The following is a 57,671-nucleotide window of genomic DNA, read 5'->3' on the forward strand; positions in this document are numbered from 1 at the left end:
TGCTCATCGCCGGTACGGCGACCAGACCGAGGGCCGCCGCCCTCTTGATGACGTCGCGTCGGCTGTGGTCGGAGGTGGATCGCATGCTGGGGTCCTCGCCCTCTCCCGGACTCGGGCGGTGTGTGCCGGTCTCCGGGTGCTACGCGCCTCGGCGAAGGGCACCGCCACCGCGGTCATGTGCAGCTGAGTCGTGCTGGGTGTGCGCCGGGATCGGTCGGAGTACCCCGGTGGTGCGCGGCGAAGCCGTCTCCCGCCGTTTCCCGTCCCCCGGTTCCACGGGTGTCACAGGCCCTGGGACGCCGACAGGTATAGTCCACTCCGCGCCGGGTGAGCAAGATCGAATACAGCATTCGGCAGGAGTCTTTCCCGAGTTGAGACCTGGGCGGCACACATCCGCCGCCGTTTCCGTTGCGGACGGGCGGTCCGCCTGCCCCCGGCGGGAGTTGGGGCCGGAGCGGTGGTCCGCCGGGGACCATCCAAACCCGGCACCGGCCCCCGCGTCCGGTCACGACGGCGCCACCGGTCCGATTTTCAGCCGATTGGGCGCAGCGGGGGACGGCGGGCACGGACGGCCCCGCCGGTACCCGCCGGTGCGGGCCCCCGCCCGGGGTGCGGACGGCGGGCCCGTACGGCGGGCGCATCCGGGGCGGGGTCAGCCCGCGGGAGTGAACTCCAGGGGCAGCGAGCGCGGGCCGCGGGTGAAGACGCCCTGCTCGGCCGGGGTGAAGCCCTCCGGCAGCCGGGCGTCCGGCATGGCGTCCAGCAGCAGGTTCAGGCCGGTTTCCACCTCGGCCCTGGCCAGCAGCGCGCCGACGCAGAAGTGCCGGCCGAGGGCGAAGGCGAGGTGGTCCGCGGCGGCGGTGAAGGCGTTCCGCGCCGTCAGGTCCTCGCGGAAGAGGTTGAAGGTGTCCGGGTCGGCGTAGTGCTCCGGGTCGCGGTTGGCGGCGCCGATGAGACAGGTGACGGTGGCGCCGGCGGGCACCGTACCGCCGCTGAACTCCACGTCCTCGGCCGGCTGCCGCATGATCATATGGACGGGCGGGGTGTGCCGCAGCGTCTCGGCGAGGGCCCGGCCGATCAGCGAGCGGTCGGCGCGGACGGCGGCCATCTGGTCCGGATGGGCCAGCAGATTGGCGAAAACGCTCGCGATCGCCTTGTCGGTGGTCTCCCCGCCCGCGGTGAGCAGCAGGCTGCAGAACGCCTTGATGTCCTCGTCGGTCATCCTCGTGCCGTCGATCTCGGCCGCGCAGAGGGTGGAGAGCAGGTCGTCGCCGGGGTTGTCACGGCGCTCCCGGATGATCGGGAGCATGTAGGCGGCGAACGCGTCGCGGGTGCGCAGCCCGGCCGCGGTCACCTCCTCGTCGCCGGAGAGGTTGGAGAGGAAGGCGATGATGGAGGTGTACCAGTCGTGGAACTTCGGGTGGTCGGCCTTGTCGAGGCCGAGCATGTCGGCGATGACGTAGACGGGGAAGAGGGTGGCGAACTCGGCCACGAGGTCGGTGCTTCCCCGGTCGCGGAAGCCGTCGATGAGCTCGCGGGCGTTGCGCTCGATGACGGGCAGGAACCGCTCCTGGAGGGTGGTGCCGCGGAACGCCGGGGCCACCAGGGCGCGGTGGACGGCGTGTTCGCGCCCGCTCATCTGGAGGATGGTGCGGCCGTGCACCGGTTCGAGCTGCCAGTCGTAGTTGTCCGTGGTGAACACGGGCTCCTTGAAGGCCCGCTGGACGTCGTCGTAACGGGAGACGATGTAGCTCCGGGTGGCCTCGTGGTGGATGAGCGGGTAGTGCTCCCGCATGATCCGGTACGCGGCGTACGGGTCGGCGGCGAACTCCGCGGAGAGGATGTCGGGGACCTGCGGCTGGTCGCTGGTGGTCATGCTGCCTTCCGGGGACACGGGGTGGCTGGGGGCGCTGGGGGGTGGCCGATCCGAGTTGATCTTGATGATCGGGATTCAACCAGCTCCGCACGGTGCGCACCACCGTGAACTCCGCCGGGATCGGCGGCAGTTGGGACGCGCCCGGAACGGCCGACGGGCCGCGCCCCGGGTGGGGAGCGCGGCCCGTCGCCGTATCGCCGTCGCCCAGTGCCGGTCCGGGGACCGGTGCCGGGGTCGTGCCGTGCCTACTTGCGGATCAGCGAGCGCAGCACGTACTGGAGGATGCCGCCGTTGCGGTAGTAGTCCGCCTCGCCGGGGGTGTCGATGCGGACGACCGCGTCGAACTCCACACCGGTGTCGGTGGTGACCTTCACGGTGCCCGGGATGGTGCCCTCGTTGAGCTCGGTCACGCCGGAGACGGAGAAGGTCTCCTCGCCGGTGAGGCCCAGGGACTCCGCCGAGGCGCCCTCCGGGAACTGGAGCGGCAGCACGCCCATGCCGATGAGGTTCGAGCGGTGGATGCGCTCGTACGACTCGGCGATGACGGCCCTGACGCCGAGCAGCGCGGTGCCCTTCGCCGCCCAGTCGCGGGAGGAGCCGGAGCCGTACTCCTTGCCGGCCAGCACGACCAGCGGGATGCCCTGCTCGATGTAGTTGCGCGAGGCGTCGTAGATGAAGGAGACCGGCGCTCCGCCTTCTTCGCCGGCCCGCGTGAAGTCGCGGGTGTAGCCGCCCTCGGTGCCCGGTGCGATCTGGTTGCGCAGGCGGATGTTGGCGAAGGTGCCGCGGATCATGACCTCGTGGTTGCCGCGGCGGGAGCCGTAGCTGTTGAAGTCGCGGCGCTGGATGCCGTGCTCGGTGAGGTACTGGCCGGCCGGGGTGTCGGCCTTGATGGCGCCGGCCGGGGAGATGTGGTCGGTGGTGACCGAGTCGCCCAGCTTGGCGAGCACGCGGGCGCCGGAGATGTCCTCGACCGGGGCCGGCTCCATGCCCATGCCCTCGAAGTACGGGGGCTTGCGGACGTAGGTGGACTCGCTGTCCCACTCGAAGGTGTCGCCGGTCGGGATGGGCAGCGCCTGCCACTGGGCGTCGCCGGCGAAGACGTCGGCGTAGCTGCTGCCGAACATCTCCTGGCCGATCGCGGAGGCGACGACCTCCTCGACCTCCTGCTCGGAGGGCCAGATGTCCTTGAGGAAGACCGGGTGGCCGTCCCGGTCGGTGCCGAGCGCCTCGGTGGTGATGTCCGTCTTCATGGAGCCGGCGATGGCGTAGGCGACGACCAGCGGCGGGGACGCCAGGTAGTTCATCTTGACGTCGGGGTTGATCCGGCCCTCGAAGTTGCGGTTGCCGGAGAGCACCGAGACGACGGCGAGGTCGTGCTCGTTGACCGCCCGGGAGACCTCCTCCGGCAGCGGGCCGGAGTTGCCGATGCAGGTGGTGCAGCCGTAGCCGACGAGGTTGAAGCCCATCTTGTCGAGGTACGGGGTGAGGCCGGCCCGGTCGTAGTAGTCCATGACGACCTTGGACCCGGGGGCCAGGGTGGTCTTGACCCACGGCTTGCGGGTGAGGCCCTTCTCCACGGCCTTCTTGGCGACGAGCGCCGCGCCGACCATGACGTACGGGTTCGAGGTGTTGGTGCAGGAGGTGATCGCGGCGACGGTGACGGCGCCGTGGTCGAGCTCGTACTCCGTGCCGTCGGGGGCGGTGACCTTGACCTTCTTGCTCGGGACCGAGCTGGAGACCGCCGGGGCGTCGGAGGCCGGGAAGGACTCCTTGCCGGCCTCGTCCAGGTCGCCGTTGACGGCGACGTAGTTCCGCACGTCCTGGGCGAACTGGTTCTTGGCGTCGGCCAGGATGATGCGGTCCTGCGGGCGCTTCGGGCCGGCGATGGAGGGGACGACCGTGGAGAGGTCGAGCTCCAGCTTCTCGGAGAAGTCCGGCTCGGCGGCCGGGTCGAGCCAGAGGCCCTGCTCCTTGGCGTACGCCTCGACGAGCGCGAGCTGCTGCTCGGAACGGCCGGTGAGCTTGAGGTAGTTGATGGTCTCGCCGTCGATCGGGAAGATCGCCGCGGTGGAGCCGAACTCCGGCGACATGTTGCCGATCGTGGCGCGGTTGGCCAGCGGCACCGCGGAGACGCCCTCGCCGTAGAACTCGACGAACTTGCCGACGACGCCGTGCTTGCGCAGCATCTCGGTGATGGTGAGCACCAGGTCGGTGGCGGTGGTGCCGGCCGGCATCTCGCCGGTCAGCTTGAAGCCGACGACCCGCGGGATGAGCATCGACACCGGCTGGCCGAGCATCGCGGCCTCGGCCTCGATGCCGCCGACGCCCCAGCCGAGCACGCCGAGGCCGTTGACCATGGTGGTGTGCGAGTCGGTGCCGACGAGGGTGTCGGGGTACGCCTGGCCGTTCCGGACCATGACGGTGCGGGCCAGGTGCTCGATGTTCACCTGGTGGACGATGCCGGTGCCGGGGGGTACGACCTTGAACTCGTCGAAGGCCGTCTGGCCCCAGCGCAGGAACTGGTAGCGCTCGCGGTTGCGGCCGTACTCCAGCTCGACGTTCTGCGTGAAGGCCTCCGGGGTGCCGAACTTGTCGGCGATCACGGAGTGGTCGATGACCAGCTCGGCCGGGGCCAGCGGGTTGATCTTGGCGGGGTCCCCGCCGAGCTCCTTCACGGCCTCGCGCATGGTGGCCAGGTCCACGACACAGGGCACACCGGTGAAGTCCTGCATGATCACGCGGGCCGGCGTGAACTGGATCTCCTGGCTGGGCTGGGCGGCCGCGTCCCAGCCGCCGATCGCGCGGATGTGGTCGGCCGTGATGTTCGCGCCGTCCTCCGTGCGGAGCAGGTTCTCCAGCAGCACCTTCAGGCTGTAAGGGAGGCGCGCGGAGCCCTCGACCTTGTCCAGCCGGAAGATCTCGTACGACTCGTCACCCACGCGCAGCGTGCTGCGGGCGTCGAAGCTGTTCGCCGACACGACAGTCTCCTTCATGAATGTGCGTCTGTTACCGCCATGCTGCCGCCCCGACTCACAGTCCCTCCGCTGAGGTAAGGCTTACTTGCGTGTGAGCCCGTGTCCCCGGCGGCCGCGGTGTGCCCGCTCGGCAGATATCTCGATGTCGAGATAACTCTAGTACACGGATCACGCGGCGGGCATCCCGGCTGCCGTGCGGTTGTCGTCCGGTTGCCGTCCGGTTGTCGTTCACTCCGCCGTCCGGCTGCCGTACGGCTGCCCGTCCGGCTGCCGTTCCGCGGCCCTCCCGCCGCCGTCCGCCACCGTCCGGAGCGGCTGCTCCGGCGGGGCCGGGTACCCGCCGATGCCGGACCGAACCCTTGAGCGGGCCGGGCGCGGCGGCACCGGCTACGCCGCTCCGGGCTCCGGGCGGGCCGTACGGGCCGGTGTGGCAGACGGGCGGGCGGGGCAGGGCCGGCGGGGCGCGCGGAGCAGGAGGCGCAGGCGGCGCCCTCAGGCCCGGAGGCCGGGGACCGCTCCGCCCGGCGGGGCTTCCTCGGCCCCGCCGGGACCGTTCCCCAGGTCCGCGAAGGAGTACGGCGGCCAGGGCCCCAGGAAGCGGATGCGGACCGCCGGCTGCTCGTCCTGGATCTCCGCGAGCACCCGGCCCACCGTCTCGATCCCGTCCTGCCGCACCAGCAGGGACACCGACAGCACATCCGTCTCGCCGGGGTCGCGGACCGCGCGGCGGCGGTCCTGGAGGTCCTCCGAGACGGCCGCCAGCCGGCGCCGGGCGTCCGCGTACAGTGTGTCGGCCAATTGTTCGGACGCCTCGCGGCGGGCCATCTCCAGCCGCTTGGCCAGCAGCCTGCGCACGCCGGGCGAGCTCTCCGCCATGTCCGCCATCAGGGACCGGGCCCGCTCGCTGCTGACGGCGGCGGCCTCCCCGTCGAGGGTGATCTCCACCCGCAGTTCGGCGTGGCCCGCCAAGTCGTCCAGCCTGGCCGTGAGTTCGTCGCGGCGCTCGGCCAGCCAGCTCAGCAGCCGCTGCTCCGCGCTCTGCCCCTCCTCCGGCCGCACCAGCACGTTGAACGTCATCGGCAGGACGGCCCCGGTGAGCTGCCAGGCCGCGTCGACGGCCCGGTCGTGCTCGACGATCCAGCGGCGCACGTCCTCGTCGGGGCCCTGGTAGGGCGCCGGAGCCGTGGCGTGCACCAGGGCCACCGGGCCACCGGGCCCGTCGCCCACCAGCCGGAGGGGCCGGCCGTCGATGCCGGTGACGGTCTCCGGCAGGGTCTCCGCACCCGGGTCGGGCAGCAGCGCGTAGACGTACAGGGCCCGGGGCGGCTCGTCCGGCTCCGGCCGGCCGGGGCCGGTCGTGGTGCCGGGGTGGGTGCCGGTGGGGGTGCCGGGGTGGGTGCCGCTCATCGCGCCCCTCCCGTCCCGGTCCCGGTCCCGTTGCCGGTCCCGCCCCCCGGTCCGGCCTCCTCGGCCCAGCGTGCCGGGTTGACCAGCTTGTCCACCACGTCGTCCACGACCTCGTCGAGGCCGCGGTGCAGATCGGCGACGGAGACGGTGATCCCGTGCTCGTCCTTGATCTCCTTCATGGCCTCGTCCAGTTCGAGAAGCGCCTCGCCGAGCCGCTCGGTCTCCTCGGGGGTGAGGTCGCCGCCCTCCATCCGCCGCAGGGCCTGCCGCTCCAGCGCCTCCTGGATCACCTCGACCAGGGTGACGACCAGGGTCAGTACACCGTGCTTGAGGCTTTTCTCGTCAACGGTGAGGGCCACCGTCATCCCTCCTTCGCTCCGGGGGCTCCCCGTCCTCCTGACCCGTGCCGCCCGCCGCCATGCGGTGGAGGGGGCCGGTCCAGTCGGGGAGCGTGTCGGCCGCCAGGGCCACTTCGCCGCCGGGGGTGTCCAGCACCAGCGTGTACGGGCTGCCGGCCGGGTTGTCCCGCTCCTCCAGCCGGACGCCGAGCAGATCGCCGGGGGCCAGCACCAGCGCGGGCCGGGCATCGACGGGCGACTTCCAGGAGAGGCCGCCCGCGTCGAGACGGCCGCGGCCGCCGCGCCACATCGCGCCGCCGCGGCGGGGCTCGTGGTACCACAAGTGGCCCTCGTGCCCGTCCTTCTCCGCCGGACCGGCCGTCCCGCCGCGACCCCCGTCGGCCGCGGCCAGGGCCTGGGCGCCGGGCGCCTGCTCCAGCAGCTCCCGGTGCAGGCGCTCCGGCTCGGCGGCCGAGAGCAGCGCCTCCCCGCCGTCGCGCAGCCGGACGCGCAACCGGGTGCGGTCCTCGCCGCCGACGGCCCGCTCGGTCTCCAGGGCGGCGGACTCCAGCGCGGCCAGCTCGGCCTCCCAGAGGACCTCGCGCGGCTCACGGCGGAGCACGACCAGACGACGGTCCGTCAGATGAACGCTGCCGGGCCGCCATCCCGAGCAGACCTCGCCCGTCAGCCGGTGGCCGCCGAACATCCGGGTGATCAGCCGCTCCCCGTCCCGCAGTTCGAGGCCCCGGCTGCCGGAGCGCTCCGCCCAGGCGCGGGTCGCCTCGTCCCACTGCCGGAGCATCCCGTACTCCAGCATCGTCTCCATGCCGGCGATCGCGGCGCGGACGTTGACGCCGATCAGCGGGATGTCGGCGACGGCGATGATCAGGTCCAGATGGAGGACCGCCCCCTTGTTGAGCACGACCTCCAGCAGATCGTCCAGGGTGACCCGGGGGTCGCGGGTCGGCTGGAGCGAGGGGACGGCCGGTGCGGCGGGAGCGGCGGGAGCGCGATCAGGCATCGTCCGGCTGCCGCTCGTCCTGCCGTTCAACCTGCGGCCTGCCCTGACGCTCCTGACGTGCGGGCTGCCGCTTGCTCTGCCGTTCGCTCCGCCGGCCGTCCGGCGTCCGCCCGCTCTCCACCGCGGCGGGCGCCCCGGCCTCCGCGGCCTGTTCCCCGCCGGAGCCGTCGCCGTCCACCGCGGCGGCGTCAGCGGCGGAGGCCCGGGACAGCGCCTTGGCGCTGCGCCAGCCGCACCACGGGCACCACTCGTCGAGGAGTTCCCGGGCGGGAACCCTCTTGTGGCATTCCGGGCAGCTCTCCTTGTCCTCCTTGACCTCGCGCCAGGCGGCGGTCTCCACATCCGTGCCGGAGGGGAACTCCAGCCCGTAGCGGGCGGCGGTCTCGAAGGAGGCCAGGGCGGCGCGCAGCCGGATGCCCAGCAGTTCGACACCGGCGACCGACACCATGATGTCCGCGTTGAGGACGAGCCCCTTGTCCAGCAGGGTCTCGACGACATGGGCGAGGCTGCCCTCGCCGCCGCGCTGCGGTTCCAGCGCGCGGGCACCGCCGCCGTACCGCCCGGTGCCGACCGCGGTCGCCGGCGCGCGCGGGGCCGGCGCCGGGGTCCCCGACGGGCCCCGGACGTCACGTATCGGATCGGGTTCTCTCATGCCCCTCGCCTTACCTGAGCGCACGCTGTCAACCCTCCCGGAAGCCGGGCGCCGTGCGGTCCGCGCCGGGGCGGCGCCCCGGCGGCCCCGGGCATTCCGCCCTTCCGGGACGGACGGACCGGCGTCCCGAGGCCGTGCGCCCGGCCGGGTGAGAACGCCGGGAAAACGGGCACTCCGGACTCCATCCGGCCGACGAACCCGGCCCTCCCGAAGCGCGGAAATCTCATATCTGAGATAACGTGAACCGCATGGGAGACGACTACCTCGTACGCATCGGACGCCTCATCAGGGACGCCCGGCAGCACCGCGGCTGGACACAGTCGCATCTCGCGGAAGCCCTGGGCACCAGCCAGAGCGCCGTCAACCGCATCGAACGCGGCAACCAGAACATCAGCCTTGAGATGATCGCCCGCATCGGCGAGGCCCTGGACAGCGAGATCGTGTCGCTCGGCTACGCCGGGCCGATGCATCTGCGCGTGGTCGGCGGCCGCCGGCTCTCGGGCGGCATCGACGTCAGGACGAGCAAGAACGCCTGCGTCGCCCTCCTCTGCGCCACCCTGCTCAACTCGGGCCGCACCATCCTGCGCCGGGTGGCCCGGATCGAGGAGGTCTACCGGATCCTGGAGGTGCTGGGCAGCGTCGGCGTCCGCACCCGCTGGATCAACGACGGCGCCGACCTGGAGATCGTCCCGCCGGACCGGCTCGAACTGGACTCCATGGACATGGAGGCGGCGCGGCGCACCCGCAGCGTCATCATGTTCCTCGGCCCGCTGCTGCACCGCGAGGACCGCTTCCGCATCCCGTACGCCGGCGGCTGCGACCTCGGCACCCGCACCGTGCAGCCGCACATGACGGCGCTGCGCCGCTTCGGCCTGGAGATCACGGCGACCGACGGCATCTACCACGCCGAGGTCGACCGCAGCATCCGCCCCGACCGCCCGATCGTGCTGACCGAGCGCGGGGACACCGTGACCGAGAACGCCCTGCTGGCCGCCGCCCGGCACGACGGCGTCACCGTCATCCGCAACGCCAGCTCCAACTACATGGTCCAGGACCTGTGCTTCTTCCTGGAGCAGCTGGGCGTGACGGTCGAGGGCGTCGGCACCACCACCCTCACCGTGCACGGCGTCCCGCACATCGACCGGGACGTGGACTACTCGCCCTCCGAGGACCCGGTGGAGGCGATGAGCCTGCTCGCCGCCGCCCTCGTCACCGAGTCGGAACTGACCATCCGGCGGGTGCCGGTGGAGTTCCTGGAGATCGAGCTGGCGGTCCTGGAGGAGATGGGCCTCGACCACGAGCGCAGCCCCGAGTACCCGGCCGACAACGGCCGCACCCGGCTCATCGACCTCACCGTGCGCCCGTCGAAACTGAAGGCCCCGATCGACAAGATCCACCCGATGCCGTTCCCGGGCCTCAACATCGACAACGTCCCCTTCTTCGCGGCCATCGCCGCCACCGCGCAGGGCTCGACGCTGATCCACGACTGGGTCTACGACAACCGCGCGATCTACCTCACCGACCTCAACCGGCTCGGCGCCGACGTCAAACTCCTCGACCCGCACCGGGTGCTGGTCGAGGGCCCGACGCGCTGGCGGGCCGCGGAGATGATGTGCCCGCCGGCCCTGCGCCCGGCGGTGGTGATCCTGCTGGCGATGATGGCGGCCGAGGGCACCTCGGTCCTGCGCAACGTCTACGTCATCAACCGCGGCTACGAGGAACTGGCGGAACGCCTGAACTCGGTGGGCGCGCAGATCGAGATCTTCCGCGACATCTGAAGGACTCCGGAAAAGGCGCCGCCGCACCACTGCCCGACCTGCATACGCCAGGCGGGAGGGGATGTGGCGGTGCCTTCGGGGCCTTTCCGAGGCCCTCGGCCGGGGCCGGAGGTTCGCCGGCTCGCCCATCATGGCCCGCATGACTTCATGGCCTTCATGGCCTTCATAACGGAGTCATGTCCTCCAGCCCGCAGCACACCGCACCCGCGCCGATGCAGCTCTCCGGCGCGGACGCCGAGGACCTCGCGCTGTACCGGGAGAAATTCCGGCGACGACTGCCGGAGTCACCGGACGAGTTGCGCGGCCCGACCGAGGGGGTCGTGGAGCTGCCACTGCACATGGCCTGGTCCGGGATGACGTCGTACGGGACCGTGGAGTGGGCCGACGATCTCGCGACCCGTCTCCTCGAAGATGATCCGGACATCGACTGAGCCACATCGCTGATACCTGGCCATCATCCCGATACCGAGGAGAAAGATGGGCGGGATCAACGGCCCGGTCTGGCCCCAGGGCACCGGGCCGGGGTGGCGGCGCTTACTCGCAGCCGCCCTGGCAAGAGGGTCTTCCGCCGGAGGGGGTGGCGCTGCTTTCCGCGGCTCCGTCCGCGCCCGCGTCCTCGTCCGCGCAGTCGTCGTCACAGCCGTCGTCGCAGACGAGTTCGCCCTCCCACGCTTCCCTGCCTTCCATGACGGCGAAGGCTGCGATGACGAATCCGGCGACCGGGTCGATCCAGGTCCAGCCGAAGGCGGCGAAGGCGAGCAGTCCGGCGAAGGTGGAGACGCTGAGCCAGGCGCACAGTCTGGTCTCGGCGGCGTCCGCGACGACCAGGCGGGAGCGCATCTCCAGTCCGGCTCTGCGCTTGACCCGGGCCAGCCACGGCATGACGACGATCGACAGGCCGGTGAGGGCGATGCCCACGGGAGAGGTATCGGGCTTCTCGTCGGCCACCAGGTCGCGGACGCCCTCGACGGTGACGTACGCGGCGAGGGCGAAGAAGGTGAGGGCGATGAACTTCAGCGCCTTGCGTTCCTTGGCCTCGTCCGGTTCGCCGCCCTTGATCTCCGCCAGCAGCCGCACCAGGACCACGGTGGCCGCGGCCACCTCGATGCCGGAGTCGATGCCGAAGCCGATCAGGGAGATCGCCCCGGCGACCGCACCGGCGGAGACGGCGACGACGCCCTCGACGACGTTGTAGCCGATGGTGAACTTCGCATAGCGCACCGCGCGACGAACTGCCGGGCCGGTGACATCCGGCCTGGTGCCGGTGGAGGGCACGCCGCTCATCGGGCGGAGTCCCGGGCGGGATGGGTGCCGTAGGCGGGGCACAGGTCGACGGCCTCGCCGGTAGCCGCCAGCAAGTGCTCGGCGGCGGCCAGCAGGTCCAGCAGTTCGGGGCGCGCCAGCGAGTACCACGAGGCCCGGCCGACGGGGCGGAAGGTGACCAGGCCGCAGTCACGCAGGCAGGCCAGATGTGCGGAGACCGTGGACTGCGCCAGCCCCACACAGGCGACCAGGTCGGTGGTACGGGCTTCGCCCTCGGCCAGCCGACGCAGGATCGCCAGCCGGGCCGGGTCGCCCAGGGAACGGAACAGGGCCACGGCCGCCGACGGCGCCCCGCAGGAGGTGGTGGCCGCCGGGGCGGACCCTTCGCCATTCATCGTCATGGAGCGATGATATCGCCGCTCACCGCTCCCGTTTCCGGCACTGCGGAAGGCCCGCCCCGGAACCGCTCAGCGCTCGGACGCGAACCGGACGAAACGGCCCCAGCCCTCGCGGCCGACCGAGAAGGCCGGACGCTTCACGTCCTTGGAGTCCCTTACATGGACTGCCTGTTCGGCTATCGCGACCTCCACGCAACTGTCACCCTGGGTGCCGCTGTGACTGGACTTGAACCAGGCGAGTTCCGTCGCACCGCTGCTCATCGCTCTCCTCGAATCCGCTCCAGCAGGTCCCGGGATTCCTTCGGGTTCAGGGCCTGCGAGCGCAGTGTTTCACAGCGTCGGCAGAGCAGACTCACCTCTTTCGGGTCAGAGATCAGCCGACCGTTCTGCTGCCCCTCGGAGTACCCGAGCCGCCGCCCCTCCGGGGTCTCCAGCACCTGCACAGGCCCGTCCAGGCATCCGTGGAACTCCAGCTCCAGCGGCACCACTTGGAGCGTCACATTGCGCGGCGCGGAGAGCTCCAGTACGTGGTCCAGCATGCTCGCCTGCACTCGCGCGCCACCCAGCCGACGCCGGAACACCGACTCCTCCACGATGAAGCTGAACGGCACGGTCGGCCGCTCCCGCATCATCGCCTGCCGCTCCATCCGCGAGGTGAGCTGCGCTTCCGTCTGCTCATCGGTCAGCAGCGGGATGCTGTTGTCGAACACCGCCCGTGCGTACGCATCCGACTGCAACAGCCCCGGCACCAGCCGGTTCTCGTACGTGCACAGGCTCACCGCCTCCCGTTCCAGCCGCGCCCACCGCCGGAACCACGCCGCGAGACCCGCCTCGCCGCGGGTGAGATGGCGGGCGGCCCTCCGCAGCGCACCGGTGGCGCCGAGGGCTTCGTCCGCGCGCTCCACGAACGCCAGGTCCGGCATCCGGCGCCCCAACTCGACCGATTCGACGGTGTGTTTGGAGTACCGCACCTGGATGCCCAGATCCGCGCGGCTGAGCCCGGCGTGCTCCCGCAGCGCCTGGACGAACGCGCCGAACGTGCGCATGCTGTCCGACGGTTGCGGCTCCCGCTCCCAGTCCCCGGCCGGATCCGGCCGTCCGCCGGTGCCTCCGCCCTGTTCCCGCCGCGCCCCGGCGTGCTCGGTGGCGGTCGGCCGCACACCGACGCCCCCGACCCCCTGTTCGGCCGCGCCCCCGGCCGGTTCCCCTTCGACGATGCCCATCCGCCGCCCTTTCTCCGTGCCGGACCGCGACGACTCCCCACGGCCCCCGTACATGTGCACCGCTCAGCGTGAGGGGCTGGCGCACCCGATGTCTACCGTCCGTGTCCGTACACTCACCATGCGTACGGGGTTACCCGCTCGGCCTCATCCGCACCCGGCCGTCACCCTGGCCTCATGCACCGCGCGACGTCTCCAAGTAAGCTTGTCCGCGCGGACATTGATGCCGCTTTCAAGGTCCACACAACACGGCATCCCGGCCGCCCCGGCGAACGGTGTGGGTGAGGTATTGACGCCACACTTGCCGCGCCCCCGTCCATCCTGTGTCTCCCGAGGGATCCGAGTGGCCGGGCCCTCGGGCATGACGACTGCGTGCAAGGTGCCGTTCGGCCGACGGGCCCGAAGCCCCGCCCCGACTCCCAACGGCCACCACCGTCCGGAAGACAGGAGCACGGTAGATGGCCGCGACACAAGAGGGCTCGCGTGGTGAGCGGGTCCACGCCTGGACGCCGGTGGAGATCACCTTGGCCGCGCAGCGGCAGTACGCCCGCCCCTACACGGATGTGGAGGTGTGGGCCGAGTTCACCCATGACTCAGGGACGGTGGTATGCCGCCCCGGCTTCTGGGACGGGGGGTCCACCTGGCGGTTCCGGTTCGCCGCGCCGTTCGCGGGCGGTCGCTGGACCTGGCGCAGCGTCGGCGACCCGTCCGATCCCGGACTCGACGGGCAGCGGGGAGAGCTGACCGTCGCCGACCGCCCTGCCGTCGGCAACCGTTTCCACCGACACGGTTTCTGGCGGATGTCGCCGCGGGGCCGCAGCCTCGTCCATGCCGACGGAACCCCCGCCGTCCTGGTGGGCGACACCGCGTGGGCGCTGCCCTGGCGGGCCACCGAGGACGCTGTCCGCGTCTACGCTGCCGACCGGCAGGCGAAGGGTTTCAACGCCGTGCTGATGATGAGCGTCCAGCCCGACAGGGACGCACGCGGGCCACGGGACCGCACCGCCGACCACGGTTTCGACGTGGCGTTCGAGGACCTGCCCGAGGGACACCTCAATGAGCTCAGCCCCGCGTACTTCCGGTCTCTGGACCGCCTGACGAACATCCTGGCGGAGCATGCATTGGTGCCGGTCCTCCAGCCCGTCTTCCAGGGGTGGGGCTGGAAGGGACAGCGGGGCAACTCCGGGGCGGTCGTCCCGCCCGGGGAGTACGCCCGCTACTGCCGCTATCTCGTCGCCCGCTACGGCGCCTCGCCGGCGGCCTGGCTGGTCGGAGCGGACGGCTCCGGCGATGAGCCGCAAGTCGCGGCCGGCGGCGCGGAGATCGGCCGGTGGGACGCGTACCGGCAGCCCTGCGGCATCCACTACGCGCCGTTCTTCGGCAACCGGGCCCATCAGGAAGCGGACTGGCTGGACTTCCAGTGGTGTCAGACCGGCCATCGCGGCGAGCACGTGCCCGAGCGACTGACGGACATGTGGCGCAACACGCCCGCCAAAGCCGTGGCGAACGGGGAGCCCACCTACGAGCGCGGAGGCGCGCCGGACAGGGCGGTGGGCTGGTGGCAGGGCCACGAGGCATGGAGCAACCTCTGCGCCGGAGGCACCATGGGCGTGGTCTATGGCGCGGGAAGCCTGTGGCAGTGGCGTCTGCACTCCGGGGAGCCGGGGCACCCCGCGTACTTTCTGGCCGAGGACGCGGGCTGGCGTGAGGCACTGGATTTTGAAGGCTCACGGTACGTCGGACTCCTCGGCCGCATTCTCGACGGCCTGCCCACGACGGACATGCGCCCCGACTGGGAGATCTCCAAGTCCCCGCGCGGCCTGCTGAGTCCCGGGGTGCTGTTCATCGCGTACTGCGAGCACGGAGGCCCCCTGGGCATCAGGGACCTGACGGGCACTCGGGTGCCCCGCGCGTACCGTGTGATCGATCCCCGCACGGGCGAGACCACCGGCAGGGGCGTGCGCACCGGCGACACGGATGACATCCCCGACGAGGGCGGTGCTCCGAGGATCTACATCTGCTACGACGGCTGACTCCGCGGCCCGGCGCCGGACACCGGGCGGGGCCGTTGCCCGGACCCCCCGCCCTGCCGCCGGCGCACCCCCCGGCCCGGTGGGGCAAGGCCACGCCCCGGAGTGCGACGGCACGGGCCGCAGTCCCCGGCGGCGACAGCGGGAGCCGCCGCCTGCCGCGAGTGAGCCCCTGCGCGACCGGGAGCCCGACATCGGTCAGCAACCCGTCACCTTCGACCGGATATTCGGTCGGCTCGCGCCTTCAGGCTCGCGCGACGGGCCCGGGCAGGCGCGGTACGCCGAGCACATGACCGCAGACAGGCATCAGAAGGACATTCGCGATGCCTTGACAAGCCGTGGGGTCGTGGCCCAGCATCAGCCCAAGAACAATTCAAGGCTGAATGGATATTCAATGCTTACGGCAGACGTCTCCGCCACGGCGCGGTTCCGCGCTGCAAGGCGGGCCATTCGGGACGGCGGACAGGACGAGGTGGCCCGTTCACTGCAGTCCGTGTCGGCCGAGATCCGCAGGAGAGTCCTTCGCATGATCGACACGGCGCAACTGGGCCACGTCGGGGGAGACATGTCCGTCACGGACATCCTCGTGACCCTGTTCGGTGCCGTGCTGGAGGTCGACCCCGAACAGCCGCAGGCGCCGGACCGCGACCGGTTCATCCTGAGCAAGGGACACTGCGCCGCCGCCCTGTACTCGACTCTGGCCTGGTGCGGCTACTTCCCCGAGTCGGAGCTCCGCTCCTTCACGGCGCCCCTCTCAGCCCTCAACGGCCACCCCGACCGGCGGAAGGTCCCCGGCGTGGAGACCAACACCGGCCCGCTGGGGCACGGCTTTCCCGTGGCGGTGGGCTGCGCGCTCGCCGCGCGGCTGCGCGGTTCCACCAGCCGCACGGTGGTCGTGCTGGGGGACGGCGAGATGCAGGAGGGCAGCAACTGGGAGGCGGCCATGACGGCCGGGCACCACGAACTGTCCTCGCTGACCGCGATCGTGGACCGCAACCGGCTGCAGCAGGGCGCCCGCACGGAGGAGACCGTCGCCCTGGACCCGCTCGATGCGAAGTGGGCGGCGTTCGGCTGGGAAGTCCGTGTGGTCGACGGCCACGATCACCTGGCGCTGCTGGAGGCCGTGCGGCCCTCCGTCACGGGCAAGCCCGTGGCCGTGGTGGCCAACACCGTCAAGGGCAAGGGAGTGTCGTTCATGGAGGACCGGGTCGAATGGCATCACAAGGTACCCACATCCGAGCAGGTGCGGGCAGCGATCACGGAGCTGTCCCGGTGACACGGACATCCGCGCCGGTCGCCGTGCCGGTCCACGACTGCCGCCAGGTGTTCGCCGAGGAGCTGATCGCCCTCGCACGGGCGGACGAGCGGGTGGTGGTGGTGTGCAACGACTCGGTCGGCTCCAGCAACCTCACCGGTTTCCGCAGTGAGTTCCCCGACCGGCTGATCAACGTGGGGATCGCCGAGCAAGATCTCGTGGGCGTCGGCGCAGGCCTCGCCAACGGCGGCCTGATCCCGTTCGTCTCCGCGGCGGGGCCCTTCCTGACCGGCCGCGCGCTGGAACAGATCAAGGCCGACTGCGCCTACAGCGGGCACAAGGTAATCCTCTGCGGCCAGAGCCCCGGCATGGCCTACGGCGAGCTGGGCCCCACCCACCATTCCGTGGAGGACCTGTCCTGGCTGCGGGCGATCGCCGATCTTCCAGTGATCGTACCGACCGATCGTGAGCAGACCCGGGCGGCGATACGCTGGGCCCATGCCTCGGACGGCCCCTGCTACGTGCGCATTCCCCGCTTCAAGGTCCCGGACGTCGTCCCGGTGGACGCGCCCTTCGAGCCGGGCCGCGCGGTGACCCTGCGCGACGGCGGCGACGTCACCGTGGTGGCGATCGGCACGATGGTCTCCAGGGCGCTGCAGGCCGCCGACGCCCTGGAGGCCGAGGGAGTCTCGACCCGGGTGATCAACTGCCCGTTCGTCGACCCGCTCGACGAGGAGGCCATGCTCCGCGCCGCAAGGGAGACGCGCGGCATCGTGACGGTGGAGGAAGCCACCGTCAGCGGCGGTCTGGGGGCGGCGGTGGCCTCGGTGGTGGGTCAACGGCACCCCGTTCCCCTGCGGTTGCTCGGCGTCGACGGCTTCGCACCCACCGGCGACGCCGCCTTCCTCCTCGACTACTTCGGTCTGACCGCCGACGGCATCCGCCTGGCCGTCGTCGACGTACTGGGGTCCGCGGGCGTATGAAGGAAGGGCAATCGCACGAGACCGAGCTGCTTCTGGCGATCGACCAGGGAACCTCCGCCACGAAGGCTCTCCTCCTGGACACCCGGGGCTCCGTGGTCGGCACCGCTTCCGCCCCCGTCCACGCGTCGCATCCCCGCCCCGGATGGGTGGAGCAGTCCCCGGCCGACATCTGGCGCAGTGTGCGCGGGGCGGTGCGCGTCTGCGTGGAACGCGCGCCCCGGGGACGGATCGCCGGCGTCGGACTCAGTACCCAGCGCGAGTCGGTGATGATGTGGGAACGGGCCACCGGGGCCCCGGTCGGACCGCTCCTGGGGTGGCAGGACCGCCGTACCGCCGACCGGTGCGGCCGTCTGCTCGACGAAGGCGCCGGGCCATGGGTCCGGGCCGTGACCGGGCTGCCGCTGGACCCCATGTTCAGTGCCCTCAAGGCGCAGTGGCTGCTGGACGCTTACGACCCCGACCGGTCACGCGGCAGACGCGGCGAACTCTGCCTGGGCACGGTGGACTCCTGGCTGCTGTGGCAGCTCACGGGCGGCGCTGCGCACACCGTCGAAGTGGGCAACGCGGCGCGCACGCAGCTGCTCGACGTACGCCGCCGTCAGTGGGATCCGGACCTGCTCGCTCTGTTCGGGATCCCCGCGCAGGTGCTGCCGGCCGTCACCTCCTCCACCGGTCCCTTCGCGCCGCTGCGCGGCTTCGCGCCCGTACCGGACGGCACACCGGTCACCGCGGTGCTCGGCGACTCGCACGCCGCCCTGTTCGGACACGGGGTGTTCACACCGGGGCAGGTCAAGGCCACCTACGGCACGGGCTCGTCCGTCATGGGACTGGTCGACGACCCGGCGACGGCCGCGAAGGACGGGCGGCTGTGTCTGACCATCGCCTGGGACGACGGCAGCCCCGCCTACGCCGTGGAAGGCAACATCCGCTCCTCCGGCGCCACGCTGAGCTGGCTGGCCCGGCTGGTCGGCCGCACCGAGCCCGAACTCGCCGCGCTCGCCGCCCCGGACGCCGGCGGAGCACATGTGGTGCCCGCGTTCGGCGGACTGGCCGCGCCCTGGTGGGACAACGGGGCGCAGGGCGTTATCAGCGGCCTGTCCTTCGGGACGGACCTGCCGGCGCTGGCCCGCGCGGCGCTGGAGTCCGTGGCCTTCCAGGTCGAGGACGTGATCGCAGCCGTCGAGGAGGTCACCGGTCCCGTCTCGGCGATCCTTGCCGACGGCGGTCCGACCGGCAACGCGACCCTCATGCAGATCCAGGCCGACACCTCCCAACGGGTCGTACGGCGCCCCCACGTCCGTGACCTGTCGGCCCTGGGCGCCGCTCATCTCGCCGGGCGCGCTCTCGGGTTGTTCACGGCCGGGCAACTGGCCGGCATGCACCGCGAGAACGACGTCCACAGCCCGCGGCGTGACCCGGCGGACAACCGCGCGCGCGTCGCCGCCTGGCACGACGCCGTCCGGCGCGCACGCGCCCGGCCCGAGGGCGGGGAAGGAGCCGTGTGAACCGGCGGGTCGGCCCTCACCCACGCCGCCCTGAGGGTCGCCAGCGCGAGCGGCGCCGAAGTACGGGGCCGTCCGTGCGGCGGTGCCCGGCCGATGGACCACGGTGGCTGAGCACCGATCCCGGCACCGGGAGCGGCCTCGCGGAGAAGCTCTGAGGCGGGCTCTCCCGGCCCGCCGATGCCGCCGCCGTGGCGCCCACGAGGCGGGTCAGCCGCGGCTCACCAGGGCGCGCGCGACCTCCACGTCGGTGATCAGGACGTTGATCCAGCCGCCGAGCGCCGCCCCGCGGATCGCGGCGATCTTCTCCTCTCCCCCCGCAACGCCGATGCGCCGGTCCACCTGACGGAGCTGCTCGGGAGAGATACCGATGATGCGGGCGTCGAAGTCGGCGTTGACAGGCCGTCCCTCGGCGTCGAAATAGCGCGTGCAGACATCGCCGACCGCGCCGAGCGCCTCGAGCTGCCGCTGGTCCTCGGGTGCGATGGCGTTGCCGGAACGGCGCAGCAGCGGGGACGGATCCAGCGTGCCGATACCGACCAGCGCCATGGTGAGCCGGGACCACGCCTTCACCACCGCCGCCACCGCCGGCTCCTGCCACAGCAGGTCGCGCAGTTCCCTGCTGCCCACGAGCGCGGCCGACGGCGCGAACACCGGCCGCGCCCCGGTCAGTTCCGCGAGCCGACTGGTGAGGCGGGTGGCGTGCAGCTGCACTTCGGGGCTCCCGGACCCACCGACGATCTGGACGATCTCCTCGGCGACCGGCGTCGTCTTCGCGCTCATGACGTTCACGGATTCCAGCAGCGTGGCACTCCACGAGGAGATGCCTATGACGTCCCCGCCCTTGAGCGTGGCGTCCAGGTAGGTGGCGGTCGCCGCGGCCAGCGCGGGGATGACGGCCGTGCCCGCGCCGTCGGTGTCGACGACGACGGCGTCCCGGAGCCCGTACTGCTCCACCAGGGCGTCCTCGAGCTCGGAGTGGACACCGTCGGGTGAGATCACGACGGTGCGGACCACGTCACGGTCCACCGCTTCCTTCAGCAGGCGCGAGACCCGCGGCTGGGACATGCTCAGCTGCGCCGCGATCTCCGGCTGACGCATGCCCCGCTCGTGGTACATCCGGGCCACTTTCACCAGCAGCCGCAGATGGTCGGCGCTGGGGGTCGAGGCGAGGACCAACGGATTTCCCTTGTCTTCTCGAATTGCGGCAGTCCGGCACCGCAGTCATCAGCGTGCAGTTTATCGGGGAGGCCGGGGAGACGGCGAGGGCACTCGCACCGCGCCGTCTCCCCGGCCGCCGGAGGTCTAGGAGATCTCGGCGAAGTTCTTGATGCGGTCGGCATTCTCCTTCGTCACCAGCACGCAGTCGATCGCCTGCTTCTCCGGCTGACCGGTCTTGCCGGTCTTGATGTACTTGTCGGCCTGGACCACGGCCATCTCGGCTCCCAGAGCGGCCGGCTGGAGGGCGGTGGCGGCCATGTTCCCGGCCTTGATCTGTGCGACGGCATCCGGGCTGCCGTCGAAGCCCACCACGACGACATCGGACTTGCGCGCGGACTTCAGTGCCGCGATCGCTCCGAGCGCCATCGTGTCGTTGCCGGCGATCACACCCTGGATGTCGGAGTCGCGCTGGAGGATCGTCTCCATCTTGCGGAACGCCTCCTGCTGGTCCCAGTTGGCGGTCTGCTGCGCCACCCTCTTCATGTCCGGGTACTGGGAGATGACGTCCGCGAACCCCTTCGACCGGACGCCGGCGTTGGTGTCGGACTCCTTTCCGGTGAGTTCGACGTAGTTGCCCTTCTCCTTCATCGCCTTCACGAACTCCTGGGCGGCGATCTGCGCACCCTGCGAGTTGTTCGAGACGATCTGCGCCTTGGCCACACCGGTCTTGTTGATCTCGCGGTCGATCAGGAACACCGGAATGCCCGCGTCCGTCGCCTTCTGTACCGCCCCGATCGAGGCGTCGGCACCGGCGTTGTCAAGGATGATGGCAGCCGCCTTGCGGGAGATGGCCGCGTCGATCAGCTCGCTCTGCTTGTTCGGGTCGTCTCCGTGCGAGGCGACGGAAGTCCGGTAACCCAGGCTTTCCGCCTTCTGCCGCGCGGCGTCGCCCTCCGCCTTGAAGAACGGGTTGTCCGGCGAGGGGGTGATGACGGCCATCAGGTTGTTCTTCGCCTTGCCCTCCGCCTGCTCGGGCTGGTCCGGACCGCCGGACGAGCCGCAGGCGGACAGTGTCAGCGTCAGGACACCGAACAGTGCGGCGGCGGTCGTGCGGAAGGCGGGTATTCTGAGAGGGGACACGGGGACCTCCTGTGGGTTTGTTCAGAGCGAGGTGAGCGGTTCCGAAGCGGGATACGTGCCTCGCTCGGCTGGGCAGGGCAGCCGGCCGTGGCGGCCGGACGCCGGTTCAGGTGCCGGAGCCGGCCTTGACCCGTTCGTTCCCGGGCGGCTCGACGGCGACGGCTGCCGCGGAGGCCGCGACGCCGCGTTTCTTGAAGCGCTGCTGGCTCTGGTCGAGAATGACCGCGACAATGATCACGGCGCCCTTGATCAGGGTCTGCCAGAAGGTGGAGACGCCCACGATCACCAGACCGTCGGCGAGGAAGCCGATGACGAACGCGCCGACGAGAGTGCCGCGGACGGTGCCGCGGCCTCCGGTCAGCGCGGCGCCGCCGATGACGACGGCCGCGATGGCGTTCAGTTCGAAACTCTCGCCGGCCTGCGGGGCCGCCGATGTCAGCTCCGAGGCGATGATGACGCCGGCCAGGGCGGCGAACGCTCCCGCGACCATGTAGGCGGTCGTCTTCACGCGCCGCACCGGGACGCCGGTCAGTTCCGCGGCGCGCTCGTTGCCGCCGGTGGCGTAGAGCCAGCGCCCGTACGGCGTCGAGCGCAGTACGACCGCCACCAGGGCGGCGAGGACAATCATGATCCACACGGGAACCGGCAGCCAGAGGGGGCGACCGGAGCCGATCCAGCCGAAGCCCGTGTTGTGCGTACCGGGGTCGCCCTCGAGGTCCGGGTACGTCGTACCGCCGGATATCAGCAGAGCGGCGCCACGGGCCACGTACATCATGCCGAGCGTGGCGATGAAGGGGGCGACGTTCATTCGGGTGACCAGGAGGCCGTTCACCAGACCCACCAGGGTGCCCGCCGCCATGCACAGGACCACTACGGCCCACACCTGCGGGTAGGCGATGAAGTCCCCGATACCGACGCCCCTCAGCAGCTCGCCCGCGATGACCCCGGACAGTCCGACGGTGGAGCCGACCGACAGATCGATACCGCCCTTGAGGATGACGAGCAGCATGCCCAGGGCCAGGACGGCGTTGATGGCCACGTGCTTGGTCATCGTGATCACGTTGTCGGCGGTGAGGAAGGAGTCGGACAGCAGGCTGAAGACGACGATGAGGACGCCTAGTGCGATGAACGCCCGCAGTTCGAAGACCGAGTCGAGTACCTTCATCCGCCTGGCCTGCACGGCGGCTCGGCGACGTTGGGCCTCGATGGCCGCGTGGTCGTCTGTCGGGATGTCAGTCATCGCTTGCCTTTTCCGTGGTGTCGGCACCGTCGGCGAGACTCATCAGCCGGTCGCGGGTCACCTCGCCGGCGCGCAGGTCGGCCACCAGCCGGCCGCGCACCAGGACGAGGAGGCGGTCGGGGATGTGCAGCGCCTCTTCTGCCTCGGACGTGGTGAACAGGACGGCCAGGCCGCGCTCGGCCTGCCGTGCCATCAGCGCGAAGACGTCCGCCTTCGCGCCGACGTCAACTCCGCGTGACGGCTCGTCGAGCAGCAGCACCCGGGGGCCGGTCATCAGCATCTTGCCGATGACCACTTTCTGCTGGTTGCCGCCGCTCAGCGAGCCGATGGGGGCGTCGGGCCCGGATGTCTTGACGGTCACGTCAGCGATCATGGAATCGATGCCGGAGCGTTCCCCGCGGCGGTCGACCACCAGCCGTCGCACGAACCCGGTCAGCGCGGCCAGGGACAGGTTCTGCCCCACGGTCATGGTCTGCACGAGGCCGTCACGCTGGCGGTCCTCTGGCACGAGCGCCAATCCCGCACGGACGCGGCCGCGCACTGGGCCCGTCACCGGCCTGCCGTGCAGACGCGCCGTGCCCGAGGAGGCCGCGATGCGGCCGGCCAGGCATTCCAGGAGTTCGGTGCGGCCGCTGCCCATGAGGCCGAAGATGCCGACCGTCTCGCCCGCGCGCACGCTGAACGAGACCTGGTCCACGGCGAGCCGGTCCGGGTTCGCGGGGTCGGCGACGGAGAGTCCGACGACCTCCAGGGCCACCGCCCCGGTACGCGTCCCGCGGCTGGGGAACAGCCCTTCCTGCTCGCGGCCGACCATCGTACGGACCACCCAGGCCAGGTCCACGTCCTCGGCCCGGGCGGTGGCCACCATGGAGCCGTCCCGCAGAACGGCCACGTCGTCGGCGATGTCGAGGGCTTCCTCCAGATGGTGGGAGATGTAGACGACGGCGACCCCCTGCGCCGTCAGGTCACGGATGACCTTGAACAGGACCTCGACCTCGGGAGTGCTCAGGGCCGAGGTCGGCTCGTCCATGATCAGGACCCGGGCGTTCTGCAGCAGCGCCCGGGCGATCTCGACCAGCTGCTGCTGTCCCAGGCGGAGTTCCCCGACCGGTGTGGCCGGGTCGATCGTCCCGTCCAGGCGCCGCAGCACCTTCCGGGCGAGATCCCGCTGCACCCCGCTGTCGACGAATCCGCGCCGGGTGCGTTCCCGTCCCAGGAAGAGGTTGTCCTCGATGCTCAGGTTCGCGCACAGGCTCAGTTCCTGGTGAATGATCGAGATGCCCCGGTCAGCGGCGTCCCGGGCACTGCCGAGCCGGACCACTGAACCGTCGAGCTCGATCAGCCCGGTGGTCGGCGGCTCGACGGCGCTGAGGATCTTCATCAGCGTGGACTTGCCCGCCCCGTTCTCTCCGAACAGAACCGTGACGCGGCCGGGGGCGATGTCCAGGGACACCCCCTTGAGGGCGTGGGTGCCGCCGTAGACCTTGGTGATCTCGACCGCCCGCAGAACCGGCTCGTCACGTGCGTCCTCGGTGGCGGGCGGCGTCACGACGCCGCCTTGACAGACACGGGGGTCACGGTCAGGACATCGCCGGTCAGCGGCGTCATCGCGCCCACGACCGTGATCTTTTCGCCGTCCAGCGCGTCGGGCCGGAGGCCGGCCAGCACCTCGCTCTTCAGCTGGTTGTTCAGTGCGGTACCCGCATCCGCGTAGTCCACCTGGTTGGTGAACTGGCCGAAGGTGATGAAGCCTGCCGCGTCCCGCAGGGCGGTGCCGTTGACGGCGGGTCCGACCTGGACACTGACACGGGCTTTCCCGGCTCCCGGCACCGTGACGGGGAGCAGGCCGCCGCGCACCGCGCCGGCGGTTCCGGTCAGCCTGACGGCGTAGCTGTACGGGCCGGTCCCCTCACGCGCGCCGTAGCGGGCCCCTGCGGCATCGCTGTCGGCGGCGATCGCACGCTGCAGCGTGACGATGTCGACCGCGCGCTTCTCGATGGCCGACACGGCCTTGGGGTAGGTGGCGGCCCCGTACTTCTCCGCGTCGAACTTCGCCGGCCCTCCGGCTGCGGATGAGTCGGCCGGACGGTATGTGGTCGTGGCCGCGATCGCCATGACCAGCAGCACGAGCGCGAGGAGGCTGCCGCGGCCGAGCGTGAGCCAGCGGCCGCGCCCGGCGTCCCAGCCGTCATGCGAATCCTGGACAGTTGTCACGACAACCCTCTTGTTCTTGCGTACGCCGGCTCGGACGCGGCCGGTGGTGAATCCCTGTCGCAGTGCGCCCTGCCGTGCGAACTGCTGTCGCCGCCCCGATCGGTCAACCGGTCCGGCGGCACCACCCCCGGGCCCCTGCTGGGCTCCGGGCCCCTTCCGCTCAGCCCGCGTGCCGGTCAGGCGGTTTCGCTCTCGGCCAGCGCGCGGTACAGGGCCCGCTTGGCGACGCCCTGAGCGGCGAGGGCGTCCTGGCGGGCCTGCGCGGAGGCCAGTTCCTCGCGGTCGAGACGGGCCAGTGCCCGGTGGAAGGCCCGCATGGTGCGGATCCCGGTCCGGGCGGCCTCCACGGGGTCCTCCCGGAACGGGAACTGGTCGAGCTGCCAGACTCCGTCCCAGTTTGCGTCCCGGAGAGCGAGGAAGAACTCGAAGGTCTCCAGCAGGTGCACCGAACCGACGACCATGTCGTCGTCCCAGCCGCGGAAGTTGTCGTTCACGTCGATCGCGAACAGCTTGTCCCGCCTGATGGCCATGCGCGCGGCCTCGGCCGGTGTTTCACCGCCGTACAGGGAGTGGCCGAAGTCCAGCAGGACCCCGACGTTGTCCACTGTCATGTCCTCGATCGCCAGCAGTGTGCGGGCGAGGGAGGAGAACACCATCCGGTTGCGCGGCTCCCGGGGCTTGTACTCGATGGCGAACCGCATGTCCGGGAACTGCTGGGCGAGCTCCCGTACGGCACCGACCGACTTGTCCCACAGATCCGTGTAGTCCGCCTGGAACGGGTAGTCGTAGCCGTCCTGGCCGGGCCACAGCTTGACGTAGTCGACGCCCAGCTCCCGGCCCACCTCGGCGCTCGCGGCGACCAGCTCGATGGCGTCGCGCCGGACCGCGGGGTCGGGGTGGGTGAAACCGCCCCTGGCGAACTTTCCGGTGTAGATCTCGGGCGTCACCGCGATCGCGCGCAGCCCTCCCCGCGCCAAGGCCGCCTTTACTTCCGCCGTGGAGATGCCCCCCGGGGGGAACGGCCAGTTCAGGTCGACGACGGAGAGGTTTCCGACCTTGCCGGCGAGCTCGATCGCGTCGAGCACCGTCCGCGGTTCGCCGTACCCGTCGGTGGCGTACCGGTCCACGTAGGTGGCGAAGTGCCAGATACCTGCACCATAGGTGGGCTCAGCCGCGTTATTCTGCATTTTTATGCGCCACTGATCAGACATGCGCCGATGTTAAGTGGGGGTGCCAGAGGTGTCAATCACTCCGGCAGCGGAACCTGCGCGGCGGATCCACACCAGCGCGCCTGTGGTGCGGCGAAGCCGGACCGGCACCTCCTGGCGGCGATTCCCGAGGTGTCCCCACCACGAAGGACCCCCTTGCCTCCGGCAGGTGAAAATGAAAAAGCCTGGAGGCGCTGCCCCACAACAGCGCCTCCAGGGGATGGGCCGCAACGCTGCCGGCACATCGCGATCACACAGCGATCGGTGTCAGTCCACGTTGATGACCACGCGACGATAGGAAGAGAGGTTGGGGGATCCGTTGTCGCGCAGCGTCAGAACGATGTGGAGGGTCTTGCCGCCGGCATTGGACGGGACGCGCACCGTCGGAGCTGCGGACGTGCTGTTCTCGATGGTGACAGCGCCATTGTGCGAGCTGGGTTCATCGTAGAATTCCCACGAGTACGCCAGCGCATCGCCATCGGGGTCGCTCGACCCGGCCGCGCTGAGACTGACGCTGGAGCCGGCCGCGGCGGAGATCTCCAGGACGTCCTTGGTTGTGTCACCTTCGACCACGGCGATCGGATGGTGATTCGCGCCGGAGTAGCTTCCGGCGGTGGTCCAGTCCATCCGGGCAGCGAAGTCGTTGTGGATGCCACTGCTCCAGCGGTTGATCGAACTGCCGCCCTCCGAGGCGTCGCTGTACATGTGGTAAGGATCGAACGACGGCTCATTCCCGAGCCTGCCACCACATGACATGCCTCGCACACCGGCCTTTTCCCCGGGGCCGAGACGACCGCCCCAACTGCCCCAGTCCACATGTTCGGTGTCGGTGAGGCCGTTGGGCATCTGGTACAGGAAAGCCGGGGTGTCCCCTTCGGTCGCGTATTTCCGGTCGGGGTACTGGGCGCCCAGCGGGCCATGGTTCTGGACGTTCGAGTCCAGCCAGCCGTCGGAGGGCTGCCAGCTGTAGACCATGCCCTTCGCACGGATGTAGAGCAGATCCGGGAAGTTCTTCGTCATCCACGCGCCGGCGTCGTCCTGGCCCAGGATGTCGTACACCCGCAGCTTGCTCACGAACCGGTCCACCTCTGCGGGGGACCGCGTGTTGTTCACCTTCCACAGCGCCTGCGCCAGCGTGTTGCCGCCGCCCCAGACGTTGACCCAGACCGGGCGCGGATCGTCTCTGTCCACCGCCGCAATGATCATTTCCGAACCTGCGCTGTCCTTGCCGGCACCGACGTCAGCCATGCCGTAGCCGGTCTGACCGAGCTTCGAGATGGACTGCAGGTACGCGAGGCTCGGGTAACCCTCCGCGTGCTTCCGGAGATTGCTGAGCACCTGGCCGTACGCGTTGAGCCTGGGATTCAACAGGTTGGCCATGTTGCTTGCGCTCTGGGTGGGCTTCCAGCAACTGGTTGTCCCGATCAGACCCTCGAGATCGACCTCGTTGGAAGTCACCAGCATGCGGACCAGGGACTGCAGGTCGTCGGGGTCGGCACCGAGGTCGGTCATGTTGATCACCCGCGGCTTGGCCGTAGCTGCGGCCGTCCGTACAGTGACCGTCCTGGCCAGGGTGTTGGTGCGGTCGCTGTCGTCGGTGACGGTGACGGTGACGGTGTAGGTGCCCTCGGTGTCGTACTCATGGGTGGCGACCTCGCCGGTGGCGGTGGTGCCGTCGCCGAAGTCGATGTGGTGACCGGTGATCGTGCCGTCCGGGTCGAAGGAGGCCGACGCGTCGACGGTGACCGTGTCGCCGGGTTCCGGGTTCCTCGGCGTCACGGTGAAGGAGGCCACCGGGTCGCCGGGGTTCTCCACCGGGGTCACTTTGATCGCATTGACCTTGGCGTTCTCGACGTTGGACACGAACTGCAGGTTGAGGGTCCCGTCGCCGACCGTGACGTCGGTGCGGGTCGTGTACGCGGTATTGGCTCCGGCCTCGGCGTAGATGTCGAGGTCACTGATCTGCTCCTCGCCCTCCATCAGCACGTCGAAGCTCCTCGCCCCGGCCGCGGTGTGGTACACCTCGGCGAAGTAGAGCGTCACCACGTAGTGCCCGTTGTCGACCGGAGCCGCATAGGTGAAGTCGCCGTAGCGTTCGCTCTGGAACAGCGTGTCGTCAGTGGTCCCGGCGATCGCGACGTCCTTGGAGTACGTCGATCCGCCCGAGAAGCCGGTGTCCGCGGCGTAAGCGGTTCCGTCCGAGCCGGTGAACGCACCGCCGCCCGGGTTGACCGCCCACATCTCCCCGCCCGGCAGGGGCGAGAGTGTCCCGGAGAACTGCAGCCAGTCGACGTTCACGTTGCCGCCCACGAAGACCAGCCTCACGTCTTCGACACCGCTCTGCTTCGGCAGCGTCAGCGACTTGGTCCGGTAGGCGCCGTAGCCCCCCGTGTTACCCACGGTCAGGGTGCCGGCGTTCGCCCCGCCCACCCACACCTGGATCTCCGTGTCGCCGCCGCCGTTGGCGACGCTCAACCGGACCTCGTCCGTGCCCGCATGCAGATTCACACGGTCGTACTGCGCCCAGGCGTTGGCCTTGACGTGGCACAGGGCCCCGCCGCACACCTGGAGCGAACCACCGGAACTGTCGTGGTCCTCGGCCTCGATCCGGGTCCAGCCGTCGCTGCCCGCCGCGGACGCCGATGGGGCACCCAACGACAGGAGCAGCACCGCTGCGACCAAGCCGGCGCATAAGGCCAGTAAGCGCTCATGCATCGTTCTGGACATTCACTCACTCCTCTCCCTTGTGTCGCACTTGCGTGCGCTCCGAAGGACACGCCCAACATGAAGATCCGCGCGCGGCCGACCGACACCGCCCCGCCGCCCGCCACCGCACACCCCGGAGATGAGACCCCTCACCACGGGCCACACCCGAGATCCACGGCCGGCTACGGCGACCGCCACGCACTGAATTAATATTCAGCATCGGTTAGACGTGCATCCCTGGCATCAGATGTACTCGACCGGCATGCGAGCGTCAACCCCGCCGAACCGCCCAGGGGCCGAGCGGAGACTCGACTCCGCGCAGGACCGAGCCATGACACGCCCTCCCCCCATCCGCTTGAGCTGCGCCGTCGCGCGATGCGCAGGATCCGGCGCCACCGTCCGCGCAGGCTCGAGCGCGGTGCGGCGCAGGGTGCGCCCGGGCCCCCACCAACCCCCCAGAGAACCGGCACGGGTCGCCCTTCGGACAGGATGTGGCCGGATCACAGCGCACGGCCCGTATGCGGGGGCGGCGGCACTTCTGACCACGGTCACCGACCGCTACGGTTTGGCCATGGGAGTTTCCGGATCAAGCGTGACCGAAGATGAGAACAGCGGACCGTCCGAGGCCGTCAAGGCCACCGCGCGCCGGTTACTGGTGAAACTGGGCGCCGCAGGGCTGTCCCCGGAGGCCGTCGCCCGGGAGGGCGGCCTCGCCGTCGCCGAGGTGGAGGCCGTCTTCCCGCATCGGGACGATCTCCTCACCGCGCTCGTCATCGACGCCTACAACAACTCCGCCGCCGCGATGGAGCGGGCAGACCAGGCCGCCCGGGAGGCCGGGGCGCCGGCGGGCGCGCGGCTCCTCGCGGTGACGCGGGCGCTGCGGCGGTGGTCCTTCGACAACCCCGGCGAATTCACGCTGATCTACGGCTCCCCCGTGCCGGACTACCACGCCCCGCAGGACACCGTCCCGCCCGCCTCGCGCACCCCCGCCGTACTGGCCGGGATCGTGCGGTCGGCGCTGGAGGCCGGTGAACTCGCCCCGCCCCGCCGGGAGGTGCCCGGGCCGCCGCTGCTCCTGCCGGAGGCCGTGCAGGTCTTCGGCGGCACGCCGCCGGCTCCGTTCTCGGACATCATCGAGCGCGGCATCGTGCTGTGGAGCAGCCTGATCGGCCTCCTGGTGTTCCAGGTCTTCAGCCGCACCCACGACAGCGTGCGGGACGAGTCCGCGTTCTTCGACTACGCCGTCGCCGTGGCCGCCGAAGGCATCGGGCTCACGGTTCCCGCGGGGGAGCCCGGAGACGGGACCACCGACTAGTCCGTCCGACCAGTCCGGCCGCGCGCCGCGCGGCACCAACCGGGGGATCAGGCCAGGCAGTGAACAGCATCAGAATCCTCTGCTTCGTCATCGCGGCGGTCTCGTCCTACGCCGCGCTCGCCTACCGGCTGTTCCAGGTGAGGCGCAGCTGGCGGGACACCACCTACCGCACGCTGATGGTCACGCTGCTCCTCCAGTGCCTCACCTTCACGATGGGTGCCGTCGCCATGGGGAGCGACAGTTTCCTGGGCGTCGGCAACCTCGCGATCCTGGTGATGCACGTGTCGGCGGTGGCCTTCTGCGTCAGCGCGCAGATCATCCTGCTGCGCTGGGCGACCGACGCCGAGGAGGCGGTCTGGAAGACCCGCTTGTGGCTGGTGGCCGGTATCGCGCTGAACGCGCTGCTGATCGCGCTGTTCTTCGTCGCCGACGGGCCCGGCCGGCCGGCGTCGGACTTCAACACCGGCAGCGGCCGGCCGCTGGTGCTCACCTATCTTCTGTTCTTCATCGTCTCCCAGGCGATCCCGTGCGTGACGATCTTCCGCCAGTGCGGCCGTTACGCGCGGATGACCGACAATGACTCGCTGCGGCAGGCCCTGCGGATGCTCCGCGTCGCCGCGGTGGTCCTCTTCCTCTACTGCCTGGCGCGGACGGTCAACATCCTCACCGCCGCGGCCGGGGTGGACATCGGCGTCTGGCAGCTCGCCTCCAACATCTTCAGCGCTGCGGGCATCCTCGTCCTCTCCCTCAGCCTGACCATCCCGTCCTGGGGCGGGTCGGTCGCCAAGCTGGTGGAGTGGGCGCGCAGTTACCGGTCGTACCGGGTGCTGTATCCGCTGTGGCGGGATCTGTACGAGTCCTCTCCGGACATCGTTCTGGAGCCGTCCGGGGCCGCCTCCGTCTCCGATCTCAACTACCGCCTCCACCGGCGGGTGGTGGAGATACGCGACGGCTGGCGGGACCTGCGCCCCTATATCGACCGGGCCTCGAACCGCGCGGGCGGGGCGGGTCCCGGGGCGAGCGAGGAGTCCCGGCAGGCGTTCGCCGAGGCGGCGCAGATCCGGCAGGCGCTGCAGGCCAAGCGCACCGGCACCATCCCCGATGACAACAAGGACACCGGCGGCGATTTCGAGGACCGCGACACGGACAACCTCACCGCCGAGATCGTCTGGCTCACCAAGGTCGCGTCCGCCTACCGCAGGCTCGGCAGGGCGGCTGACCCGGTTCCGGAAAGGGAGAGCTGAGGGGGGCCGCCCGGTCTGCCCCCTGCAGACCGGGCGGGCCTCCCCGTTCCCCCGTGTTTCCCGCGGGCCGGGCGGATACGACCCGCCCGGCCCGGCCCGGTTCGATCCCCCGTCCCGGGCCGGGCCGACGCGGCCGGCACCCAACTCGCTTCCCCCGTAAGCGAATTAGCTGCCAGCTATCGGCCGGGGTCCACGTTGGCGCAGTACCGTCAGATTGTCAACTGGCCGCTAATCTGGGAAACTGACGGTTAGCTGAGAGCAAGTCCGAGGAGGTGGCGGGAGGGAGATTGGGAATGTCCGAGACCGACGAGCGGCCCGTGCTGGCAGTGCGTCTGGACCAGCTCTTCAAGACGGTTCGCCCCAAGGGCAGACACTGGACGAACGCCGAGGTGGCGGACGAGCTGAAGCGGGCCAGCCCCGAACTCCGCGTCGGGGGCGTGTACCTCTCGCAGTTGCGGACGGGCAAGCGCTCCAACCCCTCCCCGGACCTGCTGGCCGCCCTGGCACGCTTCTTCGGCGTGTCGGTGGCCTATTTCTTCGACGACGAGGTCGCCGAGTCGGTGCTCAGCGAGGTCGCCGCCATCGAGGCGCTGCGGCAGGCGGGGGTCCGCTCCGTGGCGATGCGGGCCGCCGGGATGAAGAAGGAGAACCTCCAGGCCATCACGGCCATCATGGACCAGTACCGGCAGTTGCAGGGCCTTCCGCCCGTCGCCGATCCCGACCCCGATGCCGCCGGCCCCTCGGAGCAGAAGTGAGAGGCGGCGGCCGGTGATGAGCGGCAGAAAGGCGCAGCCGGCCGGCCAGGACCGCCGCAGCCGGCTCAAGCGGCTCCGCAAGGAGGGCGCGCGGCGGCTGGCCGAGCTGGACCTGCCGAAGGTGGCCGACGTGGCCGAGCTCTGCCGCTACCTCGGCGAGATCCGCGAGCGTCCCATCACGGTGGTCCCGATGCAGATGCCCGCGTCGCACCCGTGCGGCATGTGGGTCGCCGCGCGCGACGAGGATCTGATCTTCTACGACGCCAACACGACCAGCGCGCATCGGGAGCACATCATCTTGCACGAGCTGGGCCACATCATCTGCTGCCATCGCGGGGCGGGCTGGCTGGACGAGGCGAGCGCCCGCCTCCTCTTCCCCAACCTCGACCCCGACCTCGTGCGCGACATGCTCCTGCGCGCGACCTACGACGACGTGCAGGAACAGGAGGCGGAGATCATCGCCTATCTGCTCTCCCAGCAGGTGGGCAGCACCAGGGGACGGCGCGGCGCGCCCCGGGCCCGGGCGGGGGCCGCCGGGGAGAGCGGGGGGTCCGGGGAGGACGCCACGCTCGACCGGATCGAACGCACCCTGATCTGAGATGCGCCCCTTGTCCCGCCCGTCCCCCTCATCCCCCGGCGGCCGCCACCTCCTCGGCCAGGACCGACACGGCCCGTCCGATGTCCTCCTCCCGGTGTTCGCTGGTGACGAAGAAGCGCAGCCGCGCGAGCCCCTCCTCCACCGCGGGGTGGAAGATCGGGTCGGCGACGACACCCCGGTCGAACAGCCGGTCCGCGACGCGCAGGGTCCGCGCCGAGTCGCCGAGGAGGCACGGCACGATCGGCGTGTGGGCGCTGGAGCCCGTCGCCAGGCCGGCCGAGGAGGCCAGGCCGAGGAACAGCTCCGCGTTCCGCCGCAGGGCGCGCACCCGGTGGGGTTCGGCGCTGATCAGCTCGGTGGCGGCCAGGGCCGCGGCCGCGTTGGCCGGGGTCAGGCCGACGCTGTAGACGAAGCCGGGCAGCGTGTGGCGCAGCCACCGCACCATCCGGGCCGAGCCGCCGAGGTAGCCGCCGCAGCTCGCGAAGGCCTTCGAGAGGGTGCCCATCCACAGATCCACGTCGGACCGGTCGGCGCCGAAGAACTCCCCCACACCACGGCCGAGTTCGCCCACCGTGCCGATGCTGTGCGCCTCGTCGACCATCAGCAGGGCGCCGTAGCGCTTCTTCAGCCCGATCACGGCGGGCAGGTCGGCCAGGTCGCCGTCCATGCTGTAGGCGCCCTCGACGACGATCAGGACCCGCCGGAACCGGGAGCGGTTGAGCCGCAGCAGGTGCTCCAGCCGGCCGGTGTCGTTGTGGGGGAACGGGCGCCGCGCCGCCCCGGACAGCGCGCAGCCCTGCAGGATGCTGTCGTGGGCCAGCTCGTCGTGGAGTACGAGGTCCCTCGGGCCGAGGAGATGCCCGATCGCGGTGACGTTGGTGGCGTGGCCGCTCACCAGCGCCAGGCAGTCGTCCACGCCGAGGAAGTCCGCGAGCGCCCGCTCCAGGCGTACGGTCAGGTCCCGTTCGCCGGAGAGGACCCGGCTCGCGGAGACCGAGGTCCCGTACCGCTCCACCGCTTGCCGCGCGGCCTCGGTGACCGCCGGATGGCCGGAGAGTCCCAGGTAGTTGTAGCTGCCGAAGGACAGGTACTCCCGGTCGCCGATGACGGTCCTGTCGCGGATGTTGCCCTCGTGTACGCGGAAGTACGGGAAGTCCGCGCCGCTGCCCTTGATCGCGCTCAGCCGCGTCTCGAACTCCCGCACCTCCGGGAAGTCGTCGACGCGGGCGGTGCCCGCGGACCGGTCCGCCGGTGTCTCACCGGGCAGCAGTCCCCCGGGCGCGGGCGGCCGCGTGACGTGCGGGGCGACGAGCGCGATCAGCCGCGCGATGGTGAGGTCCGGCGAGAAGATCTCGTCGGTGCGGAAGCCGGGTATCCGCTTGCCGATGCCGACCTCCAGCTCCTGCAGCATCAGGGAGTCGAAGCCGAGGTCGGTCACCAGCACTGTCCGCTCGCTCAGGTCGGAGACGGGGAAGACGCTGGTGCGCGAGACCTCCTCGAAGACGAGGGACGCCGCGGCGGATGCGGCGCCGGGGTGCGCCGTGACGGGCGCCGGCCCGGGCGGGTCCGGAGGGGCGGGGCGGCCCTCCCCCACTGCCACTGCCCTGACGGCGTGGGAGGTGCCCCCGTCCACTGCCCTGACGGGGTGGGAGGTGCCCCCGTCCGCCGGCTCGGCAGCGGCATGCGGGAGACGGCCACCCACCTCAGCAGCGCCGTGCGCGGCGCCGCCGTCGGCCGGCACCCCGGCGGTGTGCGGCGGGTCCCCGTCCTCGCGGGCCGACTCGTCCACCACCCAGTGGTGGCGCGGGGCGAGCGGGCTCGGTGGCAGGGTGTACGGGGGTATGCGCTCCCGCGCCGGGCGGAGGTCCGCACCGGCGGTCACGCGCTCCGCGAGCCGTGCCAGCACCGCCGCGCGTGCTGCGGCGGACAGCGAGCCCGGCGCCGGCACCGCGACCTCCGGCAGTGTGTCACCGGTCGGCCGCGCCGTACCGGCCACCAGCCCCGGGCCGAGGTTTCCGGTCCGCCCCGCCGCCACGGCCCCGGCCGCCTCGGTCAGCTTGGCGGCGGCGTCGGCGGCGTCCTCCACCACCAGGGCGAGCCGCTCCGCGAAGAGGGTCCGGCGGGCCAGGGTGTCCGCCACTCCGGCCGGCGGCGGCCGGTCGTCGTCGATGATCTGCGCCAACTCCCTTGCGTGCCGGGCCAGTCCGGCGCGGTCACGGGCGCTGAGCACCAGCAGGTGCGGGCCCTCGCCGGGTGCCGTGCCGTCCGGTGGTGTGCCGTCCGGTGGTGTGCCGTCCGGTGCGGGGCGGGCCGCTGCCGCGCCGCACTCCTCCACCACCAGATGGACCCCGGTGCCGCCGAAGCCGAAGGCGCTCACCCCCGCCCGGCGCGGCTGCCCGGACCCCGGCCACGGGGACGGTTCCGCCGGGACGGTCAGCCGTGCGGCGTCGAGCCCGGAGCGGTCCGCCGGGCCGAACTCCGGCTGCGGCGGTATCACCCCCCGGTGCACGGCCAGGACGGCCTTGACGAGCCCGGCGATGCCGGCGGCGTTGAGCGAGTGCCCGACCACCGCCTTCACCGCGCCGAGGTAGGCGGGCGCGGCCTCTTCCCCGCGCAGCTCGCGCAGGACGCCGACCTCGACGGGATCGCCGACCGTGGTCCCGGTGCCGTGCGCCTCCAGATAGCCCACCGCGTCCGGGGCCAGGTCCGCGTCGCGGTAGGCCCGGCGGAGCGCCCGGAGCTGGCCGGCCGCCTCGGGGTGCAGACCGCCCTGCACGGTCCCGTCGTTGGCCGTGCCCACGCCCCGGATCACCGCGTAGACCCGGTCGCCGGCCGCCAGCGCGTCGGACAGGGGGCGCAGCACCAGGACCCCGGCGCCCTCCCCGAGGACGAAGCCGTCGGCCTCCGCGCCGAACGGCAGGCATCTGCCGGTGCGCGAGATGGCGCCGATCCGGCACAGCCCCACCAGCAGGTCCGGGGTGACGTGCAGTTGGGCGCCGCCCGCGAGGGCGATACGGCACCGGCCGGCGCGCAGGGCGTACACGGCGTTGGCCACGGCCATGAGCCCGCCGGAGCACGCCGAGTCCAGGGCGTAGCTCTCGCCGTGCAGATCGAGGACCGAACTGATCGTGTTCGGGCCCATGTTGAGCAGCAGCCCGGCCACGGAGGTGCCGTGCAGGCCGCTGACGCCGCGGACCGTGCCGGCCCAGCCGGGACCGTCCGCCCGCGCCCCGAACTCGCCGCCGGCGAGCTGGCGCATCCGGATCTGCAGGGTGCTGAGCCCGCGGTAGCCGCTCTCGGTGAGTGCCGTGATCACCGAGGTCTCCTCGCGGTCGAAGCCCTCGGCCTCCCAGCCCGCGTCCTGGACGGCCTCCCGGGCGAGGTCGATGAGCAGCCGGTGCTGGGGGTCCATCGCCCGGGCCCGCCGCGGCGGGATGCCGTAGTGCACGGCGTCGAAGTGGCCGATGTCCGGCAGCAGCGCCATGGTGTCGGTGTACGCCGAGGAGGTGTCGCGGAAGTCGTCGCGGAGGAAGGCGGCGGCGCGCCACCGGGAGTCCGGGACGGTGGAGAACTGCGCCCGCGGGTCCATGAGGAGTTGCCAGTACCGGTTGACGTTCTCCGCTCCGGGGAACCGGCAGGCCATGCCCACGACCGCGATGTCGTCGCGCCGTGCTCCCGGTAAGCCCACGGGGGGTTCCTTCGCGGTCGCGGCCGTCACCGGGAGGCCGCCAGGCGCTCGCGCCACCAGTCCACCGTCGCCCCGACCTGTTCGTCGAGGGGGGTGGGCCGCACCGTGAAGGCGGCTTCGTAGGCGCTCGCGTCGATGACGAACGGGCGGTCGAACTGGTAGCGGATCTCCTTCAGTTCGCGCAGCATCGGGGAGAAGAGCGACGCGATGCCCAGCACGGCCGGCGGCAGGCCGCGCACGGCGACCGGCCCCGTCCCGGCCCGGGCGGCGAGGCGGTCGGTCATCTCCCGGACGGACCGCGGGGGCGCCGTCGGAACGTGCCAGGCGCGACCCCAGGCCCGTTCCTCGCCCGCGACCTCGACGAGCGCCCGCGCCACGTCGGGGACGTAGCTCCAGCTGTGCGGGGCGTCCGGGTCGCCGAGCGTGGAGACCGGCTTGCCGCGCAGCAGCCGGGGCATGACGCGCCCGGCGAGGTGCCCGCCGTCGGTCACGCCGGGACCGAAGAAGTCCGAGGGGCGCACCTCGACGGCCCGGATGCGGCCCTGTTCGTGCAGGTGCCGGGTCTGCTCCCACACGGTGGCGCGGACGCGGCCCTTGGGGCCGGTCGCCGCGAGCGGCAGGTCCTCGGTGAGGGGGCCGTCCACGGGGCCGTAGCCGTAGAGGTTGCCGAGCATGACCAGGACGGCCCCGGTCGCCTCGGCCGCCGTGTGGATCGAGGAGGCCAGCGGCGGCCAGTCGCTCGACCAGCGCGGGTAGGGCGGTGCGGCGCAGCTGTAGATCGCGTCCGCTCCCCGGGCGGCCTCGGTCAGCCGCCCGCTGTCCGTCGCGTCCAGCGCGACGTGTTCGATACCGGGCTCCGGACTTCGGCCCGACTTGCTGATGACTCGTACGGAATGCCCCTGATCGGCCAGCAGCCGTGCGGTGGCTGCCCCGGCGGGCCCGAAACCTAAGACGACAGAAAGGCTCACGCGCGCACATTAGCGCGTGTGTGCGGTTGCTGTGACAGGGGTGCCGGGGGTGTCGGCGGGTGCCTGCCGGACTGCGCCGCCGGGGTGGTCTCCACCGGTGGGGCACGGGGCGGCGGACCGCTCGGCGCCGTCCCGTCACCGCTGGTGGCGGGGGGTTTCCCGGCCGGGCGGACGGGAACTCCGTCACCCGGCGGGTCCGCGCGGACAGTCCGGCGGCACGGCCCGGCGCGTGGCAGGGTGGTGCCCGCCACCCGGCCCGGCGGGCGAGCGGACGACCGGGCCGGACGCGGACCGGGGCCGCCCGGGCCGCCCGGGACCGCCCGGGACCACCCGGAACCGTTCGGGACGGCCGTCGATACCGTCCGGCGGACCGCGTCCGCGGGGCGTTGTTCCGGCACAGCGTCGTCGCCGCAGAGGAACCGGAGGGCCGGGCGTGATGGCAGCGCGATCCCGCGCCAAGGGGGCGGGGACCCCGATCGGGGACTACGGGCTGCTGTCCGACCGGCACAGCGCGGCCCTGGTCGGCCGCACGGGTGCGGTCGACTGGCTCTGCTTCCCCCGCTTCGACAGCCCCGCCGTCTTCGCCGCCCTCCTCGACGAACGCGCCGGCAGCTGGACGATCCGTCCGGCGGGTGACAGCCGCGTCACCCGCCGGTACGTGGCGGACAGCATGGTCCTGCGGACCGAGTTCACCACGCCCACCGGCACGGTCGTCCTCACCGACGCCCTGGCCACCGGCCCCGGCGAGGACCCGCACCGGCTCGGGGAACGGGCCCCGCACCTGCTGATCCGTTCGGTGCACTGCTCCCGCGGCTCCGCCGAGCTGACCGTGGACTTCCGGCCGCGCCCGGAGTACGGCCTGGTCGTCCCGCTGCTGTCGGAGTGCGAGGGCGGGTTCCGGGCCCGCGGCGGCCCCGCCGACTTCGCCCTGACCAGCCCGGTCCCTCTCACCCGGGCCGCCGGCGCGGCCCACGGCACCGTACGGGTACGGGCGGGGCGGACGCTCCGCTTCGCCCTGCAGTGGGCCCCGTCCGGCGGCCCGGACCCGCGGGTGTGGAGCCAGGACGACCTCGCCCGGCAGCTGGAGGACACCGTCACGGCCTGGCAGCGGTGGTCACGGATGCACCAGAGCTACTCCGGCCCCTGGAAGGAGCAGGTGCACCACTCCGGCCGGATCCTCCAGGCCCTCTCCTACCAGCCCACCGGGGCGATCGTGGCCGCGGCGACCACCTCGCTGCCCGAGGAGCCCGGCGGGGTGCGGAACTGGGACTACCGCTACGCCTGGGTGCGGGACGCCGCCTTCACCATGGACGCCCTGTGGGTGGCCGCCTGCCCGGACGAGGCGGACGAGTTCTTCGCCTTCATGACCGGCGCCGCGGCCACCGGCTGGACCCGCTCCCACCTGCAGATCATGTACGGCATCGGCGGCGAGCACGACCTGAGCGAACGAGAGCTGCCGCATCTGGCCGGCTGGCGCCGCAGCCGGCCCGTGCGCGTCGGCAACGGCGCCTGGAACCAGCCGCAGCTGGACGTCTACGGCGAACTCCTCGACACCGCGGCCCGCTTCGAGGACCAGCTCGGCTCCGGGCCGGCACTGCGCTCCTTCCTCACCGGCCTGGCCGACACCGCCGCCGAGGCGTGGCGCCACCCGGACCACGGCATCTGGGAGACCCGCGGCGAGGCGCGGCACTTCCTGTACTCCAAGCTCATGTGCTGGGTGGCGCTCGACCGCGCCGTGCGGCTCGCGCCGCTGCTGCGCGCCACCGGGCACGCCGCGGCATGGCGCCGGACCCGCGAGGAGATCCGCGCCGCGATCCTCGGCCAGGGCTGGAACCCGGCGGTCGGCGCCTACACGCAGTCCTTCGGCAGCGACGCCCTGGACGCCTCCGCCCTCATGCTGCCCCTCACCGGCTTCCTGCCCGCCGACGACCCGCGTTTCCTGGCCACCCTCGACGCCGTCACCGCCCACCTCACGGACAGCCGGGGCCTCGTACGGCGCTACCGCACGGCCGCCGGCGTCACCGGCGCCGACGGGCTGGCCGGGCGGGAGGGCAGCTTCCTGCTGTGCACCTTCTGGCTCGCCCAGGCCCAGGCGGTGGCCGGACGCACGGCCGAGGCCCGCGCCACCTTCGAACGGGCCGCCGCGCACGCCAACGACCTCGGCCTCCTCGCCGAGCAGGCCGCCCCGGACACGGGCCAGCCGCTGGGCAACTTCCCCCAGGCCTTCAGCCACATCGGCCTGGTCAACGCCGCGTGGACGATCGCCCAGGCGGAGGAGCGGCACGGGGAACGGGCCGGCGGAGGGCCTGCGGGCTGACGGCCTGTACCCGGTTGCCGCGGCCGGGAGGCGTGAGCGGACCGCGTCGAAAGCCCGGTGCCGCGGCGAGGAGCGGGGCGTCCGCGTCGTCCTGCGGTGATGTGACGGCGGCGGGCCCGTGGCTGTCAGGCACCCGCGGAGGCGTGGACGCGGGCGCGGCGCCGTTCGCTCTCGCGTTCACGCTCCCGTTCGCGTTCACGCTCGCGGACCAGGGATTCCTCCAGGCGGCGGAGGCGGGTGAGCTGGCGGTGGCTGCCCCAGGCGCCGACGGCGGTGACGCATACCAGGACGGCGAGCAGGAAGAGGCCCGCTCCGACGGCGCCCTTGACGATGACGGCGAGGGCCGTCGCGATGCCCACGGCCAGCGCGGGCAGGGCGATCCAGGCGTGGCGCATCCGGTGGCGGCGGTGGACCAGCAGCCGGTACATGGCCACCCGCTCCCGCCGGCGCCGGGGGATCTCGCCGTGGCGGAGCCTCCGGTCGAGGTCCGCCGTGTCGGCCTCGCTCAGCCCGGCGGCCCTGCCGTCCCGGCGCCGGTCGAACGCCAGAACGGCCGTGCCCACGGCCGCGAACACCGCGGCGCGCGCGAAGGAGCCGGACCAGGACTCCCGGCCGGTGAACGCGAGCGCGGGCCACGCCACCAGCAGGATGAGGAGCGCCTGGGCCCCGAGGTGTTGTTCGAGTCTTTGCGTCAGCTTCCGCATGCTTCGCGTGTTCCGCATGGCCGCGCGCCCTTTCCGCTTCTCGGAGGCGGCTTGTTCGGATTCGTCTGCCCCCTTGTGCCATTCCCAAGGTCTGTATACGGGGGTTGGCCGGAAGTGACCGGTGACGGCGGCCGGCCACGGCGGGTGTGATGTCCGTCTCCGGACGGTCCCCCGGCGCGGGCTCCTGCCGCACCATGGCCGGATGACAAGGCACATCGACGCCGCGACCGCGGACGCCTGGGCCGCACTCGGCGGCCCGGAGGACCTCGCCGGCCAGGTCTCCTTCACCGGGACGGAGGGTGTGCTCCCGGCCCGGCTGCCGGTGCGGGAGCTGGCGCGGGCGACGGTGGGCGTCTGCTCGCTGGCCGCCGCCGAGCTGCTGGCGGCGCGCAACGCCACACCGCTGCCGGAGGTGCGGGTGCACGAGGGGGCGGTGGCCACGGCGTTCGTCAGCGAGCGCCATCTGCGGATCGACGGGCGGGCACCGGTCACCTTCGCACCGCTGTCCGGCTTCTGGCGGGCGGCCGACGGCTGGGTGCGGACGCACGCCAACTACCCGCACCACCGTGCCCGGTTGCTGACCGCCCTGGGCATCGACGGCTCCGCCGACGACCGAGCGGCAGCCGCGGCGCTGGCGGCCGAAGTGGCCTCGCGCCCGGCCCGGGAGGTGCAGGAGACCGTCTACGCGGCGGGCGGCCTGGCCGTGGCCGTCGCCACCGGGCCGGCACCGGCCGTCCACCCGCTCGTCGGGACACAGATCACCGGGACGCGGACGGCCGGTGCGGAGCCGGCACGGGATCTGCCGCCGGCGCCGCTGCCGGCGTCCGGCGTCCGGGTCCTGGACCTGACCCGGGTCATCGCCGGCCCCGTGGCCACCCGCGTCCTCGCCCTGCTGGGGGCCGACGTCCTGCGCGTGGACCCGCCCGGCGTCCGGGAGTTCGCGGACGCCCACGCCGACACCGGCATGGGCAAGCGCTCGACGCTGCTCGATCTCTCCGCCCCGGGCGGGCGGGGGACCTTCGAGCAGCTGCTCGCCTCGGCCGACGTCCTGATCACCGGCTACCGGCCCGGAGCGCTCGACCGGTACGGGCTGTCGCCGGAGGCGCTGTCCGAGCGCCGCCCCGGCCTCATCCTCGCCCAGCTCCGCGCCTGGGACCCGTCCGGGCCGTGGGCGGGGCGGCGCGGCTTCGACAGCCTCGTCCAGGCGGCGTGCGGCATCGCCGCGGCCGAGGCCGCCGGTGACGACGGCCGGCCCGGCGTGCTGCCCGCGCAGGCGCTGGACCACGGCACCGGGTATCTGCTCGCGGCGGCGGTCCTGCGCGCGCTGACCGACCGCCGGACGACGGGGGCCGGCCGCCATCTGCGGCTCTCCCTCGCGGGCACCGCCTCCTGGCTGCTGCACGGCATCCGCCCGGCGCCCTTGGACGGTGCCCCGTACGAGCCCGGGCCCTGGCTGACGGAGACCGCCTCCCCCGTCGGCACGCTCCGCCACGCCCTCCCGCCCCTCGGGTACGCGGGCACGCCCGCCAACTGGAGCCGCCCGCCCGGCATCTGGGGCACGGACCGTCCGGCCTGGGAGAGCTGACAGGCGGCGGCGCGGCTTCAACGGCGGCTCAGGGACAGGGGGCCGCCGTCGCTGTCACCGCTGCCCGCTGCCCGCCTCCCGGCGGGGCCGGCTGTGCCTACTTCAGACCCGCCATGGTGGCGACCAGTACGGCCTTGATGGTGTGCATGCGGTTCTCGGCCTCGTCGAAGACGACGGAGCGGTCGGACTCGAAGACCTCGTCGGTGACTTCGAGCGAGGTCAGGCCGTACTGCTCGTGGATCTCGCGGGCGACCTCGGTCCCCAGGTCGTGGTAGGCGGGCAGGCAGTGCAGGAACTTGACGTCCGGGTTGCCGGTCGCGGCGAGGACGTCCGATGTCACGGCGTACGGGCTCAGCAGCGCGATCCGCTCGTCCCAGACCTCCTTGGGCTCGCCCATGGACACCCAGACGTCGGTGGCCACGAAGTCCGCGCCGCGCACGCCCTCCGTGATCTCCTCGGTGAGCGTGATACGGGCTCCGCTGCCCGCGGCGAGCCGTTCCGCCTCCGCCACGACCTCCTCGGACGGCCAGAGGGACCGGGGGGCCACGATCCGGACGTCCATGCCGAGCAGCGCGCCCGTGACGAGGTAGGAGTTGCCCATGTTGCAGCGGGCGTCGCCGAGGTAGGCGTAGGCGATCTCGTGCAGCGGCTTGGGGCTGTGCTCGGTCATGGTGAGGGTGTCGGCGAGCATCTGGGTGGGGTGCCACTCGTCCGTCAGGCCGTTGAAGACGGGGACCCCGGCGTGCGCGGCGAGCTCCTCGACGGCTTCCTGTCCGTGGCCCCGGTACTCGATGCCGTCGAACATCCGGCCGAGCACCCGGGCGGTGTCCTTGACCGATTCCTTGTGCCCGATCTGCGAGCCGGAGGGGTCCAGATAGGTCGTCGAGGCGCCCTGGTCGGCGGCGGCGACCTCGAAGGCGCAGCGGGTGCGGGTCGAGGTCTTCTCGAAGATCAGCGCGATGTTGCGGCCCCGGAGGGACGGCGTCTCGGTGCCGGCCCGCTTGTCGGCCTTCAACTCCGCTGCCAGCGCCAGGAGATGGCGGAATTCCTCGGCGCTGAAGTCCAGCTCCTTGAGGAAGTGGCGGCCCGTGAGGTCTGTCGCCATGGGGAAGCTCCTCGGTCACTGACGATGGTGGGGTGGCGGGCGCCGTCCGGCGCGATGGAAGACTATACGGTACACCGCATCGCTATACGCAGCCAGGGTGATCCGTCCCAAGTGATCGCGGAGCCCCGGGTCCCGGTGCGGCGGAGCGCCCGCCCCGCCCCGCCGGGACCGTCACCGCCGCACCGGGTCCCGCTCGACCGGGCAGCTCATGCAGCGCGGCCCGCCCCTCCCCCGCCCCAGTTCGCTGCCGGGGATCTCGATGACCTCGACCCCCTGGTCGCGCAGGTACGCGTTGGTGGTGGAGTTCCGCTCGTACGCGACCACGACCCCCGGCTCCACGGCGAGGACGTTGCAGGCGTCGTCCCACTGCTCGCGCTCGGCCGCGTGCACGTCCTGGACCGCGGTGAGGACCCGGATGCGGTCCAGCCCCAGCGCCGCCGCGACGGCCCGGTGCATGTGCTCCGGCGGATGGTCGGTGACCTTGAGGTCCTGCACCTCCGCGCCCGGTTCGATGGTGTACGAGCGGAGCATGCCCAGGCCCGCGTACTGGGTGAAGGTGTCGCCGTCGACCATGGTCATCACCGTGTCCAGGTGCATGAAGGCCCGGCCCTTGGGCATGTCGAGCGCCACGATCGTACGGGCGGAGCCGGCCGCGAACAGGCCGCGCGCCAGCATCTCCACCGCCTGCGGCGTGGTCCGCTCGCTCATCCCGACCAGAACCGCTCCGTTGCCGAGGACGAGCACGTCACCGCCCTCGATGGTGGAGGGGTGGTCGCCCTCGCCCTCCGACCAGACGCGGAAGCCGCCCGCGCGGTCGCCGCGGAAGAGCGGGTGGTGCCGGTAGACGGCGGCGAAGTGCACGGTCTCGCGCTGCCGGGCCGGCCAGCGCATCGCGTTGATCGCCACCCCGTCGTAGATCCAGGCCGAGGCGTCCCGGGTGAAGAGGTGGTTGGGCAGGGGCGCGATCAGGAAGTCGTCCGGGTCCATCACATGGAAGCGGACCGAGGCCGGCTCGGCGTACCGCTCCAGGAACTCCCATTTGGTCACCCCGCCGATCAGCGCCTGGGCCAGCTCAGGGCCGGGCAATTCCTCGAACAGCCCGCGCAGATGCCCGGTGGCCAGCGGCCCGTACTCCCGTTCGTCGAAGGTGCGGTCGAGGACCATCTCCCGGGCCTGCGGGATGTCGAGGCTCTCACCCAACAACTCCTCGAACAGGTGGACCTCCACGCCGCGTTCGCGCAGCACCTCCGCGAACCCGTCGTGCTCCTCCTGCGCACGGCTCACCCAGAGCAGTTCGTCGAAGAGCAGGGTGTCCTTGTTGCCGGGAGTGAGCCGTTTCAGCTCCCTGCCGGGACGGTGCAGGATGACGCGGCGGAGCCGCCCGGCCTCGGAATCCACATGGAACGCCATGCCTCCATCCTGGCCGAGGCGGGCCGCCGGCGCCCGTACCACCCCCTCCGGGGCCACGGAGTGTCGCACTGCCGTGCGAACCGGGGCGGGGGCGCGGTGCGGCGGCGGAGCTTCCGGACGCGGAGCCGGGAGCCCGCGTCCGCACAGGGACCGGTGGACGGCCCCGAGTTCGGACGGATCCCGGCAGCCGGACCTGTGTGCCCTCTCAGCCGGTGTGACGGATCCGGAAGCGGCCGGGGTCCGCCGGGTCCCGGTCGGCGACCTGGACCGGCGCCCAGGCCCATTGCCACACGCCGATCCCCGGCGTGCGGGAGAACCGGATCCGCCCGCGGGTGCCCTCCGCCTCCACACGCGGCCAGGCCTCGGCGGTGCGCTCCCGGTCCGCGCCGTGAGCACGCAGCACCTCGGCGAGGACGGCGACCGTGTCGTAGCCCTCGAAGGCGACGAAGGACGGCGCTTCGGCCAGCCGCTCGCGGAGGGCCGTCCCGACGCGTGCGCCGAGCGGGCCGAGGCGCTCGGGCAGATAGCGCAGGAACGGGATCGCGGCGCCGTCGTGGCCCAGCGACGCCGCCCATGCGGGGAACTCCGGCTGCCCGGCCGGAGCACCGATCACGACCCCGGCGAGGCGCTGGTCGCGGCGGACGGCCCTGACGATCGGCACCGCCGGCTCCGGGGTTCCGACCAGGAGAAGGAGGGCTGTCGCGCCATGGCCGGCGAGTTCGTCGCACAGGGCAGTGGGGGTGAGCGCACGCATGTCCAGTTCGACGGTGGTGCCGCCGCGGGGAGCGAGGTGGTCCCGCAGGACGCGGGCCCCGGATGCCCAGTAGACGCTCGGCTCGGCCGCCACGGCGATCCGGCGGTGGCCGGCGCCGAGGAGGAAGTCCGCGTAGATCCTCCAGCCGTGGGACTGCGCCGGGGCGAGGCGCGCGACCCATTCCGTCGGCCGGTCGGTGAGCGCGTCGAGAACCGCCGACGAGCAGAGGAACGGCAGACCGAGGGCGTCCGCCCGGGCGGCGGCGGCGCGAGCGGCGACGCTGTGATACTCCCCCGCCAGGGCGGCCACACCCAGGCGGGCGAGTTCGTCCACGGCCGCCGCGGCCCGCCGCGGATCGGCCGCGGTGTCCCGGACCACCAGCTCAAGAGGCGTCCCGGCGATCCCGCCGGCGTCATTGACGTCGCGAACGGCCAGCTCGAGTCCGGCCAGCAGATGGCGGCCCGCCTCCACCCAGCCGGGCCGGGTGAGCGGGACGAGAGCGCCGATCCGGACGGGCGACCCGTCGGTCCGGGCCGCTCCGGCGGGCGATGGTGGCCTCTGCATGCGGTGGTGTCTCCCCTGTGACGGTTCGGTCGGAGTGTGCCCGGATCGCGGACGGGCCGGGACGGACACGGCGCCGGGCGGGGCGCCGGCTGGTGGGACGCGGGGCGGGGGCGGGGCCGGACCGGAACGAGGGCGTGGCGGCACCGGAAGCGGATCCCGGACCGCGGCCGGGGCCCACCGGGGGCCGGCCACCCCCGGTGGGCCCCGGCCCCGGCCCCCGGAACGGTCAGAGCCTCGGGTCGACCGGCTCCGACTCCAGGGCGAGCACCGCGAAGACCGCCTCGTGCACCCGCCACAGCGGTTCACCGCCGGCCAGCCGGTCCAGCGCCTCCACCCCGAGGGCGTACTCGCGCAGCGCGAGGGACCGCTTGTGGCCGAGGTGCCGGGCGCGCAGCCGCTCCAGGTTCTCCGGCCGGGTGTACTCGGGGCCGTAGACGATGCGCAGATACTCCCGGCCGCGCACCTTGACGCCCGGCTGGACGAGGCGGCCCCGGCCGTCCCGCGCCAATGGCCGCAGCGGTTTGACGACCATGCCCTCGCCGCCCGCCCCGGTGAGCTCCAGCCACCACCGGACCCCGGCGGCGACCGATGCCTCGTCGGCGGTGTCCACCAGCAGCCGGCGGGTGGGGTGGAGCAGCCGGTTGACGCGCATCGGGCGGGGCCCGGAGGACGGCTCCTCCTCGCCGCCCTGCCCGGAGGACGGCTCCCCGTCCCCCGGCCCGCCGGAAGCCGTCGCCGCGCGGGCCCTGGTTCCCTCCGCCGCCGTGTCCGCCACCGGCCGCCCCGCTCCCGCCCGCGCGGCCATCGCGGCCTCCGCCTCGATCAGCCGGTCGATCCAGGCGAGTTGGACATCGTGCGGCTCGGTGGCGAGGTTGCGTCCCTCGGCGGCGAGCAGCTGGAACGGTGCCAGCCGGATGCCGTCCAGACCGTCCGTCTCCGGGCCGCCCTCGGCACGGCAGCCACCGTTCTCCGCCTTCCCGCGCACACCGGAACCGCCGGCCCCGGCGAGCGCGTCGGCCCCGTCCGCCCCGCCGGACTCCCCGGACTCGGCCGCCGCTCCCGGCCAGGGCCGGGCCGGGTCCCCCACCGGCCAGCAGTAGCGGCGGTAGGCCGCGGTGAACGCCTCCGCGTCCGCCAGCCGCTCCCGCTGCCGGTCCAGCAGACCGGGCGCCCCGGCGCCCCGCGCCGCCGCCGCTTCCAGGGCGTCCAGGACTCCGGGGAAGACGGCGCGCGAGGCCGCGCCCACCGCCGCGTACTGGTGGCGCAGCAGACCGGCCGCCTTCAGCGACCACGGCATCAGCTCGGCGTCCAGCAGCAGCCAGGGGGTGTCCAGTTCGGCCCAGAGCCCGGCGGTCTCCGCGCATTCCGCCAGCCGCGCGAGGATGCGCCGGGTCAGGGCGGGGTCGTCGAGGAACGGCCTGCCGGTGCGGGTGCAGATCGCGCCGGGCACCCCGTCCTCCGGCACGCCGAAGCGTTCCGCCGCCGTCTCCGCGTCCCGGCAGACGAGGGCCACGGCGCGCGAACCCATGTGCTTCTCCTGGCACATCACCTCGCGTACGCCGTCGGCGCGGTAGCCGGCGAAGGCCTCGGCCGGGTGTTCCAGATACCCCTCCTCGGCGGAGGTCGCGCAGGGCGCCATGGTCGGCGGCAGATACGGCACCAGCTCCGGGGCCGGCGCGAAGCGGCTCATCACCTCCAGGGCGGCCGCGGCGTTCTCCTCGCGGACCGCGACCCGGCCGTGGTGCCGGGTCTCGATCACGCGGCGGCCGGTGACGTCACCGAGGTCGAGCGGGCGGCCCCCGGCCCCGCCCGGTGCCCCGCTGTCCAGCGGCTTCACCGGCTCGTACCAGACCCGCTCGGCCGGTACGTCCACCAGCTCGCGCTCGGGCCAGCGCAGCGCCGTCATCCGCCCGCCGAAGACGCAGCCGGTGTCGAGGCAGAGGGTGTTGTTGAGCCAGGAGGCGCGGGGCACGGGGGTGTGGCCGTAGACGACGGCGGCGCGGCCCCGGTAGTCCTCCGCCCACGGGTAGCGGACGGGCAGCCCGAACTCGTCGGTCTCGCCGGTGGTTTCGCCGTAGAGGGCGTGCGAGCGGACCCGGCCGGAGGTGCGGCCGTGGTACTTCTCGGGCAGCCCGGCGTGGCAGACGACGAGACCGCCCCCGTCGAGGACGTAGTGGCTGACGAGCCCGTCGATGAACGCCCGCACCCGCGCCCGGAAGGCGTCGTCCTCCTTCTCCAGCTGGGCCACGGTCTCGGCGAGTCCGTGCGAGACGCGGACGTTGCGGCCCTTGAGGTACCGGCCCAGCTTGTTCTCGTGGTTGCCGGGCACGCAGAGCGCGGTGCCCGCCTCCACCATGTTCATCACCAGACGGAGCACTCCGGGGCTGTCCGGGCCGCGGTCGACGAGGTCGCCGACGAACACGGCGGTACGGCCCCCGGGGTGCGCCGCCCCGGCCGGGCGGCCCGCCTCGTCGTACCGCAGCGCGTAGCCGAGCCGGCCGAGCAGGGTCTCCAGTTCGGAGCGGCAGCCGTGGATGTCGCCGATGATGTCGAACGGGCCGGTGAGGTGGCGCAGATCGTTGTAGCGGCGCTCGCGGACGATCTCGGCCGCGTCGATCTCCTCGGGGCCGCGCAGGATGTGCACCGTGCGGAAGCCCTCGCGTTCCAGGTGGCGCAGCGAGCGGCGCAGTTCCCGCTGGTGGCGCTGGACGACATGGCGGGGCGTACCGGCCCGGTCGGGGCGGGCGGCGTTCCGTTCGGCGCAGATCCGCTCGGGGACGTCGAGAACGACGGCGATCGGCAGCACGTCGTGCTCCCGCGCCAGCGCGATCAGCTGCCGGCGGCTCTCGGACTGGACGCTGGTGGCGTCGACGACCGTGAGCCGCCCGGCGGCAAGCCGCTTGCCCGCGATGTAGTGCAGCACGTCGAAGGCGTCGCGGCTGGCGGTCTGGTCGTTCTCGTCGTCGCTGACCAGGCCGCGGCAGAAGTCGGAGGAAATGACCTCGGTGGGCTTGAAGTGCCGTGCCGCGAAGGTGGACTTGCCGGAGCCGGTGGCGCCGATGAGGACCACGAGGGAGAGGTCGGTGACGGAGAGAGTGCGGCCGCGGCGCGCGGGGCCGGCGGGGGCGGCGGTTTCGCGGGGCTGCTCGTCGGTCATGCCGTCGTCGCCTCCTTCGGGGTGGTGGAAGTGGGGGTGGCCGCGGGGGCCGGGGCCGTGCTGCCGGAGGTCACCGGGGTCGTGGCGCCGGAGGCCGTGTCCGCGTCCGCCGGGGTTGCCGCCCGCCGCCCCGTCCGCCCCGTCCGCTCCGGTACGGCAACGGACCGGGTGAACCGGGCGAGCTGGGTGGGCGGGCCCACCTCCGGGTCGTCCGGGCCCACGGGTGCGAACGCGACCTCGTAGCCGTACCGTCCCGCCACCCGCCGCGCCCAGTCGCGGAACGCGGCCCGGTCCCACTCGAAGCGGTGGTCGTGGTGGCGGAGCCGTCCGGCGGGGAGGCTCTCCCAGCGCACGTTGTACTCGGCGTTGGGCGTGGTGACGACGACGGTCCGCGGCCGGGCCGCCCCGAACACCGCGTGTTCCAGGGCGGGCAGCCGCGGCGGGTCGACGTGCTCCACAACCTCGCTGAGCACGGCCGCGTCATAGCCGCGCAGCCGGTTGTCGGTGTACGCGAGGGACCCCTGGATCAGCTTGACGCGTCCGGCTTGGCGCTCGCCCATCCGTTCCAGCCGCAGCCGGCGCGCGGCGGCCTGCAGGGCGCGCGGGGACACGTCCATGCCGACGATCTCCGTGAACCGGGGGTCGGACAGCAGTGCGGCCACCAACTGGCCCTGGCCGCAGCCCAGGTCGAGCACCCGGGCCGCGCCGCAGTCGCGCAGTGCCGCGGCGATCGCCTCGCGCCGCCGTACGGCCAGGGGCACCGGGGGCCGCTCGCCGGCGCCCTCGACGGCAGCGGAAGCGGCACCGGCGGTGGTACGCCCGGCGGCGCCCGCACCGGAAGCGGGAAGGGCACCGGAAGCGGCACCGCCGGTGCCGTGCTCGCCCGCACCGGTTCCGGAGCCGGTGCCCGCACCCGCATGGCTCTCCCCGGCGTCGGCGGGGTCCCCGGCCCGGCCGGCCGTGCGGGCCTCCGCGCTCGACGCGCTCACCGCACGCACCGCACGCACCGCACCCCCGGCACCGGCGCCGCCCTCGCGAGCCTCCCCGGCACCCTCCGGTCCTGCCTCCTCCGGCCCGTCGTCCTCCACGGCGTTGTCGAACTCCTCCGGCTCGGCGTCGTCCGCCTCCGCGAGCCGGGCCAGGGCCAGCCGTTCCAGCGCCTGCCGGGCCAGGCCGCGGCGGCGGGTCAGATAGCGGCCCGCGATCAGCTCGCGCTCCGGGTGGTCCGGCAGCCAGCCCGCGCCGGAGCGGAGCAGCTTGTCCACCTCGTCGGGGGCGACCCAGTAGTGCTTGGCGTCGTCGAGGACCGGCAGCAGGACGTACAACTGGCGCAGCGCGTCCGGCAGTTGCCGCTCGCCTTCCAGCACCAGCCGGACGTAGCGGGAGTCGCCCCACTCGGGGAACCGGTCGTCCAGGGGCACCGGCTCGGCGGTGACGGTCCAGCCCAGCGGCTCGAACAGGCGCCGTACGAGCGCCGGTCCGCCCCGCGCCGAGAGCGCCGGGACCTCGATCCGCAGCGGCAGAGCCCGCCCCGGCAGCTCCGGCCGGGCGTCGCAGCGGCCCTTGAGCGCACTGGCGAAGACCTTGCCGAGGGCGACGGCGAGCAGCGAAGAGGCCGCGTACGGGCGGTCGTTGACGTACTGGGCGAGCGCGCCGTCGGGGGACGAGCCGCGGTCCCGTCCCCTGCCGCGGCGCACCAGCGCGACCGGATCCACCTCCAGCAGCAGCGCGGCCGTGCAGCGCTCGGCGGACGCCTCGGGGTAGAGGACGTGCGCCGTGCCGTGGGAGGTGGGGAACGCCTGCGCCCGGTCGGGGTGCTTGTGCAGCAGGAAGCCGAGGTCGGTCGCGGGGCGGTCCGGGGTGCCGGTGGTGCCGATGGTCAGGAACACCGTGTGAGTATCGCCGGACGGCACCCCGCCCGACCACGGGATTTCACGGTCCGGTGTCGCCGGTGTCGCCGGTGTCGCCGCCGGCGATCCTCCGGGCCACCTCCGCGATCCGTTCGGGGCCCACCCGGCAGCAGCCACCGATGAGCCGCGCGCCGGAGTCCCGCCACGCGGGGGCGTGCGCCGGATCGTAGGTGCCCGGACCACGCCAGTCGCGGGCCGCCGCGTCCCAGCTCTCGCCGCTGTTCGGATAGACGACGACGGGCTTCCCGGTCACCCGGGCGGCCAGCGGGACCGCGTCGTCCGCGTCGCGCGGATCACAGCAGTTGACGCCCACCGCGATCACCTGCCCGCGGCCGGCGGCGACCCGGAAGGCCTCGGCGAGCGGCTGCCCGGCCCGGGTCGCCGCACCGGAGACCGTGTACGACAGCCAGACGGGCAGGCCGGTGCCCTCGGCCGCGGCGAGCAGGGCCTCCGCCTCGTCCGCATCGGGGACGGTCTCCAGGGCCAGGACGTCCGGCCCGGCCTCGGCCAGTGCCTCGATCCGCGGCCGGTGGAACCGCTCCAGGGCGCGCACGCTCAGCCCGTACCGGCCCCGGTACTCGCTGCCGTCGGCGAGCATCGCCCCGTACGGCCCGACGGACGCGGCGACGTGGACCTCCCCCGCCGTGTCCCGCTCCGCCGCGCTCCGTTCCACCGCCCGGCGGGCCAGCCGCACGCTGCGGCGCAGCAGTTCGGCGGTGTCCGCCCGGCCGAGGCCGCGCCGCGCGAAGCCCTCGAAGGTGGCCTGGTAGCTCGCGGTGATGAGGACCCGTGCGCCCGCCCGGAGATAGGCGGTGTGGGCGGCCTCGATCTGCCCGGGGCCGTCGGCCAGCAGCCGGGCCGACCAGAGCGGATCGGAGAGGTCGCAGCCCTGGGCGGCGAGCTGGTTGGACAGCCCTCCGTCGAGGACGACGGGACCGTCGTCGAGGGCGGCCGCGAGCGGGCGGGCGGGTACGGACACGGCGGCGGTCACCTCACTCGGACGGACGGTTGCGGGCGGCGGTCGGTGCTGAACGGGACGGGACGGGGCGGAGCGGCCCGGTGCGGAACCGGACGGGCGGGGCGGGACGGGGCGGGACGGCGTCCGTCGTGGCGGAACCGGTCCGGCCCGCGCGGGCCCGCGCTTGACCTCGGGCGTTCCAGGTTACGGGCCGGGAAGCGCGACCGCGCCGTCCGGCTCCGGCCGGGGCGGACCGAGGCGGATCGGGGACGGACCGAGGAGGCGTCGGGGCGGGGCCGGGACGGACCAGCGACGGACCGAAGCGGACAGGCGACGGTCCGGGGGACGGCGCGAACCGACGCATCCCCGGCCCCCACCCGCCGAACCGACTCCCCGCCGGCCGGGCGCCGTTCCGTCCCGTCCGCTCCGACGCCTCCCCGTACACAGGCGGGCGCCTCCCCCACCCCTCCGGGACCCGGCGGTTCCCTGCGGTTCCGCCGCACTCCGCGGGCAAGATGGGGGGCATGGATCTCCGAGTTTTCACCGAGCCCCAGCAGGGCGCCGACTACGCCACCCTGCTGCGCGTGGCCAAGGCCACCGAGGATCTGGGCTACAGCGCCTTCTTCCGGTCCGACCACTATCTGCACATGGGGAGCGCCGACGGTCTGCCCGGTCCGACGGACGCCTGGATCACCCTGGCCGGGCTGGCCCGGGAGACCGAGCGCATCCGTCTCGGCACGCTGATGACCGCGGGGACCTTCCGGCTGCCCGGGGTGCTCGCCATCCAGGTCGCGCAGGTCGACCAGATGTCCGGCGGCCGGGTCGAATTCGGCCTGGGCGCGGGCTGGTACGCGGAGGAGCACGCCGCGTACGGCATCCCCTTCCCCAAGGAGAAGCTGGCGCGGCTGGAGGAGCAGCTGGAGGTCATCACCGGTCTGTGGCGCACCCCGGTCGGCGAGCGCTTCGACTACGACGGCCGCTTCTACCAGCTCTCCGACTCCCCCGCGCTGCCGAAGCCGGCCCAGCGGAAGGTGCCGGTGCTGGTGGGCGGGCTCGGCGCCAAGCGGACTCCGGCGCTCGCGGCGCGCTTCGCCGACGAGTTCAATGTGCCGTTCGCGCTGCCCGGGGACACGGAGCGGCAGTTCGCCCGGGTCCGTGCCGCCGCCGAGGAGGCGGGGCGCGATCCGTCCGAACTCGTGTACTCCAACGCCCTGGTGATCTGTGCGGGCCGGAGCGACGCGGAGGTCGCCCGGCGGGCCGAGGCCATCCGGCGCGATGTGGACCAGCTGCGGGAGAACGGGCTGTGCGGTTCACCGGGCGAGATCGTCGAGCGCATCGGCCGCTACCGGGAGGCCGGTTCGGAGCGCATCTATCTGCAACTGCTGGATCTCTCCGACCTCGACCAGCTGGAACTGATCGCCACCGAGGTCAGGCCGCAGCTGGACTGAGCCCCGGCGCGGACGCGGGAGCGCGGTCGTCCGTCGTGCTCACGGCGCGGCGGACGGCACCTCCCGGGCACGGCCGGACGGCAATGCGGGCTCCGGTCCGGACGGCAATCCGGACACGGACCCGAAGTGGCCGCCCCGGGGCGGCCACCGCTCCGCCGGGCCGCCCGGTGGCGGTCTCAGGACGGCCACGCGGCCGAGTCCGAACGCGGCTGCTCCAGCTCCTCGAGCTGCCGCAGCAGTCCGCCGACCCGGTCCCCCGACTCGTCCACCGCGTCGATCACTTCCATGCACTGCCAGTAGAACGTTTCCACTTCCGCCGAGCACGCCACCCCCACCAGCGCGATCCCCACCTCTCCCAGGAGCGCTCCCAGCCCGATGAGCACCCGCCGCTGGTCATGGACGTCCGACAACCGGGCGGCCCGCACGCGGCCCGCCCGCCGCGCCGTCTCCGGGAGGGAGCCGCGCAGCCGGCCGCCCGCCTCGCTCAGTCCCCGGGCCTCGGTCTCGAACTCCTGCGGACCGTAGAGCAGAAGATGGGTGCCCACAGCCTCCGCCAGCGCCTGCGCCTGCCATGCCTCGGCAACGATCTCCTGCGGGGCCCGGGCCCGAGCGAGGCCGTGCCGGGTGTCCTCGATCAGCCGAGCTGCGTCCATGGGTCCACCTCCCTCCTTGGAGCGATCACTGCCATCACCTAGAGTGACTGACCGACAGCCAGGAGACCAGGGTTTTTCCGAATCTGTGGACAATAGTTCCCGTGTTGATTAGCTTTCCACTACGGAGAGTTGCGATCAAGGTTCCGGTCCTTCGATTCATCCCTGAACGGCCCCGCCGACCCCCTGGACCGCGCCCGCCGCCCGGGCCCCTCCGGCACCGGGAAACGCCGCTCATTGCGGTCGATCTTGGCCGCCAGGGCCGCGGCCGGATCGATGTCCAGCACCTCGCAGAACTGCAGCAGATACGCCAGGACGTCGGCCACCTCGTCCTCGACCCGGTGCGCCCGCTCCGGGTCGGCCATCACCCGGGCCGACTCCTCCGGCGTGAGCCACTGGAAGATCTCCAGCAGCTCCGCCGCCTCGACGCTCAGCGCCGCCGCCAGGTTCTTCGGTGTGTGGTACGGCTGCCAGTCGCGCGCGGCCGCGAAGGCGGCGAGCCGGCGCCGCAGCGCGGGCAGTTCACGGCCGGTCCCGGCCCCGGGGATCGTCTCGTTCATGCGCCAGATGTACCACCCGCACCGCACCCGCTCCCCCGGCGCCGCCGGCCCCTCGCGCGCCGTCGGCTCCCCCCGGTCCACCGGCGCGCCCCGCACCGTCCACGCCCTCCGCGCCGTCCATGCTCTCCGTGCCGTCCGCCCCCTCCGCGCCGGGCACCGGGGTCCCCTCCCGCAGGGTGCCCAGCAGCCGGATGTGCCCGCGCCGGGTCATCCGGGCCGCCAGCGCCAGCAGTTCGGCCGTCTGCCGCCGGTCCAGGCTGCGGTCGAAGTCGTCCGCCAGGACGGTGAGCACCTGGCGGGCCGACAGCACCTCCGCGACCGGGTCCACGTCCAGGACGCCCGGCCCGGTCAGCAGCACCAGCGCCAGGGCCAGATAGCGCAACTCGCCGTCGCCGAGCCGCTCCACGGGGGTCGCGGTGTGCGCGCCGCGCCGCAGCACCGCCCGTACCGTGCCGTCGGCGAGGTCCTCCACCGCCAGGTCGTCGACGGCGCCGGCACAGCCGGTGCGGGAGGCGGCGACGAGGGCGGCGTGCCGGGTCCCGCACTCGCCGCGGGTGCGCCGCAGGACCTCGGCGAGATTGCCGCAGCCGCCCCGCAGGCGGCCCTCGCCGACGCCGGCCGGTGACCGCATCCCGTCGGGACGCGGATCACAGGCGAAGGAGGAGCGGAGCGCGACGAGGACCTGCTCGGCCGCGGCCAGCACCTGCCGCTGGCCCTCCGTCGTCCCCGCGACCCGCAGTGGCAGCAGCGCCGTGCCGAGCCGGTCGTCGGGCAGCGGCGCCCTGGTCACCCGCGCCGAACCGGCCGTGTGCCACTCGGCCTGGACGGAGCGGCGGCGGGGGTCGCGGAGGGCGGTGGTCAGCAGGACCCGGCCGTCGGCCGTCAACCGCTCGCCCGTGAGACGGAGTTCCGGCTCCGCCCGGACGGCCACGTCGAGGCGGACGGGACCGGCGGGGCCGTCGACCGTGCAGCCGATCCGGAAGCCGCGCCCCTGCCGGCCGCCGGCCGCCGCCCACTCCGGCACACAGGAGGCCGGATCGGGGAACACCTCGCCGAGCTGGGCGCCGGCGCCCAGCCGCGCCAGCGCCGCCATGGCCTCCAGGGCGGCCGACTTGCCGCTCCCGCTGGGGCCGGTGAGGAAGGTCAGCGGGGCGAGCGGCAGCACGGCGCCACGGTGCGATTTGTAGGCGGGCAGGCGGAGTTCGGTGAGGACGGGCCGGACGGGGGCGGGCGGAATGGGCAGGTCGAGATCCATGGCGGGACCGTAAGCGGCCCGTCACACGGCGAACCGTTACATCGTCCGGATCTTCCTACGATCGGGGTACGCGGAGACGGTCCCCGGGGGCCCCTCACCGGATCGATCCACAACTCCCGCTATCCGCCGGGCCGTTACTCCCGGGCGCCCGCGCCCAGCCGGGGCTCGGCGACCTCCGTGCCCGCCGGGGTCAGCAGGAAGACGTCCCGGTCGACCCGGTGCATCCCCGCGCCGAGGCCGAAGACGACCCCGCTGGAGAAGTCGAGGATGCGCTTGGCGACGTCCGTGTCGGCGCCGGTGAGGTCCAGCAGCACCGGCGTGCGGCCCATGAGATGCTCCGCGACATCGCGCGCGTCGGCGAAGACCTGCACCCTCAGCACCACGAACCGGCGCGTGTCCGCCACCCGTTCCTCCTCGCCCGGCAGCGCAGGGTGGCCCGGCCAGGACGGCCATGCGGTGTCGCCGCGCAGCGGGACCACCTCGGCGAGCCCCTCCCACTGCTGATCAGTGACGTCGTAGCGGCCGTTCAACTGACCTCCCGGTGGTGGATGGTGGGCTGGGCTCGTAGGCATCGTTTTTGCCCCGGAGCCGGGAAATACACATGCGACGACAGTACTGAGAACCACTGACACCCGGGGCGAAGCCACACAAGACGCCCCGGACGAGGTCCGGTTCGTCCCGCCGGCCCCTGCCCGGCGGGCGCGGCAGCGGCATGCGCGGCAGTACCGGATGCGCGCGGGGACGGAGCCGTCCGGGGCGCGGCGCGTCCGCGCCGGAGGCGGGAGGTTTCCGCCACGGACCGAGTCGCGGCCGAGGACACACGGCGGCACCGGATCCGTACAGGGAGGTACGCGGCCCACGAAGAAGAGACCGGGAGAGAAATGACATGCGGAGGCCGCCCGCCGGCCGGAGCCCTGGCCGGTGGGCGGCCTCCCGTCCGTACGGCGCGCAGGCGCGCCGGCGGACATCCCGTCAGCCGGGTCCTAGCACCGCTTCCACTTGAGCTTGTAGGTGGCGCCCGGGACCTTGGTCGACTCCATGGCCATGATGTTGGCCGCGTTGTCGCCCGAGGAGCCGGCGTCCACCCGCAGCTCGGTGTTGATGTTCAGCAGCCGCTTGGCGCCGCAGGGCGCCCAGACCTGCTCGGCGGCCGGGGTGTTCTCCGAGATGCGCCACTCGCTGTCGTACGGCCCGGTGAAGGTGCGCGAGTTGACGGCCGTCTCCGCGGAGCCCTGGAAGTAGTACTGCGACTGCTGGAGGCCCGTGGCCCCCTTCACCAGGTGGGTGTAGCCGCGGTGCTCGGCACCGGTGATGGTGTACGTCCAGCCCGACGGGACCCGCACGTCCAGGGCGAGCTGGCAGTTCTTGCGGTGGTCGGCGGCGTTGGCGCCGGCACCCGTCCGGGCGAGGTAGTCGCTGTAGCTCACGATCACGGACGAGTTGTCCGGCGATACGGCGACGGCGGCCGTACCCGCGGGGCAACCCGAGCCGTTGACGGTGATGATGCCGACCTGCGCCTGCTCGGCCGGTACGGCCGCTTCCGCCGGCGCGCTCTGGCTCGCGAGCACAGAGGCGAATAACGCCGCGGCCGCGCCGCCGGCGGCAAGAACACCAGACATGGTTCTCCAATCGATTCGTACGGGGCCCGGCGCGCCACCCCGGCGCCGCCCCGCTGACATCGGATCTGTGCCGGGCCTCGGTCAACACCGGGCTCCCGGCCGGTCACTGCTGGCGCGCGCGGCGCTCCCGACGATGCCGTACGCGCGTCCGCCGCGCCCGCGAAGTCCGGTCGAGGCGGTCAGCCTCGGGATGAGGGAGAAACTGGTGTCCGCGCGGGCGGGCGAAGGAGGGCGGCCGGCTCGGGGCTCGGGCGTGGGGTGTCGCACGCTCCGGATCCGGCCGACCGGGTGGGAGCGCTCCCATGTTAAGGGTGCGGACCCCGGCGGGGAAGAGAAGCGGCACCCCGGCTTCCCCGGGATGCCGCGACGTCTCGAAAGCGCCCCCCGGGGGGACGGCCGCACGGGCGCAGGACCGGCCGGGCGGACCGGGGAGAAGGCCGCACGGACGCACACCCACACCCCCCGGAGCACCGGCCCGGACCTCAACCGGCCTCGCACGAGCAGAGGTTCACTCCCAGCACCTCGTCGCCGCCGACGCCGTAGCCGGGGAACGTCACGGTGTCGCCGGGGGCCGCGATCCGGCAGGGCGGGGCTGCGGCATCGCGGTAGCGGACGGTGAGCCGCTGCGGGGTGTCGCAGTTGTTGGTGACGAACGTGTAGCGCCAGCTCGCCGCGTACTGGACACAGGCGGGCGCCGTGGCCGATACCGGCTCCTCCGGCTCACCGGCGGGGGCGCC

The 57,671-nt window shown here is 72.7% G+C and carries 46 protein-coding genes (2 of these 46 only partly in view); 13 read left to right on the forward strand and 33 right to left on the reverse strand.

The features are described from left to right. From ngcE to LIX60_RS31720, 7 genes are all read right to left on the reverse strand, one after another. Nucleotides 1–85, reverse strand: partial view of an N-acetylglucosamine/diacetylchitobiose ABC transporter substrate-binding protein gene (gene ngcE, locus LIX60_RS06490; protein WP_227957599.1) — the start only. Its footprint begins 1,340 nt before the window's first position; the window shows 85 of its 1,425 coding nt (coding positions 1–85); it begins with the start codon at nucleotides 83–85; its stop codon lies beyond the left edge, outside the window. Nucleotides 86–652: 567 nt separating this feature from the next. Beyond that, nucleotides 653–1,876, reverse strand: coding sequence for a cytochrome P450 (locus LIX60_RS06495; RefSeq protein WP_227957600.1), 1,224 nt, complete (start codon nucleotides 1,874–1,876; stop codon nucleotides 653–655). A 245-nt stretch (nucleotides 1,877–2,121) separates the two neighbouring features. Continuing rightward, complete coding sequence (acnA, locus tag LIX60_RS06500) at nucleotides 2,122–4,857, reverse strand: aconitate hydratase AcnA (RefSeq protein ID WP_374117813.1); 2,736 nt, start codon at nucleotides 4,855–4,857, stop codon at nucleotides 2,122–2,124. Between the two features lie 489 nt (nucleotides 4,858–5,346). Further along, entirely contained in the window at nucleotides 5,347–6,261 is a 915-nt protein-coding gene (locus tag LIX60_RS06505; RefSeq protein ID WP_227957602.1) for a GvpL/GvpF family gas vesicle protein, read from the reverse strand. Further along, the gene (locus LIX60_RS06510; protein ID WP_227957603.1) at nucleotides 6,258–6,620 is read right to left on the reverse strand and encodes a gas vesicle protein K; all 363 of its coding nucleotides are present in this window, start codon (nucleotides 6,618–6,620) and stop codon (nucleotides 6,258–6,260) included. The genes LIX60_RS06505 and LIX60_RS06510 overlap by 4 nt, the downstream gene beginning before the upstream one ends. After that, complete coding sequence (locus LIX60_RS06515) at nucleotides 6,604–7,620, reverse strand: gas vesicle protein (protein WP_227957604.1); 1,017 nt, start codon at nucleotides 7,618–7,620, stop codon at nucleotides 6,604–6,606. Before LIX60_RS06515 ends, LIX60_RS06510 begins: the two co-directional genes overlap by 17 nt. Beyond that, complete coding sequence (locus LIX60_RS31720) at nucleotides 7,613–8,272, reverse strand: gas vesicle protein (protein WP_308101104.1); 660 nt, start codon at nucleotides 8,270–8,272, stop codon at nucleotides 7,613–7,615. The genes LIX60_RS06515 and LIX60_RS31720 overlap by 8 nt, the downstream gene beginning before the upstream one ends. A 248-nt stretch (nucleotides 8,273–8,520) precedes the next feature. Here LIX60_RS31720 and LIX60_RS06525 point away from each other — a divergent pair, with 248 nt between their 5' ends. Then, nucleotides 8,521–10,050 (forward strand): UDP-N-acetylglucosamine 1-carboxyvinyltransferase, encoded by a 1,530-nt coding sequence (locus LIX60_RS06525; protein WP_019711070.1) that lies wholly within the window; start codon nucleotides 8,521–8,523, stop codon nucleotides 10,048–10,050. 176 nt (nucleotides 10,051–10,226) lie between these two features. Then, nucleotides 10,227–10,481, forward strand: coding sequence for a hypothetical protein (locus LIX60_RS06530; protein WP_227957605.1), 255 nt, complete (start codon nucleotides 10,227–10,229; stop codon nucleotides 10,479–10,481). A gap of 103 nt (nucleotides 10,482–10,584) precedes the next feature. Here LIX60_RS06530 and LIX60_RS06535 read toward each other — a convergent pair whose 3' ends face one another. The 4 genes from LIX60_RS06535 to LIX60_RS06550 all read right to left on the reverse strand — a co-directional run bounded on the left by LIX60_RS06535 (nucleotide 10,585) and on the right by LIX60_RS06550 (nucleotide 12,934). Next, nucleotides 10,585–11,334: a cation diffusion facilitator family transporter gene (locus LIX60_RS06535; RefSeq protein ID WP_227957606.1), complete on the reverse strand. Its 750-nt coding sequence runs from the start codon at nucleotides 11,332–11,334 to the stop codon at nucleotides 10,585–10,587. Beyond that, the gene (locus LIX60_RS06540; protein WP_227957607.1) at nucleotides 11,331–11,714 is read right to left on the reverse strand and encodes a helix-turn-helix transcriptional regulator; all 384 of its coding nucleotides are present in this window, start codon (nucleotides 11,712–11,714) and stop codon (nucleotides 11,331–11,333) included. Before LIX60_RS06540 ends, LIX60_RS06535 begins: the two co-directional genes overlap by 4 nt. Before the next feature lie 66 nt (nucleotides 11,715–11,780). After that, nucleotides 11,781–11,972, reverse strand: coding sequence for a DUF397 domain-containing protein (locus tag LIX60_RS06545; protein WP_227957608.1), 192 nt, complete (start codon nucleotides 11,970–11,972; stop codon nucleotides 11,781–11,783). Beyond that, nucleotides 11,969–12,934: a helix-turn-helix transcriptional regulator gene (locus LIX60_RS06550; RefSeq protein ID WP_227957609.1), complete on the reverse strand. Its 966-nt coding sequence runs from the start codon at nucleotides 12,932–12,934 to the stop codon at nucleotides 11,969–11,971. The genes LIX60_RS06545 and LIX60_RS06550 overlap by 4 nt, the downstream gene beginning before the upstream one ends. A gap of 455 nt (nucleotides 12,935–13,389) precedes the next feature. Between LIX60_RS06550 and LIX60_RS06555 the strand changes: the two genes are divergently transcribed. The 4 genes from LIX60_RS06555 to LIX60_RS06570 all read left to right on the forward strand — a co-directional run bounded on the left by LIX60_RS06555 (nucleotide 13,390) and on the right by LIX60_RS06570 (nucleotide 18,704). Next, nucleotides 13,390–14,964: a DUF4038 domain-containing protein gene (locus LIX60_RS06555; RefSeq protein WP_050363316.1), complete on the forward strand. Its 1,575-nt coding sequence runs from the start codon at nucleotides 13,390–13,392 to the stop codon at nucleotides 14,962–14,964. A 391-nt stretch (nucleotides 14,965–15,355) separates the two neighbouring features. Next, the gene (locus LIX60_RS06560) at nucleotides 15,356–16,237 is read left to right on the forward strand and encodes a transketolase (RefSeq protein WP_227957610.1); all 882 of its coding nucleotides are present in this window, start codon (nucleotides 15,356–15,358) and stop codon (nucleotides 16,235–16,237) included. Beyond that, the gene (locus LIX60_RS06565; protein WP_227957611.1) at nucleotides 16,234–17,199 is read left to right on the forward strand and encodes a transketolase family protein; all 966 of its coding nucleotides are present in this window, start codon (nucleotides 16,234–16,236) and stop codon (nucleotides 17,197–17,199) included. The genes LIX60_RS06560 and LIX60_RS06565 overlap by 4 nt, the downstream gene beginning before the upstream one ends. Then, nucleotides 17,196–18,704 carry an FGGY family carbohydrate kinase gene (locus LIX60_RS06570; protein WP_227957612.1) on the forward strand — a complete coding sequence of 503 codons (1,509 nt, stop codon included), beginning with the start codon at nucleotides 17,196–17,198 and terminating at the stop codon, nucleotides 18,702–18,704. The genes LIX60_RS06565 and LIX60_RS06570 overlap by 4 nt, the downstream gene beginning before the upstream one ends. Before the next feature lie 207 nt (nucleotides 18,705–18,911). Here LIX60_RS06570 and LIX60_RS06575 read toward each other — a convergent pair whose 3' ends face one another. The 7 genes from LIX60_RS06575 to LIX60_RS06605 form a co-directional block, all read right to left on the reverse strand. Beyond that, nucleotides 18,912–19,880, reverse strand: coding sequence for a sugar-binding transcriptional regulator (locus LIX60_RS06575; protein ID WP_043460531.1), 969 nt, complete (start codon nucleotides 19,878–19,880; stop codon nucleotides 18,912–18,914). A gap of 126 nt (nucleotides 19,881–20,006) precedes the next feature. Beyond that, on the reverse strand, nucleotides 20,007–21,002 hold the full coding sequence (locus LIX60_RS06580) for a D-ribose ABC transporter substrate-binding protein (RefSeq protein WP_227957613.1): 996 nt from the start codon (nucleotides 21,000–21,002) through the stop codon (nucleotides 20,007–20,009). A gap of 106 nt (nucleotides 21,003–21,108) precedes the next feature. Further along, on the reverse strand, nucleotides 21,109–22,242 hold the full coding sequence (locus tag LIX60_RS06585; RefSeq protein ID WP_227957614.1) for an ABC transporter permease: 1,134 nt from the start codon (nucleotides 22,240–22,242) through the stop codon (nucleotides 21,109–21,111). Next, the gene (locus LIX60_RS06590; protein WP_227957615.1) at nucleotides 22,235–23,791 is read right to left on the reverse strand and encodes a sugar ABC transporter ATP-binding protein; all 1,557 of its coding nucleotides are present in this window, start codon (nucleotides 23,789–23,791) and stop codon (nucleotides 22,235–22,237) included. Before LIX60_RS06590 ends, LIX60_RS06585 begins: the two co-directional genes overlap by 8 nt. Then, a complete protein-coding gene (locus tag LIX60_RS06595) occupies nucleotides 23,788–24,456 on the reverse strand; it encodes a DUF2291 family protein (protein WP_227957616.1) in 669 nt (222 codons plus the stop codon). The genes LIX60_RS06590 and LIX60_RS06595 overlap by 4 nt, the downstream gene beginning before the upstream one ends. Before the next feature lie 176 nt (nucleotides 24,457–24,632). Beyond that, entirely contained in the window at nucleotides 24,633–25,667 is a 1,035-nt protein-coding gene (locus tag LIX60_RS06600) for a TIM barrel protein (protein WP_227957617.1), read from the reverse strand. Between the two features lie 264 nt (nucleotides 25,668–25,931). After that, entirely contained in the window at nucleotides 25,932–28,391 is a 2,460-nt protein-coding gene (locus LIX60_RS06605; protein WP_227957618.1) for a nucleoside hydrolase-like domain-containing protein, read from the reverse strand. A 550-nt stretch (nucleotides 28,392–28,941) separates the two neighbouring features. On the opposite strand from LIX60_RS06605, the gene LIX60_RS06610 reads away from it, so the two are divergent. The 4 genes from LIX60_RS06610 to LIX60_RS06625 all read left to right on the forward strand — a co-directional run bounded on the left by LIX60_RS06610 (nucleotide 28,942) and on the right by LIX60_RS06625 (nucleotide 32,282). Beyond that, nucleotides 28,942–29,685, forward strand: coding sequence for a TetR-like C-terminal domain-containing protein (locus LIX60_RS06610; protein WP_227957619.1), 744 nt, complete (start codon nucleotides 28,942–28,944; stop codon nucleotides 29,683–29,685). Between the two features lie 59 nt (nucleotides 29,686–29,744). After that, entirely contained in the window at nucleotides 29,745–30,929 is a 1,185-nt protein-coding gene (locus LIX60_RS06615) for an MAB_1171c family putative transporter (protein WP_227957620.1), read from the forward strand. Between the two features lie 293 nt (nucleotides 30,930–31,222). Further along, entirely contained in the window at nucleotides 31,223–31,684 is a 462-nt protein-coding gene (locus LIX60_RS06620; RefSeq protein WP_227957621.1) for a helix-turn-helix domain-containing protein, read from the forward strand. Nucleotides 31,685–31,700: 16 nt separating this feature from the next. Next, a complete protein-coding gene (locus tag LIX60_RS06625; RefSeq protein WP_227957622.1) occupies nucleotides 31,701–32,282 on the forward strand; it encodes a toxin in 582 nt (193 codons plus the stop codon). A 28-nt stretch (nucleotides 32,283–32,310) separates the two neighbouring features. Here the strand turns inward: LIX60_RS06625 and LIX60_RS06630 are convergent, their stop codons facing one another. Then, entirely contained in the window at nucleotides 32,311–35,970 is a 3,660-nt protein-coding gene (locus tag LIX60_RS06630; RefSeq protein WP_227957623.1) for an aminotransferase class I/II-fold pyridoxal phosphate-dependent enzyme, read from the reverse strand. Between the two features lie 26 nt (nucleotides 35,971–35,996). After that, a complete protein-coding gene (locus LIX60_RS06635) occupies nucleotides 35,997–36,938 on the reverse strand; it encodes an NAD-dependent epimerase/dehydratase family protein (RefSeq protein ID WP_227957624.1) in 942 nt (313 codons plus the stop codon). 436 nt (nucleotides 36,939–37,374) lie between these two features. Between LIX60_RS06635 and LIX60_RS06640 the strand changes: the two genes are divergently transcribed. Next, a complete protein-coding gene (locus tag LIX60_RS06640) occupies nucleotides 37,375–39,255 on the forward strand; it encodes a glycoside hydrolase family 15 protein (RefSeq protein ID WP_227957625.1) in 1,881 nt (626 codons plus the stop codon). A gap of 125 nt (nucleotides 39,256–39,380) precedes the next feature. Here the strand turns inward: LIX60_RS06640 and LIX60_RS06645 are convergent, their stop codons facing one another. Beyond that, complete coding sequence (locus LIX60_RS06645; RefSeq protein WP_227957626.1) at nucleotides 39,381–39,959, reverse strand: hypothetical protein; 579 nt, start codon at nucleotides 39,957–39,959, stop codon at nucleotides 39,381–39,383. A gap of 202 nt (nucleotides 39,960–40,161) precedes the next feature. Between LIX60_RS06645 and LIX60_RS06650 the strand changes: the two genes are divergently transcribed. Further along, entirely contained in the window at nucleotides 40,162–41,544 is a 1,383-nt protein-coding gene (locus LIX60_RS06650; RefSeq protein ID WP_227957627.1) for a CoA transferase, read from the forward strand. Between the two features lie 97 nt (nucleotides 41,545–41,641). On the opposite strand, the gene argF is transcribed toward LIX60_RS06650, so the two are convergent. The 6 genes from argF to mmuM form a co-directional block, all read right to left on the reverse strand. Further along, the gene (gene argF, locus LIX60_RS06655) at nucleotides 41,642–42,649 is read right to left on the reverse strand and encodes an ornithine carbamoyltransferase (protein ID WP_227957628.1); all 1,008 of its coding nucleotides are present in this window, start codon (nucleotides 42,647–42,649) and stop codon (nucleotides 41,642–41,644) included. Nucleotides 42,650–42,820: 171 nt separating this feature from the next. Next, nucleotides 42,821–44,059 carry an arginine deiminase gene (locus tag LIX60_RS06660; RefSeq protein ID WP_227957629.1) on the reverse strand — a complete coding sequence of 413 codons (1,239 nt, stop codon included), beginning with the start codon at nucleotides 44,057–44,059 and terminating at the stop codon, nucleotides 42,821–42,823. Between the two features lie 205 nt (nucleotides 44,060–44,264). Then, complete coding sequence (locus LIX60_RS06665; RefSeq protein WP_227957630.1) at nucleotides 44,265–45,377, reverse strand: ABC transporter substrate-binding protein; 1,113 nt, start codon at nucleotides 45,375–45,377, stop codon at nucleotides 44,265–44,267. Nucleotides 45,378–45,603: 226 nt separating this feature from the next. Next, the gene (locus tag LIX60_RS06670; RefSeq protein WP_227957631.1) at nucleotides 45,604–48,534 is read right to left on the reverse strand and encodes a polynucleotide kinase-phosphatase; all 2,931 of its coding nucleotides are present in this window, start codon (nucleotides 48,532–48,534) and stop codon (nucleotides 45,604–45,606) included. After that, on the reverse strand, nucleotides 48,531–50,423 hold the full coding sequence (locus LIX60_RS06675) for a 3' terminal RNA ribose 2'-O-methyltransferase Hen1 (protein WP_227957632.1): 1,893 nt from the start codon (nucleotides 50,421–50,423) through the stop codon (nucleotides 48,531–48,533). The genes LIX60_RS06670 and LIX60_RS06675 overlap by 4 nt, the downstream gene beginning before the upstream one ends. A 43-nt stretch (nucleotides 50,424–50,466) precedes the next feature. After that, nucleotides 50,467–51,423 (reverse strand): homocysteine S-methyltransferase, encoded by a 957-nt coding sequence (gene mmuM, locus LIX60_RS06680; RefSeq protein ID WP_227957633.1) that lies wholly within the window; start codon nucleotides 51,421–51,423, stop codon nucleotides 50,467–50,469. A 503-nt stretch (nucleotides 51,424–51,926) separates the two neighbouring features. Between mmuM and LIX60_RS06685 the strand changes: the two genes are divergently transcribed. After that, nucleotides 51,927–52,850 carry an LLM class F420-dependent oxidoreductase gene (locus LIX60_RS06685; protein ID WP_227957634.1) on the forward strand — a complete coding sequence of 308 codons (924 nt, stop codon included), beginning with the start codon at nucleotides 51,927–51,929 and terminating at the stop codon, nucleotides 52,848–52,850. A gap of 176 nt (nucleotides 52,851–53,026) precedes the next feature. Here the strand turns inward: LIX60_RS06685 and LIX60_RS06690 are convergent, their stop codons facing one another. From LIX60_RS06690 to LIX60_RS06715, 6 genes are all read right to left on the reverse strand, one after another. Beyond that, entirely contained in the window at nucleotides 53,027–53,503 is a 477-nt protein-coding gene (locus LIX60_RS06690; protein WP_227957635.1) for a DUF6099 family protein, read from the reverse strand. Between the two features lie 119 nt (nucleotides 53,504–53,622). After that, the gene (locus tag LIX60_RS06695; RefSeq protein ID WP_227957636.1) at nucleotides 53,623–54,060 is read right to left on the reverse strand and encodes a nucleotide pyrophosphohydrolase; all 438 of its coding nucleotides are present in this window, start codon (nucleotides 54,058–54,060) and stop codon (nucleotides 53,623–53,625) included. After that, entirely contained in the window at nucleotides 54,023–55,315 is a 1,293-nt protein-coding gene (locus LIX60_RS06700) for an ATP-binding protein (RefSeq protein ID WP_227957637.1), read from the reverse strand. Before LIX60_RS06700 ends, LIX60_RS06695 begins: the two co-directional genes overlap by 38 nt. Before the next feature lie 134 nt (nucleotides 55,316–55,449). Beyond that, a complete protein-coding gene (locus LIX60_RS06705) occupies nucleotides 55,450–55,845 on the reverse strand; it encodes a cell division protein SepF (protein ID WP_227957638.1) in 396 nt (131 codons plus the stop codon). A gap of 453 nt (nucleotides 55,846–56,298) precedes the next feature. Further along, on the reverse strand, nucleotides 56,299–56,934 hold the full coding sequence (locus tag LIX60_RS06710) for a DUF4360 domain-containing protein (RefSeq protein ID WP_227957639.1): 636 nt from the start codon (nucleotides 56,932–56,934) through the stop codon (nucleotides 56,299–56,301). A gap of 482 nt (nucleotides 56,935–57,416) precedes the next feature. Then, on the reverse strand, nucleotides 57,417–57,671 hold the 3' portion of the coding sequence (locus tag LIX60_RS06715) for an alpha-amylase (RefSeq protein WP_227957640.1). Its footprint extends 90 nt past the window's final position; 255 of the gene's 345 nt are visible here — the last part of the coding sequence; the start codon falls outside the window, past its right edge; its stop codon occupies nucleotides 57,417–57,419.

This window comes from Streptomyces sp. S07_1.15 (assembly GCF_020739505.1).
GTDB classification, from domain to species: Bacteria; Actinomycetota; Actinomycetes; order Streptomycetales; family Streptomycetaceae; genus Streptomyces; species Streptomyces xinghaiensis.

What these genes read in the sequence shown, in the direction of transcription:
- LIX60_RS06495 (WP_227957600.1), bottom strand. Translation starts at nt 1,876, where the DNA reads ATGACCACCAGCGACCAGCCGCAGGTCCCCGACATCCTCTCCGCGGAG.
- LIX60_RS06505 (WP_227957602.1), bottom strand. Translation starts at nt 6,261, where the DNA reads ATGAGCGGCACCCACCCCGGCACCCCCACCGGCACCCACCCCGGCACC.
- LIX60_RS06515 (WP_227957604.1), bottom strand. Translation starts at nt 7,620, where the DNA reads ATGCCTGATCGCGCTCCCGCCGCTCCCGCCGCACCGGCCGTCCCCTCG.
- LIX60_RS31720 (WP_308101104.1), bottom strand. Translation starts at nt 8,272, where the DNA reads ATGAGAGAACCCGATCCGATACGTGACGTCCGGGGCCCGTCGGGGACC.
- LIX60_RS06525 (WP_019711070.1), top strand. Translation starts at nt 8,521, where the DNA reads ATGGGAGACGACTACCTCGTACGCATCGGACGCCTCATCAGGGACGCC.
- LIX60_RS06530 (WP_227957605.1), top strand. Translation starts at nt 10,227, where the DNA reads ATGTCCTCCAGCCCGCAGCACACCGCACCCGCGCCGATGCAGCTCTCC.
- LIX60_RS06535 (WP_227957606.1), bottom strand. Translation starts at nt 11,334, where the DNA reads ATGAGCGGCGTGCCCTCCACCGGCACCAGGCCGGATGTCACCGGCCCG.
- LIX60_RS06540 (WP_227957607.1), bottom strand. Translation starts at nt 11,714, where the DNA reads ATGACGATGAATGGCGAAGGGTCCGCCCCGGCGGCCACCACCTCCTGC.
- LIX60_RS06545 (WP_227957608.1), bottom strand. Translation starts at nt 11,972, where the DNA reads ATGAGCAGCGGTGCGACGGAACTCGCCTGGTTCAAGTCCAGTCACAGC.
- LIX60_RS06550 (WP_227957609.1), bottom strand. Translation starts at nt 12,934, where the DNA reads ATGGGCATCGTCGAAGGGGAACCGGCCGGGGGCGCGGCCGAACAGGGG.
- LIX60_RS06555 (WP_050363316.1), top strand. Translation starts at nt 13,390, where the DNA reads ATGGCCGCGACACAAGAGGGCTCGCGTGGTGAGCGGGTCCACGCCTGG.
- LIX60_RS06560 (WP_227957610.1), top strand. Translation starts at nt 15,356, where the DNA reads ATGCTTACGGCAGACGTCTCCGCCACGGCGCGGTTCCGCGCTGCAAGG.
- LIX60_RS06570 (WP_227957612.1), top strand. Translation starts at nt 17,196, where the DNA reads ATGAAGGAAGGGCAATCGCACGAGACCGAGCTGCTTCTGGCGATCGAC.
- LIX60_RS06585 (WP_227957614.1), bottom strand. Translation starts at nt 22,242, where the DNA reads ATGACTGACATCCCGACAGACGACCACGCGGCCATCGAGGCCCAACGT.
- LIX60_RS06600 (WP_227957617.1), bottom strand. Translation starts at nt 25,667, where the DNA reads ATGTCTGATCAGTGGCGCATAAAAATGCAGAATAACGCGGCTGAGCCC.
- LIX60_RS06605 (WP_227957618.1), bottom strand. Translation starts at nt 28,391, where the DNA reads ATGTCCAGAACGATGCATGAGCGCTTACTGGCCTTATGCGCCGGCTTG.
- LIX60_RS06610 (WP_227957619.1), top strand. Translation starts at nt 28,942, where the DNA reads ATGGGAGTTTCCGGATCAAGCGTGACCGAAGATGAGAACAGCGGACCG.
- LIX60_RS06620 (WP_227957621.1), top strand. Translation starts at nt 31,223, where the DNA reads ATGTCCGAGACCGACGAGCGGCCCGTGCTGGCAGTGCGTCTGGACCAG.
- LIX60_RS06625 (WP_227957622.1), top strand. Translation starts at nt 31,701, where the DNA reads ATGAGCGGCAGAAAGGCGCAGCCGGCCGGCCAGGACCGCCGCAGCCGG.
- LIX60_RS06640 (WP_227957625.1), top strand. Translation starts at nt 37,375, where the DNA reads ATGGCAGCGCGATCCCGCGCCAAGGGGGCGGGGACCCCGATCGGGGAC.
- LIX60_RS06645 (WP_227957626.1), bottom strand. Translation starts at nt 39,959, where the DNA reads ATGCGGAAGCTGACGCAAAGACTCGAACAACACCTCGGGGCCCAGGCG.
- LIX60_RS06650 (WP_227957627.1), top strand. Translation starts at nt 40,162, where the DNA reads ATGACAAGGCACATCGACGCCGCGACCGCGGACGCCTGGGCCGCACTC.
- argF (WP_227957628.1), bottom strand. Translation starts at nt 42,649, where the DNA reads ATGGCGACAGACCTCACGGGCCGCCACTTCCTCAAGGAGCTGGACTTC.
- LIX60_RS06660 (WP_227957629.1), bottom strand. Translation starts at nt 44,059, where the DNA reads ATGGCGTTCCATGTGGATTCCGAGGCCGGGCGGCTCCGCCGCGTCATC.
- LIX60_RS06665 (WP_227957630.1), bottom strand. Translation starts at nt 45,377, where the DNA reads ATGCAGAGGCCACCATCGCCCGCCGGAGCGGCCCGGACCGACGGGTCG.
- LIX60_RS06670 (WP_227957631.1), bottom strand. Translation starts at nt 48,534, where the DNA reads ATGACCGACGAGCAGCCCCGCGAAACCGCCGCCCCCGCCGGCCCCGCG.
- LIX60_RS06685 (WP_227957634.1), top strand. Translation starts at nt 51,927, where the DNA reads ATGGATCTCCGAGTTTTCACCGAGCCCCAGCAGGGCGCCGACTACGCC.
- LIX60_RS06690 (WP_227957635.1), bottom strand. Translation starts at nt 53,503, where the DNA reads ATGGACGCAGCTCGGCTGATCGAGGACACCCGGCACGGCCTCGCTCGG.
- LIX60_RS06695 (WP_227957636.1), bottom strand. Translation starts at nt 54,060, where the DNA reads ATGAACGAGACGATCCCCGGGGCCGGGACCGGCCGTGAACTGCCCGCG.
- LIX60_RS06700 (WP_227957637.1), bottom strand. Translation starts at nt 55,315, where the DNA reads ATGGATCTCGACCTGCCCATTCCGCCCGCCCCCGTCCGGCCCGTCCTC.
- LIX60_RS06710 (WP_227957639.1), bottom strand. Translation starts at nt 56,934, where the DNA reads ATGTCTGGTGTTCTTGCCGCCGGCGGCGCGGCCGCGGCGTTATTCGCC.